Genomic DNA, 48,145 nt, shown 5'->3' on the forward strand with positions numbered 1-48,145 from the left:
CGCCGCCCCACCGGCCGGGCTCCCCGGCCGCTCGCGCGAGGCGCCGGTGGCGGTGCCCTTCCTGTCGGCCCGGCGGCTCACCGGCGAGGGCTCGCAGAAGGAGACCTATCATGTCGAGTTCGACCTCGGCGCCGCCGGCCTCGACTATGTCGCGGGCGACGCCCTTGGTATCTACCCGACCAATGACCTGGGTCTCGTCGACCAGATCATCGCCATGCTGGGGGCCTCCCACGTCACGCCGGTGCGCGGCCGGACGCTGCGCGCCGTTCTCGCCGACGAGGTGTCGCTGGCACCGGCACCCGACGGCCTGTTCGAGCTGATCTCCTTCCTCACCGGGGGCGACCAGCGCCGGAAGGCCAGGGCCCTCGCCCGCGGCGAGGACCCGGACGGCGATGCGGAGGGGCTGGATGTTCTTGCCGTCCTGACCAAATTCGCGGGGGTCAGGCCCCACCCGGAGGCCTTCGTGGAGGCGCTGGAGCCGTTGCAGCCGCGCCTCTATTCGATCTCCTCCTCGCCCAAGGCCGAACCCGGCCTGGTCTCCCTCACCGTCGACGCGGTGCGCTACGTCATCGGCAAGCGCCGGCGGCTTGGCGTCGCCTCCACCTTTCTCGGCGAACGTGCCGCGCCCGGTGCCGCCGTCAGGGTCTATGTCCAGCGCGCCCATGGCTTCGCCCTGCCGGCGGACCCGGCCGTGCCGGTGGTGATGGTCGGTCCGGGCACCGGCATCGCGCCGTTCCGCGCCTTCCTGCAGGACCGGGCGGCGGACAAGGCGCCAGGACCGAACTGGCTCTTCTACGGCCACCAGCGGCAGGCCACCGACTTCTTCTATGCCGACGAACTCGCGGCGCTGAAGGCCTCCGGCGTGCTGACGCGCCTGTCGCTCGCCTGGTCGCGTGACGGCAGCGACAAGGTCTATGTGCAGGACCGGATGCGCGAGACCGGCGCGGAACTCTGGCGCTGGCTCGACCAGGGCGGGCATTTCTACATCTGCGGCGATGCCAAGCGGATGGCCAAGGACGTCGAGGCGGCGCTGGTCGACGTCATCGCAACCCATGGCGGCCGCAGCCCGGAGGCGGCGGTAGCCTATGTCCAGGCGATGAAGAAGGCGGGACGCTACCAGGCCGACGTCTATTGAAGCGGCGGGCCGAAACCGGGCCTTGCCTTGACAAGGCGGCATCGACCTGTCACATCCGCCGCAACCAGCCGTCGGCGACGCGGCGGGCGTAAGCCCTCTGTCCCCAAGGCACGACCCGATCCAACGACCTTCCGCGAGGACTTGCCATGGCCAAAGCCGCCACCATCAAGATCAAGCTGATCTCGACCGCCGACACCGGCTACTTCTACACCGCGAAGAAGAACTCGCGCACCATGACCGACAAGCTGTCGATGAAGAAGTACGACCCGGTTGCGCGCAAGCACGTCGAGTTCAAGGAAGCCAAGATCAAGTGATTGTCACGGTCGGCATGGCCGATCGGTGACTGGAACGGCCCCTTCGGGGGCCGTTTTTCGTTTGGTGACCATCAGGTTGGCAACGAGGTGGCCGGCCGGGCCAACGGCAAAACGGAGAGGCCATCCGCGCCGAACCCGACCGGCCTGCCCCACGGTCCCAGGAGATGCGGCGGACCTGAGTGCACGCAGGGTGTCGACCAGGCCGACGCCGATGTCCCACAGAGGAGATCGCAGCCTGATCTGGCAGAACCCTAGAGTCCGGGCGGGGCAGCGACAATATCGGCGGACAGGATCGGCCGATAAACCGTTCCTTAACCTCAACAAACGCGGTTTACCGGCACGGTAAACGCTGCCAGCCTCAGGCGGCGTCGAGGACGACGCGGTTGCGGCCGTCGCGCTTGGCGCGATAGAGCGCCTGGTCGGCGCGCTTGAGGATGACGTCGGGATCGGCGTCACTGCCCTGGCGCTGGGCCATGCCGATGGAGACGGTCACGTCGATGGCGCGGGCGCCCTTGTGCACCGGGAAGGGATCGCCGGCCACACGGCTGCGGATCCGTTCGGCGACGATGGAGGCGACGCCGGCATCCGTGTCCGGCATGATGACAACGAATTCCTCGCCGCCGAGGCGGCAGACCAGGTCGATGCCGCGCACGCTCTTGCGCAACCGCTGGGCGAATTCGCGCAGCACCTCGTCGCCCGCGTCATGGCCGTATGTGTCGTTGACCGCCTTGAAATAGTCGATGTCGAGCACGAGGACCGACAGCGGCTTGCCGCGGATCGAGGCCTGTTCGACGAGGGTGCCGAGATGGCTTTCCATGTAGCGCCGGTTGTGCAGCCCGGTGAGCCCGTCGGTGATGGCCATTTCCATCGACTGCTGGACATTGTCCCTGAGGCGCGCGGTGTAGCGCTTCTTGCGCACCTGGGTGCGCACGCGGGCCGCCATCTCATTCCGGTCGATGGGGCGCATGAGATAGTCATTGGCGCCGATATCGAGGCTGCGCAACAGCCGCGCATCGTCCTCGGGCTCGGCGACGACGAGGATCGGCAGGCCACGCGTCCGGTCGAGCGTACGGAGCTGGGAGCAGAGCCGCAGTGGGTCGAATTCGGTCAGGCCGAGGGAGACCATGACGAGGTCGTAGTCGTTCTCGGCGGCCTTGAAAAGAGCCTCCTGGGGCCGCGTCTCGACCTCGACCTGATGCTGGTTACGCAAGGCCTGGACGATCCGCTCATGGGACGAGGCGCGGTCATCGACCACGAGGATGCGGCCGTTCAGTCCGGTTTCGGCGGCGGCCTCCGACAGGGCGTCGCGCATGCCGATCTCGCGCGAGGTGACGGCGCGCATGCGCAGCTCGTCCTGCATCATCTTGAGCCGGACGAGGGAGCGCACCCGTGTCACCAGGGCGAAATCGTTGACAGGCTTGGTGAGGAAATCGTCGGCGCCCGCCTCAAGGCCCTGGACCCGGTCGGCTGGCTGGTCCAGCGCCGTGACCATGATAACGGGAATGTGGTGGGTCGCCGGATTGGCCTTGAGCCGACGGCAGGCCTCGAAACCGTCCATGCCCGGCATCATCACGTCGAGCAGGACGATGTCGCACTGGGCGCGCTCGCAGATGGACAGCGCCTCCATGCCCGAACTCGCAGTGACCACGTCAAAATACTCCGCCGACAGCCGCGCTTCCAGCAGCTTCACATTGGCGAGGATGTCATCGACGACGAGGACGCGGGCGGTCATGGCTGGTCGTGTCTCCTCAGGCCGTGCCGAGAAAATGCCGGACGGTCTCGATGAATTTGGTGACGGAGATGGGCTTGGACAGATAGGCCTCGCAGCCGCCCGCCCTGATTCGTTCCTCGTCGCCCTTCATCGCGAATGCAGTGACGGCGATGACCGGAATATGCCGGATCGTCTCGTCCTCCTTGATCCAGCGCGTCACGTCGAGGCCCGAGACCTCGGGCAGCTGGATATCCATGAGGATCAGGTCGGGCCGGTGCTCGCGGGCCAGGGACAGGGCTTCGGTGCCATTGCGCGTCTGGATCGTCCGATAGCCGTTGGCTTCCAACAGATCGTGGAAGAGCTTCATGTTGAGCTCGTTGTCTTCCACGATCATGACGGTTTTCGACATCACCACTCGCATGTTCCGGATGGCCGGGGATGGTTGCCGGACCTTGACGGATGGCCCTCAAGCTAGCCCCAAATCCTTTCAAAAGGACAAACCATGACGTTGCGTCCGCAAGATCGAACCAGGGCTGCAGCCGAAGCCATGGCGGCCGAGGCCCTCGCCTTTCTCGCCGGTGACGAGGACCGGCTGCAGCGCTTCGCCTCGCTGGCCGGGATCGATCTCGGCCAGATCCGCGACATCGCCGGACAGCCGGAATTCCTCACCGCGATCATGGACCATCTGATGGGCGACGAGCCGCTGCTTCTGGCCTTCGCCGCCCATGCGGGAGTCAAGCCGGAGGCGGTGGTGCGCGCCGCCCATGTGCTCGGTGCGGGTCCGTGGGAGCGGGATTTCGCCTGATGCCAAAAGCCCCCTTGCTGAGGCCCGCCATCGCGTCCACGGTCCGCTCATGGCCGCCTTCGCCTTCTGCCGCGACTGTCTGACGGAAGCCGCCCCGGGCGCCCAGCGCTGCCAGGCCTGCGGATCGCCGCGCATCGCCCGGCATGCCGAGCTTGTCGGCCTCTCCATCGCCCATGTCGATTGCGACGCCTTCTATGCGGCGATCGAGAAGCGCGACGACCCCAGCCTGGTCGACCGGGCGGTGATCATCGGCGGCGGCCGGCGCGGCGTCGTCTCGACCTGCTGCTACGTGGCGCGCATCCATGGCGTCCGGTCCGCCATGCCGATGTTCAAGGCGCTGCAGCTCTGCCCCGAGGCCGTGGTGATCAAGCCGAACATGGAAAAGTATGTCGGCGTCGGTCGTCAGGTGCACCAGGCGATGCTGGCGCTTACCCCGCTGGTCGAGCCGCTGTCCATCGACGAGGCCTTTCTCGACCTGACCGGCACCGAGCGGCTGCACGGCGCCGCACCCGCCATGGTGCTGGCCCGTTTCGCCAGGACTGTCGAGCGGGAGATCGGCATCACCGTCTCGGTCGGGCTGTCCTACAACAAGTTCCTTGCCAAGATCGCCTCGGACATGGACAAGCCGCGCGGTTTCGCCGCCATCGGTCGCGCCGAGGCGCTGGAATTCCTCGGATCGAAGCCGGTTTCGCTGATCTGGGGGGTCGGCCGCGCCACCCAGGAGGCGCTGGAGCGGGAGGGGTTCAGGCTGATCGCCGATCTGAGGCGGCTCGATGAGGGCGACCTCATGCGCCGCTTCGGCGCCATGGGCCTGAGGCTGTCGCGGCTGAGCCGGGGCATCGACGAGCGGCGCGTCTCGCCGGACAAGGAGACGAAATCGATCTCGGCCGAGACGACGTTCGACACGGACATCCGCGACGCGCGCACCCTCGAGAAGAAGCTTTTCCTGCTGTGCGAGAAGGTCTCGGCGCGGGCGAAGGCGCAAGGATTCGCCGGCACCACGGTGACGCTGAAGCTGAAGACGGCCGACTTCAAGATCCGCACGCGCTCGCGCGCCCTGCCCTCGCCGACGCTGCTCGCCACACGCCTGTTCGAGACCGGCCGGGACATGCTGATGAAGGAGGCCGACGGCACCGCCTACCGGCTCATCGGCATCGGTCTGTCCGAGCTCACCGACCCGGGACGCGCCGATCCCGCCGACCTCGTCGACCCCTCCATCGCCCGCAGCGTCAAGGTGGAGGGTGCCGTCGACGCCCTGCGGACCCGCTTCGGCAAGGCAGCCGTGGTCAAGGGCATCACCCTCGACGACTGACGCGGTTCAGGGCCGCGTGCAGGCCGTCTCCGGCTGCCATGCGAGGCTCGCCAGCTCACCGCGCAGGGAAAAATCGCCGTAATGGATGACGAGCTGGCGCGACACGCCGTTCTCGTAGAGCTCGAAGGCGATGGAATAGACCGGGGTGGCGCTGTCGCGGCCTTCCTCGAAATAGCTGATCGTCACCGGCCAGCGGGCAAGGGCCGCGAGTTTGGGATCGCGGGCGGCGACCTCGACCTCGCCGGCGCCCGGCGCGATCCGCCGGCCGATAATCGCCGTCGCATTGTAGAGTTTCTCGCCGGTCTCGGCGCCGTCATAGACCTTCGCCTCAAGAATGGTGTGGCCCTCGCGTGCCGCCGCGACCAGACGGATGAGATGTTCGGTGGGGAAGATCGCAGCGCGGTCGATCTGCTTGTTCAGGGGGCGCGGCCGCCGGACGACGACGCTCACCGCGTCCGGCCCGCGCGTCGCGGTGCCGTCCGTCTCGACCTTGGCGGCGCCGTTCTGGCTCGACTGGGAGGTGAAGCGGAAGCCGCTGCCGTCACCTTCCTCAAAATGGGCGGTGCGGACATCCATGACGACCCGGTCTCCGTTCATGGTCAGTTCGACCACCTGGCGGAAGGAGGTCGTGAAGCCCTCGCACCGGTTGCCGCCGGTCTCGAACAGGATGCGGCCGCGGGCCTGGTCGAGGCCGCGGGCCGGCCGCCGCGGGTCGAGGCTGAGATCATAGATGGCCCGGTGCGGCGACAGGGTCGCGGGACCGGTCGCCTGGGCCTGAGCAGCGGCCGCGCCAGTTCCGACGAGGAGCAGACCGGCGACGGTTATGGCGAACGCGGTGCGGATGACGGTCATCGGGCGGGACTCCATGCGGCGACCTGCGGGACAAGACCCGAGCGCCAGCCTTCGGCATTGCACCATAGAGAGGCCGCGAGAGGGCGACAACGCGGCATGGTGGTGTCGCGTTGCCGTCCCTTGCCCCGACCGGCTCATTGGGGCAGGTTCCGCCGCACTCACCCCAGACCGAGGTTCATGATGTCCGCCATTGCTGCCCGTCTCGCCGAACTCGGAATCGTCCTGCCGAACCCCGTCGCGCCGATCGCCAATTACGTCCCCTTCGTGCGGTCGGGCACCATGCTGGTGGTCTCCGGCCAGATTTCGCTCGGCCCCGCCGGGCTGATGGCCGGCAAGCTTGGCGGCGGTGTATCCATCGAGGACGGCCAGAAGGCGGCGCGGCAATGCGCCCTGAACGTCATCGCCCAGATCCAGTCCGCGGTCGGCAATCTCGACAACGTCATCCGCATCGTCCGCCTCGGTGGCTTCATCAACTGCACGCCGGACTTCGTCGATGCGCCTAAGGTCATGAACGGAGCGTCGGACCTGATGGTCGAGGTGTTCGGGGACAAGGGGCGCCACGCCCGTTCGACGATCGGCGTCGCGGCCCTGCCCGCCAATGCCGCCGTCGAGGTCGAAGCGCTGGTCGAGATCGCGTGATGGGTGGCCGCAGCGATATCGGCTGGCTCACCGCCCGGCCCATCGCCCATCGCGGCCTGCACGGGCTGACGCCGGGAGTCATCGAGAACTGCCCGCGCGCCTTCACGGCGGCGATCGCCGGCGATTATGCCATCGAATGCGACGTGCAGCCGACCGCGGACGGCGACGCCATCGTCTTCCATGATGCGACGCTCGATCGCCTGACGCAGGCGACCGGCCGTGTCGATGCGCATGACGCGGCGGCGCTGAAGCGACTCGCCTTCAAGGCGACGGACGACCGGATGATCACCCTCGCCGAGCTCTTCGCGCTGGTCGATGGCCGGGTGCCGCTGGTGGTGGAGATCAAATCGGACTTCGACGGCAAGCTCGCCCTCACCCGCCGGGTCGCCGGGCTTGCGACCGCCTATTCCGGTCCGGTGGCGCTGATGTCCTTCGATCCCGCGCCGATCGCCTGGCTGAAGGACAACGCGCCTGATCTCGTCCGCGGGATCGTCGCGGAATCGCACTATGCCGGCGCCTATTGGGCCGGCCTGTCCCCGGCCATGCGTGCCGAACTGGCGGCTTTCGCGCATATGGAGCGCACCGATCCCGATTTCCTGTCGTGGCGGGTCGCCGACCTGCCGAGCGTCGCCACCGAGCGCTATCGCGGCTCGCTGAAGCGGCCCGTCATCTGCTGGACGGTGCGGACGGATGACGAGCGTTTGATCGCCGCCCGCCATGCGGATCAGGTGACCTTCGAGGGCTATCTCGCCTAAGCTCCCGGCCATGAGTTCCGCACCCTTCACGCTCCGCGTCGCGTCCAGCGTCGCGGATATCCCTGCCGATGTGTGGAACGCCTGCGCGGCCGGGACATCGGGGAGCGTCGATCCGTTCCTCGACCATGCCTTCTTCCTCAGCCTGGAGGAGTCGCGCTCGGCCGTGCGGGAGACCGGCTGGCTGGGCCATCACCTGATCCTCGAGCGGGGCGAGGCGGTGGCGGCAATCATGCCCTGCTACCTCAAGAGCCATTCGCGCGGCGAATATGTCTTCGACGGCGGCTGGGCCGAGGCCTATGAGCGCGCCGGCGGGCGCTACTATCCCAAGCTGCAGGCGAGCGTCCCCTTCACGCCGGCGACCGGACGCCGTCTCCTGGTGCGCGCGGGACCCGAGGCCGATCTCGCCCGGACGGCCCTGGTCCAGGGCGCGGCCCAGGTCGCGGTGCAAGCCGGGGTCTCTTCGCTCCATGTGACCTTCTGCCGGCAGGATGAATGGGAGCTGATGGCGGCGGCGGGCTATCTGCAGCGCAACGACACGCAGTTCCATTTCGAGAACGAGGGCTATGCGGTCTTCGACGATTTTCTCGCCGCCCTGTCCTCGCGCAAGCGCAAGGTGATCCGGCGCGAGAGACGCGAGGCGCTCGAGGGCCGGGGCATCACCATCCGCTGGCTGACCGGCGCCGACCTCACCGAAGAGGTCTGGGACCGGTTCTATGCGTTCTACATCGATACCGGCTCACGCAAATGGGGTCGTCCCTACCTGACCCGGGCTTTCTACTCCCTGATCGGCGCGCGGATGGCTGACCGGATCCTGCTGGTCATGGCGGAACGGGAGGGGCGTTACGTTGCCGGCGCCATCAATTTCATCGGCGAAGAGGTGCTCTATGGACGCCACTGGGGGGCGGTGGAGGAGCATCCGTTCCTGCATTTCGAGGTCTGCTATTATCAGGCCATCGACTACGCGATCCGCCACGGGCTGAAACGCGTCGAGGCCGGCGCACAGGGCGAGCACAAGCTGGCGCGCGGCTACAAGCCGGTGACCACCCACTCAGCCCATTTCATCGCCGATCGCGGCTTGCGCCGGGCGGTGGACGACTATCTCGCCCGCGAGCGCAGCTATATCGCCGAGGCCATCCAGGACCTTGGCGCGATGACACCGTTCCGACGTGCGTCCCTTGACGAGCAGGACTGACACGGAACGTCGCGGCACGTCTACAGGTCGAGGCCGCCGAGCCCCTTGCCGATACTGCCGGCGACGTCGCCGACGCCGGACGCGATGGTTCCAGCGGTCTCGATGGCGCCCGACGCCATGGCGCCGCCGGTCTCGAAGGCACCCGAGGTCAAGGTTCCGGCCGTCTGGGTGACGGTCGAGGCGGCGGATGCTGTCGCCTGCCCGACAGAGGACGCGGTACTGGCGACGACGTCGATGACGGTCGCTGCCACGTCGAGCCATCCGCCGGCATCGGCAGCCGCCTGGTCGGTCTTCTTCTTCTGCTGCTCGGCGTCCTGAGCCTCGGTCAGTGCTTCGGCGCCCGTCACCGCGGATTGGGGATCGATTGCCACGGCGGCCTCCTCAGAACATTGAAGAATGGAGCGGCACGCCGCTGGTGAAAAGATATCACGAAGAGATCCGATGCGTCCGCAGTCTCACCGCGCTCCGTTTCGGTCCGGTGGCAGCCCGCGGGATGCCATGTGACGTGGCGTGACAGGCTGACCGCTCTTGCAGCATTGTGAACGCCGGCTAAACCTGCCGATATCAGCAGTTCAGGTCGACGGGACCAGGATGCAGTCGAACCGGTCGAGACGGTTCGAACATGTCCACAAGGAGAAGGTCCCATGTTGCATCGCCGCTCGTTCTTTGCCGCCCTCGCCGCCGGGGTCGCCGCCACCACCCTCGCTGCCACCGCCCAGGCCGCCCCGCTCGCCGACACGGTGACGGCGGCTGACACCCCCGAAGCTGCCGCCCTTCCCATTGCCGGCGAACCGCTGGAAATGCGGCGCCGCCACCGCCGCGCCCGCCGCGTGCTGCGTCGGACCCGCCGCCGGACCCGCCGCATCGTCCGCCGTGTCCGTCGCCGGGGCTGATCCGCCCCCCCGCCCGGCGACACGACCGCGGTCGCCGGGCGTCGACATTCAGAAACAGTCGCCTGACAGGGTTGCCACCGAAGCGACTTGACGTCGCGTCAACCGGCGCAGCACTCTTCCCCCATGCGCCAGCACAGCCATCAGGAGGATTGAGAATGATCCATCGTCGTACCTTCTTCGCCGCGGCCGCTGGGGCTGTCGCGGTCGCCGCCGCCGGCAGTGCTGCCCAGGCCGCTCCCGTTGCGCCGACGGCCACGGCTGCAGTGACGCCGGTGGTCGAGCAGCCCACCGAGATGCAGTATTACATCGTCCGCCGCCGCCGACGCTTCGTCTACCGCCCGCGGCGCGTCTACTACGTCCGCCGCCGCTTCGTTCGCCGCCGGTTCGTCCGGCGCTACTACTGGTGACCGCGCGCGGCTTGACGCCGCGCCTCGCGATTGCGACACCCTCGCGGACCGGTTCGCGAGGGTGTTTTCATGTCGACCACCGCCTATGATCCCAACAATGTCTTCGCCAAGATCCTGCGTGGCGAGATGCCGGCCCAGAAGGTCTATGAGACCGATAAGGTGCTGGCCTTCATGGACATCATGCCGCGCGCGGATGGCCATGTGCTGGTGATTCCGAAGGCCGCCGCCCGCAACATCCTCGACATTCACCCCGACGATCTGGCCGATCTCTCCCGCGCCGTGCAATTCGTCGCCAAGGGCGTCAAGCGCGCCATGGCGGCCGATGGACTGACGATCCAGCAGTTCAACGAGACAGCCGGCGGACAGGTGGTCTTCCATATCCACGTTCACGTGCTGCCGCGCTGGACGGGTGTCGCGCTGCGGCCGCATACCGGCGCCATGGAAAATGCCGAGGTTCTGGCGACCCATGCCGCCACCATCCGTGCCGCACTGGAGGCCATGCAGGCCGGCGGCTGACTATGTCAGCCCCAGCCACAGGGCGCCGCCGACAATGACGAGTTCGGCGGCGAGCACGCCGAACAGCACGCTGCGCCGGCCGATCCAGTAGACCGCCACCCCCGCCAGGAAGGCGCCGATCCGCCAGCCGAGCGGCAGGGTTGCAAGGGCGCCGGCGGGAAAGAAGGCCAGCTTGGCGACGACAGCCGCGAGCGTCGCGGTGGCCACGGCCCGCACCCAGATCAGGATCTCGGAATTCTCGTCGAGGCCGCGGCCGACGACCAGCGCCATCCAGCGCCAGATCTCGCTCGGCAGGAAGCCGAGGAGAATCAGCGCGATATAGGGCGCCAGATCGGAACCGAAGAGGGTCACGCGGCGTCCCTCGCCCGCTTCAGCCGCGCAAGCCCATAGGCGAGGGTTCCGCCCCCGAGACCGGCATAGAGCAGTTCGAGCCCGTCACCCGCCAGCGCGCCCAGCAGCAGGCCGAAGAAGCCGAAGCCGATGGCGAGCTGGTCGGAGAGCACGCGGGCCGTGGCGAAGAGCGACAGGAGGAAGAAGATGGGCGTCAGGAACAGCAGCCCCGCCGCGAAGGCGTGCGGGATGATCCCCGCGAGGCCATAGCCAACGACCGTCGCCGTCGTTGCGGAGGCGAGCAGGCCGGTCCCGAGACCGAGGAAGAAGGGGACGCGACCCTCGCCGTCGATCTGAGGCAGCAGACGCAGGCTCTCGACCCAGATCGAAATGGCCACCAGATGGGCGCAGACGACCGCGACGACGGGATGGCGGTTCTGCAGCCGCAGATAGGGCAGCAACGAGACGACCATGGGCAGGAGGCGGACCGAGGAGAGCCCGACGGTGAGGGCGATCGCGAGCCAGGATGCCCCCGAGCCGAGCCCCCCGACGAGGATGAGGTGGGCCGGCCCGGCCCAGATCAGGACGGTGGCCAGCACGGCCCAGGCGAGCGGCATGCCGTAATCGGCACAGACCGAACCGATGCCGATGAAGGTGGCGGCGAGGATGACCGCCGGCAGGGCGACGGCCGCACGCAATCCGCGGCGGTAATAGACGCCCTGGGTCAGCGGAGGCGAAAGGGCGCGTTCAGGGTCCATCAGGCATCGATCACTCGACCAGACGACGGCTCATGGCAAGAGCGATGATGCATGCGGGCCATTCGCCTCGCCCAACGAGCGAGCCCGGCGCGGTCAAGGGACCAGGCCGGGCTCGCAATGGGCAACAAGACGATCAATCCGCCTTGAGCGGCACCTTGGGGACGGAACCCGAGGGGCGCCGCGGCTCGGAGGGTGCGGGAACGCCTCCCCCACCGCCGCCGCCTTTCGGCTTGCGCTTCGGTTTCGCGGCCACCGTCTTCTTGGCCGCTGCCCGCTTGGCGATTCGGCGGACGTCGGGCGCCACCGGTTCGGCCTTGGGGGTGACCGGGCCTGCCGGATAGTCGAAGGAGAGGATCGGGAAGCCCTCCTCGTCCTTGGACACGATGACCCTGACATGGCCGCCATTCTTCAGGCGCCCGAACAGCAGGTCCTCGGCGAGCGGCTTCTTCACATATTCCTGGATGACACGCGCCATCGGGCGGGCGCCCATCTGCTCGTCATAGCCGCGCTCGATCAGCCATTCCTTGGCGTCGGGCGACAGCTCGATCGTCACCTGGCGATCGGCGAGCTGGGCCTCGAGCTGCAGGACGAACTTCTCGACGACATTGCCGATGACCTCGGTCGACAGGTGGCCGAAGGCGATGACGGCGTCGAGGCGGTTGCGGAATTCGGGGGCGAAGAGACGGTTGATCGCTTCCGAATCGTCGCCTGTCCGCTTGTTGCGGGTAAAGCCGATGGCCGGCTTGGCGAGATCGGCGGCGCCCGCATTGGTCGTCATGATGAGGATGACATTGCGGAAATCGACCTGCTTGCCGTTGTGATCGGTCAGTTTTCCATGGTCCATGATCTGCAACAGGATGTTGAAGAGGTCCGGATGGGCCTTCTCGATCTCGTCCAGCAGCAGCACGCAATAAGGGTTCTGGTCGACACCGTCGGTGAGCAGGCCGCCCTGGTCGAAGCCGACATAGCCGGGCGGCGCGCCGATCAGCCGTGAGACCGTGTGGCGCTCCATATATTCCGACATGTCGAAGCGCAGCAGCTGGACGCCAAGCACCTGGGAGAGCTGCTTGGCGACCTCGGTCTTGCCGACCCCGGTCGGGCCGGAGAAGAGGTAGTTGCCGATCGGCTTTTCCGGCTCGCGCAGGCCGGCTCGGGCGAGCTTGATCGAGGCGGAGAGCGCGTCGATCGCCTTGTCCTGGCCGTAGACCACCCGCTTCAGCGTCGTCTCGATGTTGCGCAGCACCTCGGCGTCGTCCTTCGAGACGGTCTTCGGCGGGATACGGGCCATCGTCGCGATCGTCGCCTCGATCTCCTTGATGCCGATCGTCTTCTTGCGCTTGTTCTCGGGCACCAGCATCTGCGCCGCACCGCTCTCGTCGATCACGTCGATCGCCTTGTCCGGCAGCTTGCGGTCATGGATGTAGCGGGCCGACAGTTCCACCGCCGCCTTGATGGCCTCGTTGGTGTAGCGCAGCTTGTGATAGGTCTCGAAGGTGGTCTTCAGGCCCTTCAGGATCTCGATGGAATCCGCGACCGTCGGCTCGCTGACGTCGATCTTCTGGAAGCGGCGGACGAGCGCCCGGTCCTTCTCGAAATACTGACGATACTCCTTGTAGGTGGTCGAGCCGATGCAGCGCAGCGTGCCCTGGGCGAGGGCCGGCTTGAGCAGGTTGGAGGCATCCATCGCCCCGCCCGAGGTGGCGCCGGCGCCGATCACGGTATGGATCTCGTCGATGAACATGATGGCGTTGGGGTGGGCCTCCACCTCCTTGATCACCTGCTTGAGACGCTCCTCGAAATCACCGCGGTAGCGGGTGCCGGCGAGCAGCGTGCCCATGTCCAGCGAAAAGACGGTCGCGTCCTTCAGGACCTCCGGCACGTCGTTTTCGACGATGCGCTTGGCCAGGCCCTCGGCGATGGCGGTCTTGCCGACGCCGGGGTCGCCGACGAGCAGCGGGTTGTTCTTCTGGCGGCGGCAGAGCACCTGGATGGTGCGGCTGATCTCCTTGTCGCGGCCGATCAGCGGGTCGATGCGGCCTTCCCGTGCCTTCTTGTTGAGGTTGACGCAATAGGTGTCGAGGGCGTCACCCTTCTTCTTGTCGCCGTCCGCGGCCTTTTCCTTGGCCTCTTCCGGCTCGTCGGCGCCCTTCGGCGCCCGCGCCTCGGAGAGCCCGGCCCGCTTGGCGATGCCATGGCTGATATAGTTCACCGCGTCGTAGCGGGTCATGTCCTGCTCCTGCAGGAAATAGGCGGCATGGCTCTCGCGCTCGGCGAAGATCGCCACCAGCACATTGGCACCCGTCACCTCCTCGCGGCCGGAGGACTGGACGTGGATCACGGCGCGCTGGATGACGCGCTGGAAGCCGGCCGTGGGCTTGGAATCCTCCGAACCGTCGGTGATGAGGTTCTCAAGCTCGGCGTCGACATAGCCGACGAGGCTCTTCTTCAGTTTCTCAAGGTCGACGCTGCAGGCCTTCATCACCGCGGCAGCGTCCTGATCATCGACCAGGGCGAGAAGGAGATGCTCGAGAGTCGCATATTCGTGGCGTCGCTCATTGGCGAGTGCGAGAGCCCGATGAAGCGACTGTTCAAGGCTGCGGGAGAATGAAGGCAAGGGAACCTCGTCGACGTTCGCTGTGCGCCGTAGCGCCCAAGAGTGCCGGAAAACCGGCGTTCGCAAAACTCATTTCTTTTCCATCACGCATTGCAGCGGATGCTGGTTCTTACGGGCGAAGTCCATGACCTGGGTCACTTTGGTCTCCGCCACCTCATAGGTATAGACGCCGCATTCCCCGACGCCATGCTGGTGCACATGGAGCATGATCCGCGTCGCGTCGTCGGTGCTCTTGTTGAAGAATTTCTGCAGGATGTGCACGACGAACTCCATCGGCGTGTAGTCGTCGTTCAGCAGCAGAACCCGGTAAAGGCTCGGCTTCTTGGTCTGCGGGCGCGTCTTGGCGATGACCGATGTGCCCGGTCCGCCGGGATCCTGGTCGCGCTCGTCGCGTTTTCCGGCCATGGCGACGGGAGCGCTGGCCTGCCATACCGCTCCCGTCCCGTCCCTGCCCGCTGCTGCGTCTCGTGTCATCGTCCTGAATTCGTGCCGCATTGACGCCACGCCTGATAAGCCGGTTCGATCCATGCCCAACCCGCTGCGGATTGGGACGCCTGTTCTGCGGGAATCATGCCGAGCCGCACCGCCCGACGCTAGTCCCAAAATAGGAGCGGGCGCGCGCTCTCGCCAGAGGTGGTGGATAAAGCCCTGCCGTGATCTCCCCCGCAACCATGCGGGGACGGACCGGGGTCGGACGGCATTGGCAAGTCGACCTCACGCCGCCTTCTTCGTCTCCGCGATCTTCACGAGGTTGCGCAGGATCACCGCCGTGCCCTTCAGACGGTCATCGGCCCGCGGCCAGTCGCGGATGAAGACGATCTTCTGGTCAGGCCGCACCTTGGCGAGCGATCCCTGCTCGCCGATATAGCGCACGAGGCCGGCGGGATTGGCGAATTTCTGGTCGCGGAATGCCATGACGATGCCGCGCGGGCCGGAATCGACCTTCTCGACATTGGCCCGGCGGCAATAGGCCTTGATGACCGCGACCTTGATCAGATGCTCGACTTCCGGCGGCAGCGGCCCGAAGCGGTCGATCATCTCGGCGGCGAAGGCGTCGATCGCCTCGTCGGTGTCGAGATCGCCGAGGCGCCGGTAGAGCTGCAGCCTGAGCCCGAGATCCTCGACATAGGTCTCGGGGATGAGGATCGGCGTGCCGACCGTGATCTGCGGCGACCACTTGTCCTCGACCGTATCCTCGACGAGGCCGGCCTTCATCATCGACACCGCCTCCTCCAGCATCTGCTGGTAGAGCTCGTAGCCGACCTCCTTGATGTGGCCGGACTGCTCGTCGCCGAGCAGGTTGCCGGCGCCGCGGATGTCGAGATCGTGGGAGGCAAGCTGGAAGCCGGCGCCGAGCGTGTCGAGCGACTGCAGCACCTTGAGGCGCCGCTCGGCCTGCGGCGTCACCGGCTTCTTCTCGGGCAGGGTGAACAGCGCATAGGCGCGGGTCTTGGCCCGGCCGACGCGGCCGCGCAGCTGGTAGAGCTGGGCGAGGCCGAACATGTCGGCCCGCCAGACGATCAGCGTGTTGGCGCGGGGGATGTCGAGGCCGGATTCGACGATGGTGGTCGAGAGCAGGATGTCGACCTTGCCGTCGTAGAAGGCGCCGATCCGGTCCTCGAGGTCGCCGGCGGCCATCTGGCCGTGGGCGATGATGAATTTCGCCTCGGGCACATGTTCGCGCAGGAAGGCCTCGGCCTCGGCGAGGTCCTCGATCCGCGGGCAGACGAAGAAGGCCTGGCCGCCGCGGTAGCGCTCGCGCAGCAGCGCCTCGCGGATGATCAGCGGATCGAAAGGCGTCACGAAGGAGCGCACCGCCAGGCGGTCGACCGGCGGTGTCGCGATGATCGACAGGTCGCGCACGCCGGTCATGGCCAGTTGCAGGGTGCGCGGGATCGGCGTCGCTGTCAGCGTCAGCACATGGACCTCGGCGCGCAGCTCCTTGAGCCGCTCCTTGTGGCCGACGCCGAAATGCTGCTCCTCATCGACGATGACGAGCCCGAGATCCTTGAAGGCGATCGCCTTGCCGAGCAGCGCATGGGTGCCAACGACGATGTCGACCGTGCCGTCGGTCAGGCCCTTCTTGGCGGCGGCGAGATCGGCCGCGCCGACCATGCGCGAGGCCTGGGCCACCGTCACCGGCAGGCCCTTGAAGCGTTCGGCGAAGGTCTTGAAATGCTGGCGCGCGAGCAGCGTCGTCGGCACCACCACCGCCACCTGCTTGCCGCTCAGCACGGCGGCGAAGGCGGCCCGGAGCGCCACCTCTGTCTTGCCGAAGCCGACATCGCCGCAGACGAGGCGGTCCATCGGCCGCCCCGAGCCCATGTCTTCGAGCACCGCGTCGATGGCGCCGGCCTGGTCCTCGGTCTCCTCATAGGGGAACCGGGCGGCGAATTCGTCATAGGCGCCGTCCGGCGGCACCAGTTTCGGCGCCTCGCGCAGTGCCCGGGCCGCGGCGATCTTGATCAGGCCGGCGGCCATTTCGAGAATGCGCTTCTTCAGCCGCGCCTTGCGCGACTGCCAGGCGCCGCCGCCGAGCCGGTCAAGCTGCGCCTCGGCATCCTCGGACCCGTAGCGGGTCAGGAGCTCGATATTCTCCACGGGCAGGAAGAGCTTGTCACCGCCGGCATAGTGCAGCTCGACACAATCATGGGGGGCGCCGACCGCCGTCACGGTCTTCAGGCCGATGAAGCGGCCGATGCCATGGTCGACATGGACGACGAGGTCGCCGGCCGACAGGCTGGTCACGTCCGACAGGAAATCCTGTGCCCGCTTGCGGCGCTTCTGCGCCCGCACAAGGCGGTCGCCGAGAATGTCCTGCTCGCCGATGACAACGAGGTCCGGCGTCTCGAACCCTTCCTCGACGCCAAGCACGGCGAGCGCGATCTCATCGCCGCGCAGGGCCTGGGCCGAGGACCAGCTGGCGACCGGCCGCAGCGCCTTCAGCCCGTGATCCTCGAGAATGGGCTGCAGCCGTTCGCGCGAGCCTTCCGACCAGGCCGCGACGAGGACGCGTTTCTTGTCCTTGCGCAAAGCCGCCACATGGGCGGCGACCGCGTCGAAGATATTGGCGTTCTCGTCGGCCCGCTCGGCGGCGAAGGACCGGCCGCGCCGGCCCTCGAGGTCGATCATTGCCCCGTCGGAGGCGCCGGCAAGGGCGAAAGGCGACAGCCGGACCACGGCCTCGCCGCCGCGTCGCCGGTCCCAGTCCTCTGCCGTCAGATAGAGCCCGTCGGGAGGCAGCGGCTTGTAGGCGGTGCCGGAATCCTGTTCCAGAGCGGTTTTGCGGGCGTCATAATAGTCGGCAATCGTCGTCAGCCGTTCGCGCGCGGCCTCCTCGACCTGCGCATCGAGGACGATGCCGGCATCGGGCAGATAGTCGAACAGCGTGTCGAGGCGGTCGTGGAACAGCGGCAGCCAGTGCTCGACACCGGGATGGCGCCGGCCTTCCGACACGGCCTCGTAGAGCGCGTCGCCCTTGGTCGAGCCGCCGAAGGCGCGCACGTAGGACAGGCGGAACTTCGCCATGGTCTCGGTGGTGATCTGCATTTCCGCCGTCGGCACGAGATCGAGGCGCGGCAGGTTGCCGGTGGTGCGCTGGGTCTCGGGATCGAAGGAGCGGATCGATTCCAGCGTATCGCCGAAGAAGTCGAGGCGGATCGGCGCCTCGAGGCCCGGCGCGAAGAGATCGAGAATGCCGCCGCGCACCGCATATTCGCCGATTTCGCGGACGGTCGAGGTGCGCAGATAGCCGTTGCTCTCCAGCCAGACCTGGAGGTTGGCCATGGCGATGACATTGCCGGGCGCGGCGGAGAGGGATTGCCGCGCCAGCACCGCGCGCGCCGGCACGCGCTGCAGCGCCGCATTGACCGTGGTGAGCACGATGGCGGGGGTGGCGCGGCCGGTCGTGCGCGCCAGGCGCGACAGGGTCAGCATCCGCCGGGCCATGATCGCGCCGTTGGGCGAGGCGCGATCGTAGGGCTGGCAGTCCCAGGCGGGGACGGAGAGAAGCTCGATGCCAGGCGCGAAGAAGGCGAGCGCCGTCTCCATGGCCTGCATGCGCGGACCGTCACGGCAGATCACAAGGAGCTCCGGCGAGGCCTGGTTGCCCTTGGCGTGGAGCTGGCGCGCGAGATCGGCGACGACCAGCGCGTCATAGCCCGGCGGGACGCCGGCAAGCGTCAGACGGCCGCGCGAGGCGACGACATCGGCGGGCGAACGACCGCTGGCTGTCGGAGATTTGGCCATCAGCCGACCCAGGCTCCCCGGCCCTCGGAATGGAAGGTCTTGAGCGCCCGGAAGACGCTGGTGTCGTAATTGCCGGGCGTGTCCGCCTTGTCGGTGACCCAGGCGAAGAGATCGCGGTCCGGCACCTCGATCAGCCGCTCGAAATCATCGAGTTCGGCCTCGGTGAAATCGCCGATATGGACATCGGCGAAGCGGCCCATGATCAGGTCCATCTCGCGGGTGCCGCGATGCCATGACCGGAAGAGGATCTTCCGGCGTCGCGGATCGAGATCGGCGGAGGAACGGGTGGTTCCGGTCATCGACAGGGCCTCGTAACGGGTTGCAGCGCTTCTACGTCCGACATCCGCCCGCGGAGCCGGCGCGAATGCAGGGCAGCTAACGGCAAAAGCCGGGAACGCCCTTTCGGACGACACCCGGTGCGCGGCACCCCTAGCAAAGACGGCGCGGGATTTACAAGCCGCACCGCGCCACGGTCTGTCAGCAAAGGCACGGGCGGACTAGATTGCCGCCATGCGTCCCGCCCGACTCGACCCCCTCTTCGCACCGCTCACGACCCTCAAGGGTGTCGGCGCCAAGCTCGAAGGCCTCTATGCCCGGCTGCTCGGCACCGAGGGGCCGCCGCGGGTGGTCGACCTGCTGTTCCACGTGCCGAGCGGCCTCATCGACCGACGCGCCCGCCCGACACTGGCTGAAGCCGTGCCGGGCGCCATCGTCACCCTGGCCGTGCGCGTCGAAAAGCACCGCCCGGCCCCACCGGGAAAATCTCGCGCGCCCTACAAGGTGCTCGTCTCCGACGAGACCGGTGACCTGACGCTGGTCTGGTTCAACGCCCATCGCAGCCGCATCGAGCAGATGTGCCCGGTCGGCGAGACGCGGATCGTCTCCGGCCGGATCGAGCTCTTCGACGGAATGCGGCAGATGGTGCATCCCGACCGGGTGCTGGCGCCGGACCAGGCGGCGACGATGCCGCTGATGGAACCGGTCTATCCGCTGACCGAGGGGCTCGGCTCCGGCCATGTCAGGCGGGCCGCGGAAGCGGCCCTCGCCCGCCTGCCAGGATTGCCCGAATGGCTGGAGCCGCGGCTGGTCGCGCGCGAGGGCTGGCCGGATTTCGCCACGGCCCTCGGCCGGGTGCATCAGCCGGACAGCCCCGAGACCTGCGCGCCGGAGGGACCGGCCCGCACGCGGCTGGCCTATGACGAACTCCTCGCCAACCAGCTCGCCCTGGGGCTGGTGCGCGCCAATCTGAAACGCCCCGCCGGGCGGCGCAATGTCGGGGACGGGACATTGCGCGCCCGTATTGCCGGCGCCCTCCCCTTCACGCTGACGGGATCGCAGACGGCCGCCATCGCCGAGATTGCGGCCGACATGACCGCGCCGACGCGGATGCTGCGGCTGCTGCAGGGCGATGTCGGCTCGGGCAAGACCGTCGTGGCGCTGATGGCCATGGCGGCGGCGGCGGAGGCCGGACGACAATCGGCCCTGATGGCGCCGACGGAACTGCTCGCCCGCCAGCATGCGCGGACCCTGACCCCCCTGGCCGCGGCGGCCGGGCTGACCGTGACCATCCTCACCGGCCGGGAAAAGGGCCGCGAGCGCGAGGACATCCTCGCCGGCCTCGCCTCGGGAGCGATCCCTATCGTCGTCGGCACCCACGCGCTGTTCCAGGACCCCGTCCGGTTCGCCGATCTCGGCCTTGCCGTCATCGACGAGCAGCACCGGTTCGGCGTGCAGCAGCGCCTGGCGCTGGCCGCCAAGGGCGAAGCGGTCGATCTGCTGGTCATGACCGCGACACCGATCCCGCGGACGCTCGTCCTGACCTATTTCGGCGACATGGACTCCTCGCAGCTCCGCGAAAAGCCGGCCGGCCGCCAGCCGGTCGACACGCGGGTCATCGGCATGGAGCGGCTCGCCGAGGTGGTGGACGCGATCGGCCGGGCGCTCGATGCCGGCCGGCAGGTCTACTGGGTCTGCCCGCTGGTCGCCGAGGCCGAGGAGCCCGACGAGAACACCCCGGACCTCGCCGCGGCCGAGGAGCGCTTCGCCATGCTGCAGCAGCGTTTCGGCGCGGCGGTTGACATCGTCCACGGCCAGATGAAGGGCGGCGACAAGGACGCCGCCATGGCGCGGTTCTCCGCCGGGGAGAGCCGGCTGCTGGTCGCGACCACGGTGATCGAGGTCGGGGTGGACGTGCCGGCCGCATCGATCATGGTGATCGACCATGCCGAGCATTTCGGCCTGGCCCAGCTCCATCAGCTGCGCGGGCGGATCGGCCGCGGCGCGGCAGCCTCCACCTGCATCCTGCTCTACAAGGGCCCGCTGGGAGAGACGGCGCGCCGCCGCCTCGACACCATGCGCGAGACCGAGGACGGGTTCCGCATCGCCGAGGAGGATCTGACCCTGCGCGGAGAAGGCGACCTGCTCGGCACCAAGCAATCGGGCATGCCGGGATTCCGCCTGGCGCGGCTCGACCATCACGGACGCCTGCTCGAGACGGCCCGCAACGACGCCCGGCTGGTGATCGAAACCGATCCGGACCTTGCCACGGACCGTGGCGCGGCGCTGCGTGATCTGCTTTACCTGTTCGGACGCAACGAGGCGATCCGCCTCATCAAGGCTGGCTGAACATGCTCGCCCGCCCCCTCCGTTTCCTGGTCTTTCTCGCCGGCTGCCTGTTCACGGTCATCGGCGTCATCGGCGTCTTCCTGCCGGGGCTGCCGGGAACGGTATTCCTGATTCTGGCGGCCTGGTGCTTCGCCCGGTCCTCGCCCCGGTTCGAATGGTGGCTGCTCAACCATCCCCGATTCGGCCCGTCGGTGCGGACATGGCGCGAGCGCGGCGCCATCGCGCCCCGCTACAAGGTGATCGCCATCGGTTCCATGGTGCTGTCATGGGGCCTCGTCTGGCTCACCGCCCCGGCGATCGGCATCGCACTGTCCGGCGTCGCCATCGGCGCCAGCGCCCTCTATGTCGGGACGAGACCGCACGCATGACCGCTGCTCGCGCCAAGCGCATTGTTTGCGCCGGCATTACCACGCTCGACATCATTTATGCGCTGGACGCCATTCCGACCGTCCCGCTGAAATTCCGCTCCAGCCACATGGTGACCTCGGGCGGCGGGCTGGCCGGAAATGCCGCCACCGCCTGTGCGCGGCTCGGCGCCGCCGTGACCCTGATCGCGCGGCTGGGCGATGATCCCTTCGCCACGATGATGATCGCGGAACTGGAGCGCGATGGCGTCGACTGCAGCCTGGTGCGCCGCTGTCCGGGCTACCGCTCGCCGGTCTCGGCGGTGGTCATCGACCGGCAGGGCGAGCGGCTGGTGGTGAGCTATTCCGACCCAGCCATCCCCTCCGATGCCGGCTGGATCGATGGGCGGGTTCTGCGCGGGGCGGATGCCGCCTATGCAGAAACACGCTGGATCGAAGCAGCGCTGGCGCTGCTGCCCCTGGCCCGCGCGGCCGGCCTTCCCTCGGTGCTCGATGCCGACCGGCGACCGACGCGCCCCGAGGTTCTGGAGCTTCCCACCCATGTGGGGTTCTCCGCGCCGGCGCTGCGCGACCTGACCGGCATGGAGGATCTGGCGGCCGCCCTCGCCCATGCCTCCCGTGAGGCCGCCAACATCTATCTCGTCACCGACGGCAACCGTGGCGCCTGGTATATGGACGGGCGATCGGTCCGCCATGAGCCGGCCTTCCCGGTCCAGGCCGTCGACACGCTGGGCGCGGGCGACACCTGGCACGGGGCGCTCGCACTGGCTCTGGCGGAGGCCCAGCCCTTGGCAAGGGCGGTGCGTTTCGCCAATGCCGCCGCCGCGCTGAAATGCACTGCCTTCGGTGGCCGCAAGGGCATGCCGGAGCGCAGCCGGGTTGACGCGCTGCTGGCGGGGACCTGAGGATGTGGGATAAGGTGGCTTCCGTGACGACACGCTTCCGCTTCCGTCTCATCCAGGCCCTGATCGGGCTCTGCCTGGCCGTCTGCGCGTCCTCTGCCGAGGCGCGAACGACGTCGGCCTTGATCAATGGCCTGACCCAGGCTCAGCTGCTTTTTCGCTCCACCACGTTCAGCCTGCGAACCGGACGCCCCGAAGAGGCCGCCGCGTCCCTCAAGGCGCTGATCGCCTTGTGGGACGAGACCGCCGCGCAGACAGCCGCGGCGCCACCGCCGATCGCCGCGCGCGTCAACCTCTTCGCCGAGGTCATGGAGGGCGGGCGCGCCCGCCTGCGCCGCGCCGCGGAAGTGCTGGCGCTGGGGCGGACGGATGGCGCGCTCGAGGAACTGGCGCCGCTCAAACGCGAGTGGGTCGGGCTGCGCCGCAGCGTCGGGCTCTATGGCCTGGTCGAATGCCTCGAGGAATCGAGCGAGGCCATCGAGGCCCTGATGGCGCACCGCCGGCAGCCCGCCGACCTGGCGCGTGGCGAAACGCGGGGCGACATCATCGCCAAGGCTGCCGTTTATCGCTTCGCACTGCGCCGCTGCGAGCCCTTCGCGGCGCTCGATCCGATCGGCAACGGCGAGTTCCGCCGGCAGGCGGATGCGATCGCCGCGGCGATCGACGTGATCGATTCCGCGCTGCGCCTGCGCGACCCGACCCTGCTCGAGCGCGTGCTCGGCGACCTCAGAACCTTCGATCTGCAACTCTCCCAACGGTTTGGCGGATAGCTGGCGGCTGGACAGGGCCGCGGGCGTCATGCCACGACTTCAATCGATTTGAGCCGCAGAGAACGGCGAAGGCGGGAGGACGGCATGGCGAAGAGGCTGGCAGGCAAGGTTGCGGTGGTCACCGCGGCGGGTCACGGGATCGGACGGGCGATCGCCGCGGCTTTCGTCGCCGAAGGCGCCAAGGTGATCGCCACGGACATCGACAAGGGCAAGCTTGAGGGCATCGCCAAGGCCAGGAAGCTGCGGCTTGACGTCACCTCGACCCGCGCCGTCGAGGCCCTGGCGGCCAAGACCGGGCCGATCGACATCCTCATCAATGCCGCCGGCTGGGTTCATCACGGCAATGTCCTCGACACGAGCGAGGCCGACTGGGACCGCTCCTTCGACCTCAACGTCAAATCCATGCATCGGACGATCCGGGCCTTCCTGCCGGGCATGCTGGAGAAGGGTTCCGGCTCCATCGTCAACATCGCCTCCGGGGCCTCGTCGGTCCGCGGCGTTGCCAACCGTTACGCCTATGGCGCGTCCAAAGCGGCGGTGATCGGCCTGACCAAGTCGGTGGCGATCGACTACATCCGCCGCGGCATCCGCTCCAATGCCATCTGCCCCGGCACGATCCAGTCGCCCTCCCTCGACGATCGCATCAAGGCGCTGGCGACCGCCACCGGCCAGTCGGAGGCGGCTGCGCGCAAGGCCTTCATCGACCGCCAGCCGATCGGCCGGCTCGGCACGGCGGAGGAAGTGGCGATGCTGGCGGTCTATCTGGCATCCGACGAGGCGGCCTATACGACCGGTGCCATCCATATCGTCGATGGCGGCTTCTCGCTGTAGGGTGCAAGGCTCAGCGGAGACTTGAAGCGGATGGTGAGCGGGGAGGGGATCGAACCCTCGACCACATGATTAAAAGTCACGTGCTCTACCGCTGAGCTACCCGCCCATCCGGAGGGGGGGTTTGGCGGATTGCCGCGGCGAAGTCAACGGCAGGTGACATCGCGATACGGGCGGACGGCATGAGCCCCCTGCCCGCCCGGGATTGACGAAGCCCGCGCCTTGCGGCGCGAGCCTCGCATCGGGCTGTTACCAGCCGCGGCGATAGGTACGACGGCGCCAGTAGCGCCGCCGCTGGCGGCGGGTGCGCCAATCCCGGCGGTAGGCGCCGCGGCTGCGAGGGCGCAGCACACGGCCGCGCGGGTTCTGTTCGGACTGCATCTCGATGGGGGCACCGGCAACCGGCACGGAGGCCACGGTTTCCGCATGGGCGACGCTCGACGTGCCGCCGGCCGTGGCGAGGGCGGCGAGGCCCGCGATCGTTCCGAAGAACAGTCGTCTGCTGGTCATGAGAGTCTCCTTGGATGATCGTGACGGCTGCGATGGCAGTCGTGCGGCCGCATGTGGCGGCAGAACCGGAACGCATGGCGGCGGACTTTGTTCAATTTCGGCGGAAGCGCGTGCCGCGCGCGCCCCTCTCCGCCATGGCCGGCAAACATCTGAGAAGCCCGCATGGTCCTGCGCCGAATCGTCTTCTTCCTGGCCCTGGTGCTCGGCGTCGTTGCATCGCAGCTGCCTGAATTCGCCCAGCAGTATCGCCAGAGACCGGGCGGCGCGGTGGACGAACTCAACCGGATCATCCAGGACTTCGATGCTGATGCCGCACGCATGCAGCTCGATCGCGATGCCGGGCTCGACCGGCTCCTCGCCAGTTCCGATATGTTCGTGCGGCAGCGCGGCCAGCAGATCCGCGATGATGCGGCCCGCGCAGCCCGTCTGGAACGACAGCTTCAGTCCTATCAGGAGGCCGGCCCCGTCTGGCGCCTCGCCACCTTCGCCCGCAGCTATGAGCCGGAGATCGCTCGCCGTGCCGCGCAGAACTTCGAGCCGGCGGTGCCGGTGACGACGGAGGGTATTCTGACCACCGTCATCGGCTTCCTCGTCGGCTGGCTCGGCGGGCGGGCCGTCATTGCGCCGATCCAAAGGCGCCGGCGGCGGATCAGGATCGAACGCGCCTGATGGTCATTCCATCGCCATGCGCCTGACCCCGTCCCTGATGAAGACCCGAAAGGGCGTGGTGCCCGTGGCGCTGCCGTCCTCGGACCGCCAGCGGCCGTTGGCGCAGAGGATGCCGCCGGCGGTGGGCACGGCGTCGAACTCCACCCGATTGCGATAGACCGTGCCGTCGGGCGTGGTGGCGGTGAAGGCGGTCGTGCATTTGCCGCCGTCAACCACGGGATCGTAACCGCCGATCATGATTCCGCCGCCGGCCGTGCTGGGAAAGGGGTCACGCAGCAACGGCCAGGTGACATAGTCCTCCGCCGCCAGGGCGGTGCCGATGGCCAGAGCCGTCATCGTTACGGCGGTGATGATGGTCGTCCGCATGTGCCTCTCCCTGTCGCGCACCGGCGCGTCATGGCGGGAACACGGGCAAGACCCGTTCTGGATGCACCCGGCGCGCGCTTGCGCTCCTGGCCGGGACAGGGGATCAATGCGTCCCCTCCCCCTCACCGGTGGCCCATGTCGCATTCCTGCCCGAAACATCTCAGCCACCTTGTCGTCACGCCCGGCACCGCCGTGGATCTCGGTGCCATCGATCCGCGTCAGGTCGACTTCCTCGGAGATGAGGACAAAGTGCGCGCCCGCCTGAACGAGGACGCGATAGCGATCGACCGCCTGCAGGACCGGCTCTATGGCGAGGGCAAGCGCGCGCTGCTCGTGGTGCTGCAAGGCACCGATACGTCGGGCAAGGACGGGACGATCCGCGGCGTCTTCAACGCCACCGGGCCGCTCGGCGTGACCGTCACCGCCTTCAAGCGTCCGAGCGAGGAGGAACTGGCGCATGATTTCCTCTGGCGGGTGCACAAGGCGGCGCCGCGGCGCGGCACGATCGGCCTCTTCAACCGGTCGCATTATGAGGACGTGCTCGTGGGCCGGGTGCGCAACCTGGCGCCCAAGGACGTGATCGAAGCCCGCTACGACCAGATCAACGATTTCGAGCGCCTGCTGACGGAGAACGGCACCGTGATCCTGAAATTCATGCTGCACATCTCGAAGGATGAGCAGGCCGAGCGGTTGCAGGAGCGGCTCGACGACCCCGGAAAGAACTGGAAGTTCAACGCCGGCGACCTGGAAGACCGCAAGCTCTGGGGGGCCTACCAAAAGGCCTACGAGACCGCGCTCTCCCGCTGTTCGACGACCCACGCGCCCTGGCATATCGTGCCGGCGGACCGCAAATGGGCGCGCAACGCCATTGTCGCGGCCATCGTCCGCGATACGCTGGAGGCGATGGATCCGCGCTATCCGAAAATGCCGTGGAAACCCTCGGATTTCAAAATCGTCTGACGGAGCCGGTCAGCCCTGCCACGGGGCGATGTCGCCACGCGCCCAGCCATCCCGCACCTCGGCCATGTAGTCGCCGTAGCGCCCCGCCGCGATGGCGGCGCGGGCACCGGCCATCAGCTCCTGGTAATAGGCGAGGTTGATCCAGGTGATCAGCATCGCACCCAGCATCTCCTCGGTGCGCACCAGGTGGTGCAGATAGGCCCGCGAATAGTCGCGCGCCGCGGGGCAGGACGAGGTCCCGTCCAGCGGCCGCGGATCCTCGGCGTGGCGGGCATTGCGGAAATTGACCTTGCCGAAGCGCGTGAAGGCCTGGCCGTGGCGGCCGTTCCGGGTCGGCATGACGCAGTCGAACATGTCGATGCCCCGGGCGACGGCGGCGAGGAGATCATCGGGGGTGCCGACGCCCATCAGATAGTGCGGTTTCTCGTCGGGCAGGTGCGGCATCACCGCCTCGATCATGGCGAGCATCACGTCCTGGGGCTCGCCGACCGCAAGGCCGCCGATGGAATAGCCGGGGAAGTCCATGGCCGCGAGGGCTCTGGCGCTGGCGACGCGCAGATCCGGCTGGTCTCCGCCCTGGACGATGCCGAACAGCGCCCGGCCCGGCGGCTGCGCCTCGAAGGCGCGCTTCGAGCGCTCGGCCCAGCGCAGCGACAGCTGCATGGCCTTGTCGATGGCCTCCCGCGCATTGGGCAGCGCCACGCATTCGTCGAGCTGCATCTGGATATCGGCGCCGAGCAGGCCCTGGATCTCGACCGAGCGCTCCGGCGTCAGCTCGAAGCGCGAGCCGTCGACATGACTGGCGAAGGTCACGCCCTGTTCGGTGAGCTTGCGGAGCTTCGCCAGCGACATGACCTGGAAGCCGCCGGAATCGGTCAGGATCGGCCCGGTCCAGCCGCCAAACCGGTGCAGGCCGCCGAGCTTGGCGATCCGCTCGGCACCCGGGCGCAGCATGAGGTGATAGGTGTTGCCGAGGATCACGTCGGCGCCGAGCGCCCTGACCTGATCCATGTACATGCCCTTGACGGTGGCCTGGGTGCCGACCGGCATGAAGGCGGGCGTGCGGATCGCCCCGCGCGGGGTGTTCACGACGCCGGTGCGGGCGGCGCCGTCGCGGGCGGCGATGGCGAAGGAGAAGCCGGTCATCGCGCATCCTCGCGGAAAAGAAGCGAGCCGTCGCCATAGGAATAGAAGCGGTAGCCCGAGGCGATGGCGCGCGCATAGGCCGCCTTCATCGTGTCGAGCCCGGCAAAGGCCGAGACCAGCATGAAGAGGGTCGAGCGCGGCAGGTGGAAATTGGTCATCAGCACATCCACGGCGCGGAAGCGGTAACCCGGCGTGATGAAGATGGAGGTCTCGGCGGCGAAGGGATGGATCGTGCCGTCCTCCGCCGCGGCGCTTTCGAGCAGCCGCAGCGACGTCGTCCCGACCGCGACGATCCGGCAGCCGGCGGCGCGGACGCCGTTAAGCGCGGCGGCGGTCGCGGCCGTTACCAGTCCATATTCGGGGTGCATCCGGTGATCGGCCGTGTCCTCGCTCTTCACGGGAAGGAAGGTGCCGGCGCCGACATGGAGGGTGAGGAAGTGCAGGCCAATCCCGCGCGCCTTGAGCCGGTCGAGAAGCTCCGGCGTGAAGTGCAGCCCGGCGGTCGGCGCGGCGACCGAGCCCTCGTCCCGGGCATAGACCGTCTGGTAGTCGGCGCGGTCCTGCGCATCCTCCGGCCGCTTCGAGGCGATATAGGGCGGCAAAGGGATATGGCCGATACCGGCGATGGCGGCGTCGAGATCGGCGCCGGCGAGATCGAAGGCGAAGACCACGCCGTCATCGTCCTTGCTGATGACGGTCGCATCGAGGCCCGCCAGCAGGCAGGTGCCAGCAGCAGCGCCGAAGCGGAGCCGGTCTCCCGCCTGCAGCTTCTTCGCGCCCCGGACGAAAGCGAGCCAGCGATCGGGCGCCAGGCGACGGTGCAGGGTGGCGGAAACCGAGGCGACCTGCCCTGCCCGCTCGCGGATGCCGTCGAGCTGGGCGGGGATGACGCGGGTGTCGTTGAAGACAAGCGCGTCGCCGGGGCGCAGGATGTCCGGCAGGTCGCGGACGATCCGGTCCGCCCCGGTCGGCCCCGGTCCGACCACCATCAGCCGCGCGGCATCGCGCGGGCTTGCCGGACGGAGCGCGATCCGCTCGGCCGGAAGGTCGAAGTCGAAAAGGTCGACGCGCATCGGGTCGGCGGGCTCCTGCCAAAGAAAACGGCGCCCGGATCGCTCCGGGCGCCGCGTCCCTACCATGGGAAATCAGAGCTTGGCGATGATCTCGCCATAGGTGGCGGCATCGTCCGCCGCGATCTTGGCGACGACGATCTTGTCGGGATCGCGCACCGGCTCGCCACGCTTGATCCCGTCGACATTGTCCATGCCGTCCACGACCTTGCCCCAGACGGTATACTGCCGGTCGAGGAAGCGGGCGTCGTCGAAGCAGATGAAGAACTGCGAATTGGCCGAATTCGGGTTCTGCGCCCGCGCCATGGAGGTCGTGCCGCGGACATGCGGCTCGGCATTGAACTCGGCCTTCAGGTCCGGATATTTTGAGCCGCCGGTGCCGGTGCCCTGCGGGCAACCGGTCTGGGCCATGAAACCGTCGATGACGCGGTGGAAGACGATCCCGTCATAGAAGCCCTCGCGGACCAGCTTCTTGATGTGGTCGACATGGCCGGGGGCCAGATCCGGCCGCATGGCGATGACGACACGACCCTTGGTCGTCTCGAGGATCATAGTGTTTTCTGCGTCCAGGGCCATCCAGGCCTCCTGTGTTGGTATGCGGGAAGGAATTCAGCGGCTATCGGCGGCGACGCGGACGCGGACCATGCGGTCCGGCTGCGTCACGGTGCCGTTGGCGGACGGATTGCCGCGCTTGATCTTGTCGACCGCCTCCATGCCGGAGACGACATTGCCGAAGACCGTGTACTGGCCGTTGAGGAAGGAGCCCTCGGCGAACATGATGAAGAACTGCGAATTGGCCGAGTTCGGGCTCTGCGACCGGGCCATGCCAAGGGTGCCGCGCACGAAGGGTTCCCGCGAAAACTCCGCCTGGACATTGGGCAGCGACGAGCCACCCATGCCGGTGCCCTGGGGGTCGCCGGTCTGGGCCATGAAGCCCTCGATCACCCGATGGAAGACGATGCCGTCATAGAAGCCCTGGCGGGCGAGCGTCTTGATCCGCTCGACGTGGCGCGGCGCCAGATCGGGCCGCAGGCGGATGATGACCGGGCCGTCCTTCAGTTCGATGACGAGCGTGTTTTCAGGGTCCGCGCCGGCAGGCAGGCGGATGGCCTGGGCGGCGGCGGGAGCGGCGGCGGCAAGGGCCAGCGAGCTGGCGAGGAAGGTGCGGCGCTTCAAGGGACGTCTCTCCGGTTGGAACGGGACCGCGCGCGGTCAGGCGCGGCGCTGGACCTTGGCACCAAGCGCCTCGGCCACGGCAGGGGGCACGAAGGAGGTCACGTCGCCTCCCATGGATGCGATCTGGCGGACGAGCGTGGCGGTGATGGGGCGGACCGTGGGCGAGGCCGGCAGAAAGATCGTCTGCACGCCCGGCGCCATCGCCGCATTCATGCCGGCCATCTGCATCTCGTAATCGAGGTCTGTGCCGTCGCGCAGGCCGCGGATGAAGAGGCTGGCGCCGACACGCTGGGCGGCCCAGACCGCGAGGTCGTCGAAGGTGATGGTGCGGAAGGCGCAGTTCTCGGCCGCGGCGATCGGGGCACAGACCGTCGCGAGCAGAGCCAGGCGCTCCTCTGCGGAGAACATCGGCGCCTTGCCAGGATGCACGCCGACACCGACCACGAGCTCATCGGCCAGGCGGCAGGCATGACGGATGACGTCGAGATGGCCGTTGGTGACCGGATCGAACGACCCCGTGTAGAGCGCGATGCGTTTCGTCATGGGGCTCCGCCGCAACAGGACCGGCGAGGCTTAGCGAAGCCGGGGGGCCGGCGCAAGCGAAGCGGCGACCCGTGCCCGGCGTTCATGGGCCGCATGCGGCGGATCAGTTGCCACGTGGCGCCGCAAGCTGGAAAAGTGTCGGCCCCGCCCATCCGCTTGCCGAGGCCGTCATGACCGCATCGACCGAGACCCGCATCACCGACTGGCTCGCGGCGCGGAAGGACGCCATGGTGGACCTGCTGCGCGAGGTCGTCGACATCGATTCCGGCTCCTACGACAAGACCGGCGTCGACGCGGTCGGCGCCCGGTTCGAGCGCTTTTTCGCCGAGCACGGAATCTCCGCCTGGCGCGAGCACCACGATGTCTACGGTGACGCGATCCATGCCCTGGTCACAGAGCCAGGTTCAAACGAGAAGCCGATTCTCCTGATGGGACATCGGGATACGGTATTTCCTAAAGGTGAGGTCTCACGACGGCCCTTCAGCATTGCCGGCGGTCGTGCCTACGGGCCCGGCGTTGCCGACATGAAGGCGGGGCTGGTCATGAACGTCTTTGTGGCTGCCGCCTTCAAGGCGCTCGGCGGCATGCCCTGCCCGATCCGCGTCCTCATCACCTCGGACGAGGAAATCGCCTCGCCGTCGTCGCGTCCGATCATCGAGCGCGAGGGCCGCGCGGCGCGCGCCGTCTACAATTCCGAGCCCGGCCGCCCCTCGGGCAATGTCACGACGGGGCGCAAGGGCGGCGTCTTCATGCGCTTCGACGTTTATGGGAAGGCGGCCCATTCCGGCGGAAATTTTACCAGCGGCATCAGTGCGATCGGCGAGCTTGCTCACAAGATCATTCAGATTCACGCGCTGACCGATCTCGCCAGGGGCATCACCCTGAATGTCGGTCTGGTCTCGGGCGGCCAGTCGGTCAACACGACGGCGCCCCATGCCGAGGGACAGATCGACCTGCGCTATATTGAACCGGCCGACCGGGCGCGTACGCTCAAGGCGATCCAGCGCATCATCGACACGCCGACGGTCGCCGGTACCACCGCGAAACTGGAGATCAGGGGCGAGTTCCTCCCCGTGGTGCAGACCCCGGAGGCCAAGGCCATCTTTTCCGCCTACCAGGCGGCGGCGCGCGATGCCGGGCTGGCGACCCTCGACGGCGAGTTCTCCGGTGGCTGTGCCGATTCCGGTTTCACGGCGAGCGTCGGCACACCGACGATCTGCGGCGTCGGGCCGGTGGGCGGCAATGCCCACACGGTGGAGGAATATCTGGAGATCGACAGTATCGTCCCGCGGGCCCAGGCCCTGGCCCTGGCGATCCTCAGGACCCGATTGGATTGAGTCGCTTCGTTCGGCAGACCAAGAACCTCTGGCTCCGCCTTCTGCCCGCCGGCGGAGCAAGGACAGGGATGAGGGACAGAGACGCCAGAACCCCTGGCAAACCCCCTGCCCGCTGCGCCCCTTACTTGCCCGTCCCGGCCTCCCCGATCTCGGCCTCGGGCAGGTCGCCCTCCTCCTCGCCCTCGTCGGAGATGTGTTCGACCGAGACGACCTTTTCGGTGTCGTCGGTATCGAAGACGATGACGCCCTGGGTGCCGCGCCCGGCGACGCGGATGCCGGCCACGGGGCAGCGGATGAGCTGCCCGCCATCGGTCACCAGCATGATCTGGTCGCGGTCCTCGACGGGGAAGGAGGCGACCAGCCGGCCGTTGCGCTCGTTCACCGCCATGGCGACGATGCCTTTGCCGCCGCGCCCGGTGATGCGGTACTCGAACGACGAGGTGCGCTTGCCGTAGCCGTTTTCCGAAATGGTCAGGACGACCTGCTCGGCCGCCGACATGGCCGCATAGCGCTCCGGCGACAATTCGCCGGATCCCGCCGCCTCATCGTCCTCGCCGGTTTCCTCGCCAGCCCCGGCTTCGCCGGCAATGGCGCGACGCATCTTCAGGTAGGCCGAGCGCTCCTCGGACACCGCCTCGAAATGCCGCAGGATGGCCATGGAGATGATGCGGTCGTCATCGCCCAGGGTGATGCCGCGCACGCCCATGGAATCGCGCCCCTTGAAGACCCGCACCTCCGGCACGGCGAAGCGGATGCACTGTCCCTGCGCGGTGGTGAGCAGCACGTCGTCGGCTTCCGTGCAGACGGCGACGCCGACAATGCCCTCGCCCTCGTCGAGCTTCATGGCGATCTTGCCGCCACGGTTCACCTGGACGAAATCGGAGAGCTTATTGCGTCGGACGGTGCCGCGGGTCGTCGCGAACATGGCGTCGAGGTCGCCCCAGGTGCTCTCGTCCTCCGGCAGCGGCAGGATGGTGGTGATACGCTCGTCCTGGTCGAGCGGCAGGATGTTGACGAAGGCCTTGCCGCGGGCCTGGGGCGCCGCGAGCGGCAGGCGCCAGACCTTCATCTTGTAGACCTGCCCCTTGGAGGAGAAGAACAGGATCGGCGTATGGGTGTTGGCGACGAAGAGCCGGGTGACGAAATCCTCGTCCTTCGTCTGCATGCCGGAGCGGCCCTTGCCGCCCCGCCGCTGGGCCCGGTAGGTCGAGAGCGGCACGCGCTTGACATAACCTGCATGGGACACGGTGACGACCATGTCCTCGCGGGCGATGAGGTCCTCGTCCTCGAACTCGCCGATGCCGTCGACGATCTCCGTCTTGCGCGGGGTGGCGAACTCGTCGCGCACCGCCTTCAGCTCGTCGGTGATGATCTGCATGATGCGGACGCGCGAGCGCAGGATGTCGAGATAGTCGAGGATCTCCTCGGACAGCGTCTTGAGCTCGTCGCCGATCTCGTCGCGGCCGAGGGCTGTCAGGCGGCGCAGCGGCAGGTCGAGAATGGCGCGGGCCTGGGTCTCGGACAGGCGATAGGTGCCGTCGGCGTTGAGCGGATGGCGCGGATCGTCGACGAGGCGGATCAGCGGGGCGATGTCCTGGGCGTCCCAGTCGCGGCCCATCAGCGCCTCGCGGGCGGTTGCCGGGTCGGCCGAGGTGCGGATGATGCGGATCATCTCGTCGATATTCGCCACGGCGATGGCGAGGCCGCAGAGGACATGCGCGCGGTCGCGGGCCTTGCCGAGCAGGAACTTGGTGCGGCGGGAGACGACCTCCTCGCGGAAGGCGATGAAGGTGACGATGAGGTCCTTGAGGTTCATCACCTCGGGACGGCCACCGTTCAGCGCCACGAAATTGCAGCCGAAACTCTGCTGCAGGGCGGTGAAGCGGAAGAGCTGGTTGAGCACGACGTCGGGGACGGCGTCGCGCTTTAGTTCGATGACGATGCGCATGCCCTCGCGATCGCTCTCGTCGCGGAATTCGGCGATGCCCTCGACGCGCTTCTCGCGGACCAGTTCGGCGAGGCGCTCGAGCATCTGCGCCTTGTTCACCTGATAGGGGATCTCGGTGACGATGATGGCCTCGCGCTCGCGGCGCACCGTCTCCATCGAGGTGCGGGCGCGCATGACCACCGAGCCGCGGCCGGTCAGATAGGCCTGGCGGATGCCGGTGCGGCCGAGGATGATGCCGGCCGTCGGAAAGTCCGGGCCCGGCACATAGTCCATCAGTTCCTCGACCTCGATCTCCGGACGCTCGATCGTCGCGATGCAGGCGTCGATGACCTCGCCGAGATTGTGCGGCGGGATGTTGGTCGCCATGCCGACGGCGATGCCGCCGCCGCCATTGACCAGCAGGTTGGGGAACTTGGCGGGGAGCACTTTCGGCTCCCGCTCGGAATTGTCGTAATTGTCCTGGAAATCGACGGTCTGCTTGTCGAGGTCGGAGACGAGCTGGTCGGCGATCTTCTCGAGTCGCACCTCGGTATAGCGCATGGCCGCCGGCGGATCGCCATCGACCGAGCCGAAATTGCCCTGCCCGTCGATGAGCTCGACGCGCATGGAGAAGTCCTGCGCCATGCGGACCAGAGCGTCATAGACCGACTGGTCGCCATGGGGATGGTATTTACCGATGACGTCGCCGACGACGCGGGCCGACTTGCGATAGGGCTTGTTCCACTCGTAGCCGTTCTCGTGCATCGAGTAGAGAATGCGCCGGTGGACGGGCTTCAGGCCGTCGCGCGCGTCCGGCAGGGCGCGGCTGACGATGACGCTCATCGCATAATCGAGATAGGACCGCCGCATCTCGTCGGTGATCGAGATCGGGCGAATTTCGGTCGGGTCGGTGGGCGTCGCGCCCGCCGGCGTCTTGTCGTCGTCGTCAGCCAAGAGAACACTTCCGGTGGGGCGGGCGCGGGGCGCACGCTGGATGGCCTGTTCTAGCCGATTCCGGCGCCGACCTCCAACCCCAAAGGCGGAATCGTCGTCGCGGTTTTCTTCGTTATTTCAACATGTTGCCATCAACGACATCAGGACTGTGGACGGCATGGGCCGCGAATGCCCACAATCACCGCCGCAGCACATCGAAACGGGGCGCTCATGACCGTCGAATTCATCACCAGCGCCCTCGTCACGCTGTTCGTCATCGTCGAGCCGATCGCGCTCGTCCCGATCTTCCTGGCCGTCACCCCGGGCTTCTCGGCGTCGCAGCGCCGGCAGGTCGCCTGGCGCGCCTGCCTGATCGCCTTCCTGATCCTGGCGGCCTGCGCCTTCTTCGGCGACTGGCTGCTGCGCATGCTCGGGATTTCGTTGCCCGCCTTCCGCATCGCCGGTGGCCTGCTGGTGTTCTGGATCGCCTTCGAGATGGTCTTCGGCCTCAGGGCGAGCCGCAAGAGCGAGACGGCCCGCGAGGCCATCGACAAGGAGCACATCGTCAATGTCGCGGCCTTTCCGATGGCCATTCCGCTGCTGGCGGGCCCCGGCGCCATCACGGCGACGCTGCTGCTCGCCGGTCAGGCCGCCGGCAGCACGGTGATGATGGCGGCGCTGATCGGCGTGCTGGCGGTGGTCATCCTGGTGTCCTGGGCCTGCCTCAACATGGCGGAGACGGTCAATGCAATGCTCGGCACGCTGGGCAATGCCGTGGTGTCGCGCCTGCTCGGGATCATCCTCGCCGCGCTGGCGGTGCAGTTCGTCCTGGACGGGGTCAGGGCGGCGCTGCGCGGCTGACCCGGCGCCTCAGCCGCCGAAGACCGCCTTGGCCATGATGCGGCCCGGCAGCAGGGTGAACAGCCCTGCCCCGGCCCAGCCGGCGGCAATGCCGATCATGTGCCATTTGTGGGCGGTGATCCGGCCCTGCCGCCGCGCGCGGATGCCGAGATAGAGATTGGCGAGTGTGAACAGCGACAGCGCATGAATGGGGCTGAAGGGCCCGACCAGCCTGATGCCGTGGATCCAGAACGACGAGACCGCCGTCACCGTCATGAGGACGACCCAGGCCCACCCGATCCAGCGGTGCCAGTCGCCGCGCTTCGGCCGCCACAGCTGGATGGCGGTCAGCGGAATCAGGGCCAGCGCCGCCACCACATGCAACTGGACAGCGACAGAGGCTGCAAGGATCGGGGCGAGGGTCATGGTCGGCTCCACCGTCAATATCAATGCCTTTTACATTGAGGGCCACCGATGTCAATTCTCTTCACATTGCGTCCAAACCGGGCGTGAAGGCGCGGCAAGGGCGACGGGTTCAGGGGGTCAGTTCGCCGCCGCAGTCGCCCGCAACGCCAGCCATTCCGGCCGCAGGGTCGACATGAGCGCCAGGCTCGCCCTGCGGCCGTCGGCGCGGACGATGCTCTCGCGCTGCACCCCCTCCTCGACGAAGCCGACGGTGCGGTAGAGGGAGCGGGCGACGGCATTGTCGGTGAAGACATCGAACCAGAAGCGGTGGCAGGCCGTTTCCGCGAAGGCCCAGTCGGCGAGTGCGAGGAGGAAGGCGCGGCCGGTGCCCTGGCCGGGGGTCGCGATCGAGATGCGCTGCAGCGCGATATTGCCGTGGCGATCGGTCAGGCCGCGGAGAATGGCGTAGCCGAGCGGGATCCCCCGGTCGTCGAGCGCCAGCCAATAGGCGTAGTCGGCATCGGCCAGGCAGGCCTCATGGCGCTCCAGCGGCCATTGGCTGATGCGCAGATCGTTATGGTCCATGCGCTCGGTGGCGACGACGAAAGCGAGGTCCGCGGCGGCGGCCCGCCGCAGGCGGATCGAGCCCCCAGCCGTCCCGGCACCCTCACGCGGACCGGTCACGCTGTCCCCGCCGGTCAGAACGGAATCTCGTCATCGTCCATCGGACGGCCGCCTGCAGGCGCAGCGGACCGCCGCGGCGCTTCCGCTCGCCCCCCGCCGGAACGGCCCTCGATGGCGCCGCCGCCGAAACCACCGCCGCCACCGAAGCTGTCGTCGCCATAGTCGGCGCCGCCACCGCCGCCGCCACCGCCGCGGCTGTCGAGGAGAACCATTTCACCGCGGAACCGCTGCAACACCACCTCGGTCGAATATTTCTCGACGCCCGACTGGTCCGTCCATTTGCGGGTCTGGAGCTGCCCCTCGACATAGACCTTCGAGCCCTTCTTCAGGTACTGCTCGGCCACTTTCGTCAGATTGTCGTTAAAGATGACGACCTGGTGCCACTCGGTGCGCTCCTTGCGCTCGCCCGAGGCCTTGTCGCGCCATGTCTCGGTGGTGGCGAGGCGCAGGTTGCACACCTGCTCGCCGTTGTTCAGCCGACGGATCTCGGGATCACGGCCCAGATTGCCGATCAGGATGACCTTGTTGACGCTGCCTGCCATCGTCGCTCTCCCCTTCCCCGCGGCCATGGCCCGGGGCGCCTTGCGCTCACATCCAGCCTGACGCTTCCCATGTTCCAGACGCCGCGTCACGGTGCCGGCCGGCAATTCGGGGACTATTCCCCAGCTTCGCGTCATCGGCCCTATCGTTCCTTATTTGTTCTTGCGTCGCCCGGCAAGACCCCATAGGTTCGCATCAGGACTCATCCCGAGTGCCGGACGGATCGCAACCGGACGGTGATCGGAAAATAGGATTATCGTCCTTGACAGCGCAACGCTGGTGCGGTAGTTTCCCGTCATGTTCGATGACTGCGCCTTGCTGCGACCGCGGGCATGGCTTCCTTCGAAGCGATCACCGGTGCAGAGTCTCAGGCGGCCTCCGAACGCGATCAGCGCAGCAGGCCGTTGGGCGCACGGCTGACATACTTTCTGACGGCAGGTCTGGTTTTCCTCCGGATGCGTTCTAACTTCGGATGCGTGGCGCGCGGGCGCCGCCTGCTGACATATTCCTGCCGTGACGCTGCCTAGCTAGTCGCGCCGTCCAAAGCCGCTTCGCGGTCTGGTGGTGCTGTCCGAGAGCCCTTTGCGATGACCGATCTGTTCGACAAGTTCAGTGGCGACGTGCGGCGTCCCGATTCCCGGTTCATCTCGGTGCGCGGTGCCCGCGAGCATAATCTCAAGAACGTCGACCTGACGATTCCGCGCGATTCCCTCGTCGTCTTCACCGGCCTGTCCGGTTCGGGCAAGTCCTCGCTCGCCTTCGACACGATCTATGCCGAGGGCCAGCGTCGCTATGTCGAGAGCCTGTCGGCCTATGCCCGCCAGTTCCTCGAGATGATGCAGAAGCCGGATGTCGACCAGATCGACGGCCTGTCGCCGGCCATCTCCATCGAGCAGAAGACCACGTCGAAGAACCCGCGCTCCACCGTCGGTACGGTCACGGAGATCTACGACTACATGCGCCTGCTCTGGGCCCGCGTCGGCGTGCCCTATTCGCCGGCCACGGGGCTTCCGATCGAGAGCCAGACCGTCAGCCAGATGGTCGACAAGACCCTCGCCCTGCCCGAGGGCGCGCGGCTCTTTCTGCTCGCCCCGGCGGTGCGCGGCCGCAAGGGCGAGTACCGCAAGGAACTGGCCGAGTGGCAGAAGAAGGGCTTCCAGCGGGTCAAGATCGACGGCGCCTTCTACGAGATCGCCGATGCGCCGGTGCTCGACAAGAAACTGAAGCACGACATCGACGTGGTCGTGGACCGCATCGTCGTGCGGGCGGACATGGCGACGCGGCTCGCCGACAGTTTCGAGACGGCGCTCAAACTCGCCGACGGCATCGCGGTGATCGAATTCGCCGATCAGAAGACCGCCGGCGGCGAGCCGATGCGGGTGCTCTTCTCGGAGAAATTCGCCTGCCCGGTTTCGGGCTTCACCATTTCCGAGATCGAGCCGCGGCTCTTCTCCTTCAACAATCCGTTCGGTGCCTGTCCGGCCTGCGACGGCCTCGGCGTCGAACAGACGGTCGACCCCGATCTCGTCATTCCCGACAAGGACCTGTCGCTGCGCAAGGGCGCCATCGGCCCCTGGGCGCGTTCGACCTCGCCCTTCTACACCCAGACGCTCGACGCCCTGTCAAAGCATTACGGCTTCTCGCTCACCGTCCCCTGGTCCAAGCTCCCGGAGACAGCGCGGCATGCCATCCTGTTCGGTACGGGAGAGGAGACCGTCACCTTCAAATATGACGATGGCCTGAGGTCCTACGAGACCACCAAGACCTTCGAGGGTGTGGTCCGCAATCTCGAGCGGCGGCTCAAGGAGACCGAGAGCGACTGGGCGCGGGAGGAGATTTCCCGCTATGTGTCCGATACGCCCTGCAAGGTCTGTTCGGGCTTCCGCCTCAAGCCCGAGGCGCTGGCGGTGCGCGTCGGCGGGGTCCATATCGGCGCGGTCTCGCAGATGTCGGTGCGCAGCGCCGCCGCCTGGTTCGCCGCCCTGCCGGAGCAACTCAGTGCCAAGCAGAACGAGATCGCCGTCCGCATCCTCAAGGAAATCCGCGAGCGCCTGCATTTCCTCATCGATGTCGGCCTCGACTATCTGACGCTCGGCCGCAATTCCGGCACGCTGTCGGGCGGCGAGAGCCAGCGCATCCGGCTCGCAAGCCAGATCGGCTCCGGCCTCACCGGCGTGCTCTACGTGCTCGACGAGCCGTCGATCGGGCTTCACCAGCGCGACAACGAGCGGCTGCTCGGCACGCTGAAGCGGCTGCGCGACCTCGGCAACACGGTCATCGTGGTCGAGCATGACGAGGACGCCATCCTCCAGGCCGACCATGTGGTCGATGTCGGTCCCGGGGCCGGCATTCACGGCGGACGGATCGTCGCCGAGGGGACGCCAGCCGCCATCATGGCCCATCCGGCCTCGCTGACCGGCAAATATCTCACCGGCGAACTGGGCGTGCCGCTGCCGAAGCGGCGCAAGCCGCAGAAGGGGCGCGCGCTCAAGATCGTCGGAGCGCGTGGCAACAACCTCAAAAATGTCACGGTCGACATCCCGCTGGGCCTTTTCACCTGCATCACCGGGGTCTCCGGCGGCGGCAAGTCGACCCTGCTCATCGACACGCTCTATCATGCCGTGGCGCGCAAGCTGAACGGGGCGAGCGAGGCCCCCGCCCCGCACGACCGGATCGAGGGCATCGAGCATCTCGACAAGGTCATCGACATCGACCAGTCGCCGATCGGCCGCACGCCGCGGTCGAACCCGGCCACCTATACCGGCGCGTTCACGCCGATCCGCGAATGGTTCGCCGGCCTGCCGGAGGCCAAGGCGCGGGGCTACGAGCCCGGGCGCTTCTCCTTCAACGTCAAGGGCGGCCGCTGCGAGGCCTGCCAGGGCGATGGCGTGATCAAGATCGAGATGCACTTCCTGCCCGACGTCTATGTCACCTGCGACGTTTGCAAGGGCAAGCGCTACAACCGCGAGACCCTGGAGGTGGTCTTCAAGGGCAAGTCGATCGCCGACGTGCTGGACATGACCGTCGACGAGGCTGTCGCGTTCTTCAAGGCGGTGCCGCGGGTGCGCGACATCCTGAAGACCCTGTCGGAGGTGGGTCTCGGCTACATCCATGTCGGGCAACAGGCCAACACCCTGTCCGGCGGCGAGGCGCAGCGGGTCAAGCTGTCCAAGGAACTGTCGCGGCGCTCGACGGGGCGCACGCTCTACATCCTCGACGAGCCGACGACCGGCCTGCATTTCCACGATGTCGCCAAACTGCTCGAGGTGCTGCACGAACTGGTCAACCAGGGCAATTCGGTCATCGTCATCGAACACAATCTCGAGGTCATCAAGACAGCCGACTGGGTCATCGACCTCGGGCCGGAGGGCGGCGACGGCGGCGGCGAGGTGGTGGCCGAAGGTCCGCCGGAACTCATCGCCCGGGAGACGCGGAGTCATACCGGGCGGTTCCTGTCCGAAGTCCTCGCCCGCCGGCCGCTGAAGATGAAGAGCGAAGCGGCGGAATGACGACCGGGCCACGCCAGCCTGGTGACGACCGGAAAAGGGGGTGGCGCGGAGCATGACCGAACTCGAACTCGCCGAGCGCCTGGGCGTCGCCCTCGCCATTGGCGCCCTGGTGGGCGCCGAACGCCATTGGCGTGATCGCGGCGAGGATGACGGCCAGCGCACCGCGGGACTGCGCACCTATACGCTGATCGGCATGCTCGGCGGCATTGCCGGCGCACTCGAACTGGCGCTCCGCGGTACGGCGCCTGGTCCCGCCGGCATTGTCCTGGTCGGGATCTTCATCGCCTTCGCCCTCCTGTTCGGGCGCTTCCAGCTGCGCGAGCTCCAGGCCGAACAGTCCTATAGCGTCACCGCCGTCATCGCCGGCATGGTCACTTTCGTCCTCGGCGCGCTCGCCGTGCTTGGCGACATGCGTCTGGCCGGAGCCGCGGGTGTCGTGCTGGTCGCGATCCTGGCAGCACGCGAGGCACTGCACCGTTTCGTCGAGGCGCTGACCTTTGCCGAACTGCGCTCGGCCATCGTGCTGCTCGCCATGACCTTCGTGATCCTGCCGCTGGTGCCCACCGATCCCGTCGGACCGTTCGGCGGCGTGTCGCCGGCGCGGATCTGGACCCTGGCGATCCTCGTTGCGGCCATTTCCTTCGCCGGTTACGTGGCGGTGAAGCTTCTCGGTGAACGCAATGGCGAGCTCGTCGCGGGCGCCGTCGGAGGGCTTCTGTCGTCCACGGCCACCACGGTCACCAACGCCCGGCGTTCGATGGGAGCCGGCGAGACCAACCGGCTGGTCGCCGGCGCGCTCGGCGCCGGGGTGGTCTCCTATGGACGCACCGCCCTGCTCGTGCTGGTTCTGGCACCGGCGCTGCTGCCGATCGTCGCCGTACCCCTGGCCGCCGCGGGCCTCGTCATGGCGTCTGCGGCCCTCTGGCTGGCACGACGCGATACCGAAGGCCATGTGGCGACCGAAGCCACCAATCCGTTCGACCTGAAGCAGGTGCTTCAGATGGCGATCCTGCTGACGGCGATCGCCTTCGCGACCCGCGCGGCGGCGGCCTGGTTCGGCGACCCCGGTGCCGTCGCCGTGTCGGCCATCACCGGCCTCGCCGATGTCGATGCGCCGGTGATCACGGTTGCCGGCCTGTTCGGCAGCGGCCTGTCGGCCGAGGTGGCGTCGGTCGCGATGATCGTCGCCGTGACCAGCAACACCGTCGCCAAGGCCGGCTATGCGCTGCTGCTCGGCGCCTGGCGTTTCGGCACCTTGTTCGCCGCGGTAACAGCGGCCGCCCTGATGGCGGGCGGCGCGGGTCTGGCTGCGACCCGGCTCCTCGGCTGATTGAAATTCATTAAGGATCGCATGTGCCTATCGCATAGCTGCGGTGCACAATTTATCATCTCGCAACTGCAGCATAATGATTATCTAGCAGGCAATCGACAGGGACAGAGCCGCCCCGTCAGCCTCAGGATTCATGTCATGCTGTACCTCTTCAACGCCCTCGTCGCCCGCATCAAGGCCCAGATCGTCTATCTGCGCACCCGCGATGAACTGACCCAGCTCGACGACCGCGCCCTGGCCGATCTCGGCTTCCAGCGCGGCGAGATCGAGTATATCGCCCGTCAGGTCGCCGACGCCCGCTGAGCCGGTCAGCCGCGCCCAAAGCGCCCGGCCCAGCGCCACATCGCCCATTGCAACCGCCACTGGGGCACATCCGGCGGCGACGCGAAGGGGTCCTGGTGGCGTTCCAGTCGCGTCAGGCGCGGCAAGACTGTCGCCAGGGGCAGGAAGGCCGCACAGGTCCGCCGGTCGGCGGTGCCGACCAGCGCCGCGGCGGCCAGATGGTGCCGCCGCGCCAGGGCGATCATCGCCTGCCGCACGCGCCGCAGGGCCGGCGAGTCGCGGCCCGTCACGACCTCGTCGCGGCCCAGCCCCTCGGCGGCCAGCATGTCGGCGGGAATGAAGACCTGGCCCCGCGACGCATGCCGGCCGACGGATCGCACCAGGCCGGTGACGGCATAGGCGATGCCGGCATGGCCGGCGAGATCGGCAGTCCGCGGGTCGTCGCCCTCGGCCATCACTAGGGCCGCCATCTGCATCAGCGCGGCACTGGTCTCGCCGCAATAGCCTTCCAGATCGACCGTCGACGGCATCGGGTCGTCATAGAGATCGAAGACCCGCGCATCGATGAGGTCGAGAAGCGGCTTGATCGGGAGGTTGTGCCGGCCGACGACGTCGAGCAGCGCGCCCGCCACCGGGTGGGCCATGACGTCGCCCCGGCCCTCGCCGTTCAGCACGTCCCGCCACCATTGCAGCCGCACCTCGCCGGGCAAGGGATCCGAGACGCGTTCGCGGACGGAGGCGATCTCCAGGTTGAAGGCATGGAGCGCCATCAGATCGGCGCGTCTGTCGGCCGGCGCGAAGAGGGCGGCGAGCCAGCGGTCCTTGTCGCCCTGCCGCACCATGGTGTCGCAATGGGCGTAGGAGACGGCCAGTGCCGCAGTCGGTGGGAGCGGCGCCATCGGCTGGCCCGTCACCCGACGGCAATCAGGGCGGCCGCCACCCGGCGATTCTCGCCCAGCATGATGTTGTAGGTCCGCGCGGCGGCGCCCGTCGGCATCACGTCGAGCCCGATTCCCGCTTCGCGCAGGACCCAGCGGATGGAATCGTCGATCGGACGCGGCACGCTACCGGTTCCCAGCAAAAGGACGTCGATGGCGGCGCGCTCGGCAATCACCGTTTCGAAGGCGGCGGGTGTGAACGCGTCACCTTCCTCGATTGACCAGGCATGCACGCCCGACGGCAGAGCGAGGATGGAGCCGCGGTGGCTCATCTCGGCGAAGCGGAAGCCGCCCCGCCCATAGGCGTCAATGGCGAAGCGTCCGGGAACGAAACCCTCGTGCAGAACCTTGAGCGGTTCCCCCCGCGGCACGTCACACCTTGGCCTTGCCGGCCGCTCCGTCACCATCCTCGCCGGGTTCGGAGCGGGCGGCGCCGAAGCCGCCCTCGCGCAGGCCGAGATAGATCAGGATCGGTGACGCGATGAAGATCGACGAATAGGTGCCGACAATGACGCCGACCAGCATCGAGGCGGTGAAGCCCTGAATGACCTCGCCACCGAAGAAGAACAGTCCGAGCAGCGCCAGGAAGGTGGTCGTTGCCGTGATGGTGGTGCGCGACAGCGTCGAGTTGATGGCGATGTCGAGCAGATCGGCGACCGGGAGCTTTTTGTGTTTTCGCATCATCTCGCGGATGCGGTCATAAACGACGACGGTATCGTTGAGGGAATAGCCGATGATGGTCAGGACCGCGGCGATGGATGTGATGTCGAAATCGGCCTGGGTAAACACAAAAAATGCAATGATCGCCATGACATCGTGCAGCGTGGCGATCATCGCGCCGACGGCGAACTGCCACTCGAACCGGAACCAGAGATAGATCAGCACAGCGAGGATGGAGAGGATGACGCCGACGACGGACATCTGGACCAGTTCGGCGGAGACGGTCGGGCCCACCACCTCGGTGCGCCGCACTTCGAAATCGGCGTCGATCAGCGCACGCACGCGCCGGAGAGCCGCCTGCTGTCCGGGCTCGCCTCCCGGTTGCTCGCCATAGCGCAGCATCACCAGGTTCGGGCCGCCGAATTCCTGCAACTGGACATCGCCGACATTGGCGCCCTGCAGACGGGTGCGCAGTTCGGCGATATTCGCGTCGCCCTGTTTGGTCTGCAGCTCGACCAGGGTGCCACCCCGGAAATCAATACCGACATTCAGCCCGATGGTCAGGAAGCCGACGATCGTGACGATGGAAATCAAAGCCGACAGCCCGAAGGTGAACGGCCGGAATTTCATGAACGGTACGGACGTATCGTCCGGGATCAGTCTCAGCAGGCGCACGGCGGAATTCTCCCAGTCGCCCGGATCACATCGGGATCCGTGCCGGCTTGAACACGCGCAGCCAGACGATGACCAGATAGCGTGTGAAAGTGATGGCGGTGAACATGGTGGTGATGATGCCGAGACCCAGGGTCAGCGCAAAACCCTTCACCGGCCCCGTCCCCAGATAGAAGAGGATGATGCAGGTGATGAGCTGGGTGATGTTGGCATCGATGATCGTGCCCATCGCCTTGGTGAAACCGCCGTCGATGGACGCGATGACACTGCGACCGCTGCGCACCTCCTCGCGGATGCGCTCGAAGATCAGGACGTTGGAATCCACCGCCATGCCCACCGTCAGCACGATGCCGGCGATGCCCGGCAGGGTCAGCGTCGCGCCAATCAGGCTCAGGAGCCCGAACATCATCACCACGTTGACGATGACAGCGAGGTTGGCGAAGAGGCCGAAGAGGCCGTAGGTCGCGAAGATGTAGATCAGCACGAAGACCGAGCCGATGATGGCGGCCTGGGTTCCCGACGTGATCGAATCCTGGCCGAGCGAGGCGCCGACCGTGCGCTCCTCGACGACGGTGAGCGGCGCAGGCAAGGCACCGGCGCGCAGCAGCAGGGCGAGATTGGCCGAGCTTTCAGCGGTGAAACGGCCGGAAATCTGACCGGAGCCGCCGAGGATCGGCTCGCGGATGACGGGCGCCGAAACAACCTTGTTGTCGAGGATGATGGCGAAGGGGCGGTTGACGTTCTCGGTCGTCGCCTGGGCAAACTTGCGGCCGCCGGAGGAATTGAAGCGGAAGTTCACCACCCATTCGGCCTGCTGGGCGTTGAAGGCCGCCTGGGCATCGACGAGTTCCTCACCCGAGACGATGACGCGGCGCTGGATGACATAGGGGACCTGCTGGACGACGCGGTTCCCCTCCTTCACCTCCTCGTAGAGGATGACGCTGTCGGCCGGGGGCCGCCCGGCCAGCGCCTGCTCCGGCGTGACCGACTGGTCGACCATGCGGAATTCGAGCTTCGCCGTCTGGCCGATGATCGTCTTCAGCCGCTGCGGATCCCGCTCGCCGGGCACCTGGAGAAGGATGCGATCGATGCCCTGGCGCTGGAGCACCGGCTCGGTCGTGCCGAGCTGGTCGATGCGCCGGCGCACGACCTCGATCGACTGGGTCACGGCGCGCGAGATCTTGTCGCGGATGCCGGCATCGGTGGCACTGACGACGAAACTGTCACCCTGTCGCGAGACTTCGAAATCATATTGGCCGGAGGTCGAGAATGCCCCGCCGATCAGCTGCGGGAGCTTGCGCAGTTCGGTGAGGGCGAGTTCGTTGTTCTGGCCCTCGCGCAGGCGGACGACGACCGCATTGCCCTGAAAACCGAGATTCTGAACCTGCAGCCGCGAGTCGCGCAGCACCCGTCGCACGTCGTCGCGCAGGTTCTCCAGCATGGTGCGGCGAACCTCATCCGAATCGACCTGCAACATCAGGTGGACGCCGCCCTGCAGGTCGAGGCCCAGCGTCATGTGCGTCCGCAGTGCGCGCGGGAGCTTATCCACCCAGGACTGCGGCATGATGTTGGGTGCCGCCAGCAGCATGGTGGCGAACACGGCCATCAGAATCAGTGTCGCCTTCCAGCGCGTGAAGCTCAGCATCGGTCAGTTATCCTTGGCGGCCGGCCGCTCGCGCGGCCTGATGCGTCACTTCTCGTCGGCGGGTTCGCTCTTCGAGCGCAACTCGGAGACAAACTGCTTCGCGGCGCGAATCCGCACATTATCAGCGATCTCGAGCTCGATGGTCGAATCGTCGATGACCTTGGTGATACGGCCGATCACGCCTCCCGACAGCGTCACCTGGTCGCCGCGGCGCAGGGCGCCGATCATTTCCTGATGCGCCTTCACCTTGCGCTGCTGGGGGCGCAGGATCAGGAAATACATGATGATGAAGATCAGAATGAAAGGCAGCATCGACATCAGGATGTCGTTGGTGCCGCCCGCACCGGTCTGAGCGTAGGCCGGGGTGATGAACATGAGGCATCCTCTTGGGGATTTCCGGCCGCGGAAGCGCGACGGGACGGGATTTTGGCGCGGACTATAGCCAGCAAGGCGTCGATTGCAACGACACCTTCGCGCAAGCCACGACCTGAGGGCGAGCAGCCATGTAAGCCCTGCGCGACATTCTTTCCAGTGGCCTCATTGCCTCACGTGCAGGGCTGGTGCAAGGGACGGGAAAATCACGCCGGAGAAACGCCGTTGTCCGATCCCCTCACCCTTGATGCGCTGCACCGGATCGCCGCCGCGCTGGAGCGGCTCGCCCCGCCCGCCCCGAAGACGGCAGACCTCGCGGCGGCCGACGCCTTCGTGTGGAACCCGCTCGGCCCGCGTCTCGATCCGGTGGCGCGCGTCAACCGCGTCGAGATGGTCCTGTTGCGCGGCATCGACCGGGCACGCGACACGCTGATCGAGAACACCCGCCGTTTCGCCGAAAGCTTGCCAGCCAACAACGCCCTCCTCTGGGGCGCCCGTGGCATGGGCAAGTCCTCGCTCGTCAAGGCGGCGCATGCGACCGTCAACGCAGACCTCACGCAGGCGGGCGGGAGCGCCATCCTGAAACTCGTCGAAATCCACCGCGAGGACATCGAGAGCCTGCCGCAGCTGATGGGCCTGGTGCGCGGCAGCGCCTATCGCTTCATCGTCTTCTGCGACGACTTGTCCTTCGACCACGACGACACCTCCTACAAGTCGCTGAAGGCGGTGCTCGAAGGCGGGATCGAAGGCCGTCCCGACAATGTCATCTTCTATGCAACGTCCAACCGCCGTCATCTCCTGCCGCGCGACATGATGGAGAACGAGCGTTCGACATCGATCAATCCCGGCGAGGCCGTCGAGGAAAAGGTCTCGCTGTCGGACCGGTTCGGCCTGTGGCTCGGCTTCCACAAATGCAGCCAGGACGAATATCTGGCGATGGTCAGCGGCTATGCCGATCATTTCGGCCTGACGACCGAAGCCGGACAGCTGCGGGCCGAAGCGCTCGAATGGGCGACCACACGGGGCTCCCGGTCGGGACGCGTCGCCTGGCAATTCGTCCAGGACCATGCCGGCCGGGCGGGCCTTCGCCTCGAACCCTGACGTCCCTGAAACGGGATGGGGCGGCACTGCCGTGCCGCCCCGAAAAGACCGGTCCCTTTGGAGGTCGCAGGAGAGGACCGATCGACTACCCGGCCCCGGCAGCCTGCCGGGGAATGGAATGAACGCTCAATTGGCGCCGAGGAAGGTCATCGGATCGACCGGAGTGGCACCGCGGCGGATCTCGAAGTGCAGCTGCGGCGAGGAGACGTTGCCGGTCTGGCCGGCGGCGGCGATGGTCTGGCCGCGGCGCACCTGGTCGCCGCGCCGGACAGCGATCGTCGAATTGTGTGCATAGGCGGTGACAAAGCCGTTGGCATGGCGCACCAGGACGAGATTGCCGTAGCCGCGCAGCTCGTTGCCGGCATAGGCGACGACGCCGTCCTCGGCCGCCTTGATGGGCGTGCCCTGCGGCACCGACAGCTTGATCCCGTCGTTCGAACCGGCGCGGAAGCCGGCGACCACCCGGCCACGGACCGGCCAGCGGAACTGCGGCTCCGCGGATGCGGACCGTGCCGGCGCCTCGGCGGCGGCCGGCGCTTCGGCGACCGGTGCGGGGGCC

50 protein-coding genes and 1 tRNA gene are annotated in these 48,145 nt (G+C 67.5%); 23 read left to right on the forward strand and 28 right to left on the reverse strand.

Features of this window, described 5'->3' with window-relative positions:
- A partial coding sequence (locus Q0C57_RS17970) for a sulfite reductase subunit alpha (protein ID WP_296578372.1) occupies positions 1 to 1,135 on the forward strand: 1,135 nt, incomplete at its 5' end.
- Positions 1,136 to 1,281: 146 nt separating this feature from the next.
- Positions 1,282 to 1,449, forward strand: coding sequence for a 50S ribosomal protein L33 (gene rpmG / locus Q0C57_RS17975; protein ID WP_296578373.1), 168 nt, complete (start codon positions 1,282 to 1,284; stop codon positions 1,447 to 1,449).
- A 358-nt stretch (positions 1,450 to 1,807) separates the two neighbouring features.
- On the opposite strand, the gene Q0C57_RS17980 is transcribed toward rpmG, so the two are convergent.
- On the reverse strand, positions 1,808 to 3,181 hold the full coding sequence (locus Q0C57_RS17980) for a PleD family two-component system response regulator (RefSeq protein ID WP_296578376.1): 1,374 nt from the start codon (positions 3,179 to 3,181) through the stop codon (positions 1,808 to 1,810).
- Positions 3,182 to 3,197: 16 nt separating this feature from the next.
- Positions 3,198 to 3,569: a response regulator gene (locus tag Q0C57_RS17985; protein ID WP_296578380.1), complete on the reverse strand. Its 372-nt coding sequence runs from the start codon at positions 3,567 to 3,569 to the stop codon at positions 3,198 to 3,200.
- Between the two features lie 93 nt (positions 3,570 to 3,662).
- Between Q0C57_RS17985 and Q0C57_RS17990 the strand changes: the two genes are divergently transcribed.
- The gene (locus tag Q0C57_RS17990) at positions 3,663 to 3,965 is read left to right on the forward strand and encodes a DUF3572 domain-containing protein (protein ID WP_296578384.1); all 303 of its coding nucleotides are present in this window, start codon (positions 3,663 to 3,665) and stop codon (positions 3,963 to 3,965) included.
- Between the two features lie 49 nt (positions 3,966 to 4,014).
- On the forward strand, positions 4,015 to 5,277 hold the full coding sequence (locus Q0C57_RS17995; RefSeq protein WP_296578386.1) for a DNA polymerase IV: 1,263 nt from the start codon (positions 4,015 to 4,017) through the stop codon (positions 5,275 to 5,277).
- A gap of 6 nt (positions 5,278 to 5,283) precedes the next feature.
- Here Q0C57_RS17995 and Q0C57_RS18000 read toward each other — a convergent pair whose 3' ends face one another.
- Positions 5,284 to 6,129: a cell envelope integrity EipB family protein gene (locus tag Q0C57_RS18000; RefSeq protein WP_296578389.1), complete on the reverse strand. Its 846-nt coding sequence runs from the start codon at positions 6,127 to 6,129 to the stop codon at positions 5,284 to 5,286.
- Positions 6,130 to 6,306: 177 nt separating this feature from the next.
- Here Q0C57_RS18000 and Q0C57_RS18005 point away from each other — a divergent pair, with 177 nt between their 5' ends.
- The 3 genes from Q0C57_RS18005 to Q0C57_RS18015 are packed head-to-tail and all read left to right on the forward strand — an operon-like array spanning position 6,307 to position 8,715.
- Positions 6,307 to 6,768, forward strand: a complete 462-nt coding sequence (locus Q0C57_RS18005; protein ID WP_296578392.1) for a RidA family protein — start codon at positions 6,307 to 6,309, stop codon at positions 6,766 to 6,768.
- The gene (locus tag Q0C57_RS18010; RefSeq protein ID WP_296578395.1) at positions 6,768 to 7,523 is read left to right on the forward strand and encodes a glycerophosphodiester phosphodiesterase family protein; all 756 of its coding nucleotides are present in this window, start codon (positions 6,768 to 6,770) and stop codon (positions 7,521 to 7,523) included. Before Q0C57_RS18005 ends, Q0C57_RS18010 begins: the two co-directional genes overlap by 1 nt.
- A gap of 10 nt (positions 7,524 to 7,533) precedes the next feature.
- Complete coding sequence (locus tag Q0C57_RS18015; RefSeq protein WP_296578397.1) at positions 7,534 to 8,715, forward strand: GNAT family N-acetyltransferase; 1,182 nt, start codon at positions 7,534 to 7,536, stop codon at positions 8,713 to 8,715.
- 20 nt (positions 8,716 to 8,735) lie between these two features.
- On the opposite strand, the gene Q0C57_RS18020 is transcribed toward Q0C57_RS18015, so the two are convergent.
- Complete coding sequence (locus Q0C57_RS18020) at positions 8,736 to 9,086, reverse strand: hypothetical protein (protein WP_296578401.1); 351 nt, start codon at positions 9,084 to 9,086, stop codon at positions 8,736 to 8,738.
- 273 nt (positions 9,087 to 9,359) lie between these two features.
- On the opposite strand from Q0C57_RS18020, the gene Q0C57_RS18025 reads away from it, so the two are divergent.
- From Q0C57_RS18025 to Q0C57_RS18035, 3 genes are all read left to right on the forward strand, one after another.
- Complete coding sequence (locus Q0C57_RS18025; protein ID WP_296578403.1) at positions 9,360 to 9,608, forward strand: hypothetical protein; 249 nt, start codon at positions 9,360 to 9,362, stop codon at positions 9,606 to 9,608.
- Positions 9,609 to 9,763: 155 nt separating this feature from the next.
- Positions 9,764 to 10,015, forward strand: coding sequence for a hypothetical protein (locus Q0C57_RS18030; protein ID WP_296578406.1), 252 nt, complete (start codon positions 9,764 to 9,766; stop codon positions 10,013 to 10,015).
- Between the two features lie 69 nt (positions 10,016 to 10,084).
- Positions 10,085 to 10,531, forward strand: coding sequence for an HIT family protein (locus Q0C57_RS18035; RefSeq protein ID WP_296578409.1), 447 nt, complete (start codon positions 10,085 to 10,087; stop codon positions 10,529 to 10,531).
- On the opposite strand, the gene Q0C57_RS18040 is transcribed toward Q0C57_RS18035, so the two are convergent.
- The 6 genes from Q0C57_RS18040 to Q0C57_RS18065 all read right to left on the reverse strand — a co-directional run bounded on the left by Q0C57_RS18040 (position 10,532) and on the right by Q0C57_RS18065 (position 18,780).
- On the reverse strand, positions 10,532 to 10,882 hold the full coding sequence (locus Q0C57_RS18040; RefSeq protein ID WP_296578412.1) for an AzlD domain-containing protein: 351 nt from the start codon (positions 10,880 to 10,882) through the stop codon (positions 10,532 to 10,534).
- Positions 10,879 to 11,619: an AzlC family ABC transporter permease gene (locus Q0C57_RS18045; protein WP_296578415.1), complete on the reverse strand. Its 741-nt coding sequence runs from the start codon at positions 11,617 to 11,619 to the stop codon at positions 10,879 to 10,881. The genes Q0C57_RS18040 and Q0C57_RS18045 overlap by 4 nt, the downstream gene beginning before the upstream one ends.
- A gap of 133 nt (positions 11,620 to 11,752) precedes the next feature.
- Positions 11,753 to 14,233 carry an ATP-dependent Clp protease ATP-binding subunit ClpA gene (gene clpA, locus Q0C57_RS18050; RefSeq protein WP_296578417.1) on the reverse strand — a complete coding sequence of 827 codons (2,481 nt, stop codon included), beginning with the start codon at positions 14,231 to 14,233 and terminating at the stop codon, positions 11,753 to 11,755.
- A gap of 69 nt (positions 14,234 to 14,302) precedes the next feature.
- Positions 14,303 to 14,638: an ATP-dependent Clp protease adapter ClpS gene (clpS, locus tag Q0C57_RS18055; protein WP_296578500.1), complete on the reverse strand. Its 336-nt coding sequence runs from the start codon at positions 14,636 to 14,638 to the stop codon at positions 14,303 to 14,305.
- A 309-nt stretch (positions 14,639 to 14,947) separates the two neighbouring features.
- Positions 14,948 to 18,481, reverse strand: a complete 3,534-nt coding sequence (gene mfd, locus Q0C57_RS18060; RefSeq protein WP_296578419.1) for a transcription-repair coupling factor — start codon at positions 18,479 to 18,481, stop codon at positions 14,948 to 14,950.
- Positions 18,481 to 18,780 (reverse strand): succinate dehydrogenase assembly factor 2, encoded by a 300-nt coding sequence (locus Q0C57_RS18065; protein WP_296578420.1) that lies wholly within the window; start codon positions 18,778 to 18,780, stop codon positions 18,481 to 18,483. The genes mfd and Q0C57_RS18065 overlap by 1 nt, the downstream gene beginning before the upstream one ends.
- Positions 18,781 to 18,991: 211 nt before the next feature.
- Between Q0C57_RS18065 and recG the strand changes: the two genes are divergently transcribed.
- From recG to Q0C57_RS18090, 5 genes are all read left to right on the forward strand, one after another.
- A complete protein-coding gene (gene recG / locus Q0C57_RS18070; RefSeq protein WP_296578423.1) occupies positions 18,992 to 21,106 on the forward strand; it encodes an ATP-dependent DNA helicase RecG in 2,115 nt (704 codons plus the stop codon).
- Positions 21,107 to 21,108: 2 nt separating this feature from the next.
- The gene (locus Q0C57_RS18075; protein WP_296578426.1) at positions 21,109 to 21,474 is read left to right on the forward strand and encodes a YbaN family protein; all 366 of its coding nucleotides are present in this window, start codon (positions 21,109 to 21,111) and stop codon (positions 21,472 to 21,474) included.
- On the forward strand, positions 21,471 to 22,376 hold the full coding sequence (locus Q0C57_RS18080; protein WP_296578429.1) for a PfkB family carbohydrate kinase: 906 nt from the start codon (positions 21,471 to 21,473) through the stop codon (positions 22,374 to 22,376). Before Q0C57_RS18075 ends, Q0C57_RS18080 begins: the two co-directional genes overlap by 4 nt.
- 119 nt (positions 22,377 to 22,495) lie before the next feature.
- Entirely contained in the window at positions 22,496 to 23,143 is a 648-nt protein-coding gene (locus tag Q0C57_RS18085) for a hypothetical protein (RefSeq protein ID WP_296578432.1), read from the forward strand.
- An 84-nt stretch (positions 23,144 to 23,227) separates the two neighbouring features.
- A complete protein-coding gene (locus tag Q0C57_RS18090; protein WP_296578435.1) occupies positions 23,228 to 23,974 on the forward strand; it encodes an SDR family oxidoreductase in 747 nt (248 codons plus the stop codon).
- Between the two features lie 31 nt (positions 23,975 to 24,005).
- Here Q0C57_RS18090 and Q0C57_RS18095 read toward each other — a convergent pair.
- Both Q0C57_RS18095 and Q0C57_RS18100 read right to left on the reverse strand, forming a co-directional pair.
- Positions 24,006 to 24,080, reverse strand: a tRNA-Lys gene (locus tag Q0C57_RS18095).
- Between the two features lie 140 nt (positions 24,081 to 24,220).
- On the reverse strand, positions 24,221 to 24,481 hold the full coding sequence (locus Q0C57_RS18100; protein ID WP_296578438.1) for a hypothetical protein: 261 nt from the start codon (positions 24,479 to 24,481) through the stop codon (positions 24,221 to 24,223).
- 162 nt (positions 24,482 to 24,643) lie between these two features.
- Between Q0C57_RS18100 and Q0C57_RS18105 the strand changes: the two genes are divergently transcribed.
- Positions 24,644 to 25,150, forward strand: a complete 507-nt coding sequence (locus Q0C57_RS18105) for a DUF2937 family protein (RefSeq protein ID WP_296578442.1) — start codon at positions 24,644 to 24,646, stop codon at positions 25,148 to 25,150.
- A 3-nt stretch (positions 25,151 to 25,153) separates the two neighbouring features.
- Here the strand turns inward: Q0C57_RS18105 and Q0C57_RS18110 are convergent, their stop codons facing one another.
- Complete coding sequence (locus tag Q0C57_RS18110; protein ID WP_296578445.1) at positions 25,154 to 25,516, reverse strand: hypothetical protein; 363 nt, start codon at positions 25,514 to 25,516, stop codon at positions 25,154 to 25,156.
- 135 nt (positions 25,517 to 25,651) lie between these two features.
- On the opposite strand from Q0C57_RS18110, the gene Q0C57_RS18115 reads away from it, so the two are divergent.
- Entirely contained in the window at positions 25,652 to 26,476 is an 825-nt protein-coding gene (locus tag Q0C57_RS18115) for a polyphosphate kinase 2 family protein (protein WP_296578448.1), read from the forward strand.
- A gap of 9 nt (positions 26,477 to 26,485) precedes the next feature.
- Here the strand turns inward: Q0C57_RS18115 and tgt are convergent, their stop codons facing one another.
- The 5 genes from tgt to coaD all read right to left on the reverse strand — a co-directional run bounded on the left by tgt (position 26,486) and on the right by coaD (position 30,411).
- Entirely contained in the window at positions 26,486 to 27,622 is a 1,137-nt protein-coding gene (gene tgt / locus Q0C57_RS18120) for a tRNA guanosine(34) transglycosylase Tgt (RefSeq protein ID WP_296578451.1), read from the reverse strand.
- The gene (gene queA / locus Q0C57_RS18125; protein ID WP_296578454.1) at positions 27,619 to 28,695 is read right to left on the reverse strand and encodes a tRNA preQ1(34) S-adenosylmethionine ribosyltransferase-isomerase QueA; all 1,077 of its coding nucleotides are present in this window, start codon (positions 28,693 to 28,695) and stop codon (positions 27,619 to 27,621) included. The genes tgt and queA overlap by 4 nt, the downstream gene beginning before the upstream one ends.
- Positions 28,696 to 28,767: 72 nt before the next feature.
- Complete coding sequence (locus Q0C57_RS18130) at positions 28,768 to 29,268, reverse strand: peptidylprolyl isomerase (protein ID WP_296578456.1); 501 nt, start codon at positions 29,266 to 29,268, stop codon at positions 28,768 to 28,770.
- Positions 29,269 to 29,301: 33 nt separating this feature from the next.
- Positions 29,302 to 29,868 carry a peptidylprolyl isomerase gene (locus Q0C57_RS18135; protein WP_296578458.1) on the reverse strand — a complete coding sequence of 189 codons (567 nt, stop codon included), beginning with the start codon at positions 29,866 to 29,868 and terminating at the stop codon, positions 29,302 to 29,304.
- 36 nt (positions 29,869 to 29,904) lie between these two features.
- Positions 29,905 to 30,411, reverse strand: a complete 507-nt coding sequence (gene coaD, locus Q0C57_RS18140; protein ID WP_296578461.1) for a pantetheine-phosphate adenylyltransferase — start codon at positions 30,409 to 30,411, stop codon at positions 29,905 to 29,907.
- Positions 30,412 to 30,581: 170 nt separating this feature from the next.
- Between coaD and Q0C57_RS18145 the strand changes: the two genes are divergently transcribed.
- The gene (locus Q0C57_RS18145; RefSeq protein WP_296578463.1) at positions 30,582 to 31,748 is read left to right on the forward strand and encodes a M20 family metallopeptidase; all 1,167 of its coding nucleotides are present in this window, start codon (positions 30,582 to 30,584) and stop codon (positions 31,746 to 31,748) included.
- A 121-nt stretch (positions 31,749 to 31,869) separates the two neighbouring features.
- Here the strand turns inward: Q0C57_RS18145 and gyrA are convergent, their stop codons facing one another.
- Positions 31,870 to 34,629, reverse strand: a complete 2,760-nt coding sequence (gyrA, locus tag Q0C57_RS18150) for a DNA gyrase subunit A (RefSeq protein ID WP_296578465.1) — start codon at positions 34,627 to 34,629, stop codon at positions 31,870 to 31,872.
- Positions 34,630 to 34,839: 210 nt separating this feature from the next.
- Between gyrA and Q0C57_RS18155 the strand changes: the two genes are divergently transcribed.
- The gene (locus Q0C57_RS18155) at positions 34,840 to 35,469 is read left to right on the forward strand and encodes a MarC family protein (protein ID WP_296578467.1); all 630 of its coding nucleotides are present in this window, start codon (positions 34,840 to 34,842) and stop codon (positions 35,467 to 35,469) included.
- Between the two features lie 9 nt (positions 35,470 to 35,478).
- Here the strand turns inward: Q0C57_RS18155 and Q0C57_RS18160 are convergent, their stop codons facing one another.
- The 3 genes from Q0C57_RS18160 to ssb all read right to left on the reverse strand — a co-directional run bounded on the left by Q0C57_RS18160 (position 35,479) and on the right by ssb (position 37,079).
- A complete protein-coding gene (locus Q0C57_RS18160; RefSeq protein WP_296578469.1) occupies positions 35,479 to 35,874 on the reverse strand; it encodes a DUF2306 domain-containing protein in 396 nt (131 codons plus the stop codon).
- A 117-nt stretch (positions 35,875 to 35,991) separates the two neighbouring features.
- Complete coding sequence (locus Q0C57_RS18165; RefSeq protein ID WP_296578472.1) at positions 35,992 to 36,537, reverse strand: GNAT family protein; 546 nt, start codon at positions 36,535 to 36,537, stop codon at positions 35,992 to 35,994.
- Between the two features lie 14 nt (positions 36,538 to 36,551).
- Positions 36,552 to 37,079, reverse strand: coding sequence for a single-stranded DNA-binding protein (ssb, locus tag Q0C57_RS18170; protein WP_296578475.1), 528 nt, complete (start codon positions 37,077 to 37,079; stop codon positions 36,552 to 36,554).
- Between the two features lie 585 nt (positions 37,080 to 37,664).
- Between ssb and uvrA the strand changes: the two genes are divergently transcribed.
- From uvrA to Q0C57_RS18185, 3 genes are all read left to right on the forward strand, one after another.
- Positions 37,665 to 40,586, forward strand: coding sequence for an excinuclease ABC subunit UvrA (gene uvrA, locus Q0C57_RS18175; RefSeq protein WP_296578477.1), 2,922 nt, complete (start codon positions 37,665 to 37,667; stop codon positions 40,584 to 40,586).
- Between the two features lie 52 nt (positions 40,587 to 40,638).
- Positions 40,639 to 41,916, forward strand: coding sequence for a DUF4010 domain-containing protein (locus Q0C57_RS18180; protein WP_296578480.1), 1,278 nt, complete (start codon positions 40,639 to 40,641; stop codon positions 41,914 to 41,916).
- Positions 41,917 to 42,054: 138 nt separating this feature from the next.
- A complete protein-coding gene (locus tag Q0C57_RS18185) occupies positions 42,055 to 42,219 on the forward strand; it encodes a DUF1127 domain-containing protein (RefSeq protein ID WP_296578483.1) in 165 nt (54 codons plus the stop codon).
- A 5-nt stretch (positions 42,220 to 42,224) separates the two neighbouring features.
- On the opposite strand, the gene Q0C57_RS18190 is transcribed toward Q0C57_RS18185, so the two are convergent.
- Genes Q0C57_RS18190 through yajC form a run of 5 tightly spaced genes read right to left on the reverse strand, consistent with a single transcriptional unit; the run spans position 42,225 to position 46,488 of the window.
- On the reverse strand, positions 42,225 to 43,097 hold the full coding sequence (locus tag Q0C57_RS18190; protein ID WP_296578486.1) for a phytoene/squalene synthase family protein: 873 nt from the start codon (positions 43,095 to 43,097) through the stop codon (positions 42,225 to 42,227).
- 11 nt (positions 43,098 to 43,108) lie between these two features.
- Entirely contained in the window at positions 43,109 to 43,507 is a 399-nt protein-coding gene (locus tag Q0C57_RS18195; RefSeq protein ID WP_296578489.1) for an MTH938/NDUFAF3 family protein, read from the reverse strand.
- 1 nt (position 43,508) lies between these two features.
- Entirely contained in the window at positions 43,509 to 44,471 is a 963-nt protein-coding gene (gene secF / locus Q0C57_RS18200) for a protein translocase subunit SecF (protein ID WP_296578492.1), read from the reverse strand.
- Positions 44,472 to 44,496: 25 nt separating this feature from the next.
- Complete coding sequence (gene secD / locus Q0C57_RS18205) at positions 44,497 to 46,113, reverse strand: protein translocase subunit SecD (protein ID WP_296578493.1); 1,617 nt, start codon at positions 46,111 to 46,113, stop codon at positions 44,497 to 44,499.
- Between the two features lie 45 nt (positions 46,114 to 46,158).
- A complete protein-coding gene (yajC, locus tag Q0C57_RS18210; RefSeq protein ID WP_296578495.1) occupies positions 46,159 to 46,488 on the reverse strand; it encodes a preprotein translocase subunit YajC in 330 nt (109 codons plus the stop codon).
- A gap of 222 nt (positions 46,489 to 46,710) precedes the next feature.
- On the opposite strand from yajC, the gene Q0C57_RS18215 reads away from it, so the two are divergent.
- Positions 46,711 to 47,586, forward strand: a complete 876-nt coding sequence (locus tag Q0C57_RS18215) for an ATP-binding protein (RefSeq protein WP_296578496.1) — start codon at positions 46,711 to 46,713, stop codon at positions 47,584 to 47,586.
- A gap of 126 nt (positions 47,587 to 47,712) precedes the next feature.
- Here the strand turns inward: Q0C57_RS18215 and Q0C57_RS18220 are convergent.
- Positions 47,713 to 48,145: M23 family metallopeptidase (locus Q0C57_RS18220; protein WP_296578499.1), on the reverse strand; the 433-nt coding region annotated here is incomplete at its 5' end.

Source organism: Phreatobacter sp., assembly GCF_022843985.1.
In the GTDB taxonomy this organism is placed as follows: domain Bacteria; phylum Pseudomonadota; class Alphaproteobacteria; order Rhizobiales; family Phreatobacteraceae; genus Phreatobacter.

What these genes read in the sequence shown, in the direction of transcription:
- rpmG (WP_296578373.1), top strand. Translation starts at nt 1,282, where the DNA reads ATGGCCAAAGCCGCCACCATCAAGATCAAGCTGATCTCGACCGCCGAC.
- Q0C57_RS17980 (WP_296578376.1), bottom strand. Translation starts at nt 3,181, where the DNA reads ATGACCGCCCGCGTCCTCGTCGTCGATGACATCCTCGCCAATGTGAAG.
- Q0C57_RS17985 (WP_296578380.1), bottom strand. Translation starts at nt 3,569, where the DNA reads ATGTCGAAAACCGTCATGATCGTGGAAGACAACGAGCTCAACATGAAG.
- Q0C57_RS17990 (WP_296578384.1), top strand. Translation starts at nt 3,663, where the DNA reads ATGACGTTGCGTCCGCAAGATCGAACCAGGGCTGCAGCCGAAGCCATG.
- Q0C57_RS17995 (WP_296578386.1), top strand. Translation starts at nt 4,015, where the DNA reads ATGGCCGCCTTCGCCTTCTGCCGCGACTGTCTGACGGAAGCCGCCCCG.
- Q0C57_RS18000 (WP_296578389.1), bottom strand. Translation starts at nt 6,129, where the DNA reads ATGACCGTCATCCGCACCGCGTTCGCCATAACCGTCGCCGGTCTGCTC.
- Q0C57_RS18005 (WP_296578392.1), top strand. Translation starts at nt 6,307, where the DNA reads ATGATGTCCGCCATTGCTGCCCGTCTCGCCGAACTCGGAATCGTCCTG.
- Q0C57_RS18010 (WP_296578395.1), top strand. Translation starts at nt 6,768, where the DNA reads ATGGGTGGCCGCAGCGATATCGGCTGGCTCACCGCCCGGCCCATCGCC.
- Q0C57_RS18015 (WP_296578397.1), top strand. Translation starts at nt 7,534, where the DNA reads ATGAGTTCCGCACCCTTCACGCTCCGCGTCGCGTCCAGCGTCGCGGAT.
- Q0C57_RS18025 (WP_296578403.1), top strand. Translation starts at nt 9,360, where the DNA reads ATGTTGCATCGCCGCTCGTTCTTTGCCGCCCTCGCCGCCGGGGTCGCC.
- Q0C57_RS18030 (WP_296578406.1), top strand. Translation starts at nt 9,764, where the DNA reads ATGATCCATCGTCGTACCTTCTTCGCCGCGGCCGCTGGGGCTGTCGCG.
- Q0C57_RS18035 (WP_296578409.1), top strand. Translation starts at nt 10,085, where the DNA reads ATGTCGACCACCGCCTATGATCCCAACAATGTCTTCGCCAAGATCCTG.
- Q0C57_RS18045 (WP_296578415.1), bottom strand. Translation starts at nt 11,619, where the DNA reads ATGGACCCTGAACGCGCCCTTTCGCCTCCGCTGACCCAGGGCGTCTAT.
- clpS (WP_296578500.1), bottom strand. Translation starts at nt 14,638, where the DNA reads ATGGCCGGAAAACGCGACGAGCGCGACCAGGATCCCGGCGGACCGGGC.
- mfd (WP_296578419.1), bottom strand. Translation starts at nt 18,481, where the DNA reads ATGGCCAAATCTCCGACAGCCAGCGGTCGTTCGCCCGCCGATGTCGTC.
- Q0C57_RS18065 (WP_296578420.1), bottom strand. Translation starts at nt 18,780, where the DNA reads ATGACCGGAACCACCCGTTCCTCCGCCGATCTCGATCCGCGACGCCGG.
- recG (WP_296578423.1), top strand. Translation starts at nt 18,992, where the DNA reads ATGCGTCCCGCCCGACTCGACCCCCTCTTCGCACCGCTCACGACCCTC.
- Q0C57_RS18075 (WP_296578426.1), top strand. Translation starts at nt 21,109, where the DNA reads ATGCTCGCCCGCCCCCTCCGTTTCCTGGTCTTTCTCGCCGGCTGCCTG.
- Q0C57_RS18080 (WP_296578429.1), top strand. Translation starts at nt 21,471, where the DNA reads ATGACCGCTGCTCGCGCCAAGCGCATTGTTTGCGCCGGCATTACCACG.
- Q0C57_RS18090 (WP_296578435.1), top strand. Translation starts at nt 23,228, where the DNA reads ATGGCGAAGAGGCTGGCAGGCAAGGTTGCGGTGGTCACCGCGGCGGGT.
- Q0C57_RS18100 (WP_296578438.1), bottom strand. Translation starts at nt 24,481, where the DNA reads ATGACCAGCAGACGACTGTTCTTCGGAACGATCGCGGGCCTCGCCGCC.
- Q0C57_RS18105 (WP_296578442.1), top strand. Translation starts at nt 24,644, where the DNA reads ATGGTCCTGCGCCGAATCGTCTTCTTCCTGGCCCTGGTGCTCGGCGTC.
- Q0C57_RS18110 (WP_296578445.1), bottom strand. Translation starts at nt 25,516, where the DNA reads ATGCGGACGACCATCATCACCGCCGTAACGATGACGGCTCTGGCCATC.
- Q0C57_RS18115 (WP_296578448.1), top strand. Translation starts at nt 25,652, where the DNA reads ATGTCGCATTCCTGCCCGAAACATCTCAGCCACCTTGTCGTCACGCCC.
- tgt (WP_296578451.1), bottom strand. Translation starts at nt 27,622, where the DNA reads ATGACCGGCTTCTCCTTCGCCATCGCCGCCCGCGACGGCGCCGCCCGC.
- queA (WP_296578454.1), bottom strand. Translation starts at nt 28,695, where the DNA reads ATGCGCGTCGACCTTTTCGACTTCGACCTTCCGGCCGAGCGGATCGCG.
- Q0C57_RS18130 (WP_296578456.1), bottom strand. Translation starts at nt 29,268, where the DNA reads ATGGCCCTGGACGCAGAAAACACTATGATCCTCGAGACGACCAAGGGT.
- coaD (WP_296578461.1), bottom strand. Translation starts at nt 30,411, where the DNA reads ATGACGAAACGCATCGCGCTCTACACGGGGTCGTTCGATCCGGTCACC.
- Q0C57_RS18145 (WP_296578463.1), top strand. Translation starts at nt 30,582, where the DNA reads ATGACCGCATCGACCGAGACCCGCATCACCGACTGGCTCGCGGCGCGG.
- Q0C57_RS18155 (WP_296578467.1), top strand. Translation starts at nt 34,840, where the DNA reads ATGACCGTCGAATTCATCACCAGCGCCCTCGTCACGCTGTTCGTCATC.
- Q0C57_RS18160 (WP_296578469.1), bottom strand. Translation starts at nt 35,874, where the DNA reads ATGACCCTCGCCCCGATCCTTGCAGCCTCTGTCGCTGTCCAGTTGCAT.
- ssb (WP_296578475.1), bottom strand. Translation starts at nt 37,079, where the DNA reads ATGGCAGGCAGCGTCAACAAGGTCATCCTGATCGGCAATCTGGGCCGT.
- uvrA (WP_296578477.1), top strand. Translation starts at nt 37,665, where the DNA reads ATGACCGATCTGTTCGACAAGTTCAGTGGCGACGTGCGGCGTCCCGAT.
- Q0C57_RS18180 (WP_296578480.1), top strand. Translation starts at nt 40,639, where the DNA reads ATGACCGAACTCGAACTCGCCGAGCGCCTGGGCGTCGCCCTCGCCATT.
- Q0C57_RS18185 (WP_296578483.1), top strand. Translation starts at nt 42,055, where the DNA reads ATGCTGTACCTCTTCAACGCCCTCGTCGCCCGCATCAAGGCCCAGATC.
- Q0C57_RS18190 (WP_296578486.1), bottom strand. Translation starts at nt 43,097, where the DNA reads ATGGCGCCGCTCCCACCGACTGCGGCACTGGCCGTCTCCTACGCCCAT.
- secD (WP_296578493.1), bottom strand. Translation starts at nt 46,113, where the DNA reads ATGCTGAGCTTCACGCGCTGGAAGGCGACACTGATTCTGATGGCCGTG.
- yajC (WP_296578495.1), bottom strand. Translation starts at nt 46,488, where the DNA reads ATGTTCATCACCCCGGCCTACGCTCAGACCGGTGCGGGCGGCACCAAC.